Raw genomic sequence first — 56453 nt, 5'->3', positions numbered from 1 at the left:
GCGGTTCCTGGTCCACGCAGGGCAGATGGTGCGCGCGCTGGAGCAGGCGCAGCGGGAGATCGGCCTGCCCGGAAGATTTTCCGCCCGCATCAATATCGGCGCGCGAATAGGCCTTTGGGAAGCATTCCTGACTCCATGGCTTGCGGATATCAGCGTGGCCCGACCGGATCTGTCATTTCGCGCGGAGATCGGTTTCGAGCCGGAATTGATGCAGGGGATCATCGATGGCCGTCTGGATATCGCGGCGATGTATACCCCGCAACGGCGGCCGAACCTGGAACTGCTTCCGTTGTTCACCGAACGCCTGGTCATGGTGACCTCCGACCCCGAGGGCGCGATGACACCCGACGCGTATATCCATGTCGATTGGGGGCCGGAATTCTCGGATCAGTTCAGTGCGGGGTTCCCGGGTTTTCCCAGTCCGTTCCTGACGGTCAATATCGGCTGGCTGGGGTTGCAGCATTTGCTGGTGCGCCGTGGCTGCGGCTATTTCCCGGAGAGGCTGATCGAGCGACACATCCGGACGGGCGACTTGCAAACGGTGGCGCGCGCGCCGGTTTTCGACCTTCCCGCCTGGGTGCTTATCCGCGAGGAGCGCGACTTTGACGTGATCGACCCGATCCTCGAGCAGGTTCGTGCGTTCAGATGATATGAAGGCCGGATTGACGGTTCGGTCAGTTGCGTTGTTGAACCTTTCGCAATGTGATGAAAGTTTGTGCATATCTTGCCGGGAGGCGTGTCGTTGCACATTCTGAAATCACTTGGCCCTGCGGTTACGCGTGTTTCCGGCGTCGAGGCCCTTCGGGCAGGGCTTGGCGTCCTGATCGGGCTGGGGCTGACCGGACTGCTCGTACTGTCGCCGACTGTCGACCTGCAACTAGGGCTGTACCTTGTCGCCCCCTTCGGCGCCACGTCCGTTCTGTTGTTCGCGATCCCGAACAGCCCGCTCGCACAACCCTGGTCCGCGATTGTCGGCAATACGATAGCAGCACTGGTCGGAGTCGCCGTTTGCCTATGGGTCGACGATCCCGCCCTGAGGGTCGGCCTTGCCGTGGGACTGGCCGTAACCGCGACGATGCTGTGTCGCGCCGTCCACCCGCCGGCGGGTGCGGTGGCCATGACGGCGGCCCTGTCGCCCGATGCCATCGCGCATCTGGGGTTCTGGTTCGCGATTGCACCGATTGGCGTGGGTACCGTGGCGCTTGTGGTTCTTGCGACGATCTATGCGCGTTTGACGGGGCGGCACTACCCGTTTCGGCAGTTCGATGACCCAAGCCAGCACGGGACTGGCGACCGAAATCCGACCGAACGGCTAGGGCTGTCCGAGGATGAACTGACAAACATCCTGGAGCGCTACAGCCAGTCCTTCAACCTTGGGGTCGAGGACCTGGCGCGCCTGATCGGGGCAGCGGAGATGCAGGCCGCGGCACATCACTCCGTTCCGGTGACGGCGCAGGACATCATGTCTCGGGACCTTGTCACGATCCACCCCGAAACGCCGCTGAGCGATGTCGCGGACCTGTTCCGGCAGCATCGTTTCACGTCCCTTCCTGTCGTCGAGCAGGACGAGAAGTTCCTTGGAGTCATCTTCCAGATCCACTTGATCCGCCAGGCAAGAGAGGATGCCTTGCGTCTTGACCGCGGATACGCAGCCGCCTTGCGACGCCTGCTGGACCGAAGCCGCGAAAATCCGACAAAGGCCGGGGATATCATGAGTGTCGCCGGTCCCCGTGCGATGGCCGATACGCCCATCGGGGCGTTGCTGCCGATGATGGCCGACGGGGGGACGGATGCGGTTCCTGTTCTGGAAAAAGACAAGATAATCGGCATCGTTACACGAACGGACCTTGTCGCGGCGCTGGCGAGAAACGTGGTGCGAACAAACCCGAATTAGGTAGATGTGCGGCTACGGAGTTCGGTTGCGGTAAAAGTACTTGATCAACTCAATGGATCGGGCGATGGCGGAGGCCGCGTCGGTGGAACGCGACTATGGAGAATTGGCCCCAACTTGCAGTCAAATCGGGAGCGAAATGACTAAAACGCACGACGTAACCGAAGCCAAGCGACCGTGGCCGAGTCCTTATGTTCAGGTTGGAGGGCTCGTCGCCGGAATGGCGTTAATTGCGCTTGGTAATGGACTGATGGCAACTTACGTGCCGGTACGCCTCGATCAGGCGGGACTCGGGCAGCGCAATGTTGGGCTCGTTGTGACGGCGTATGCTGCGGGCATGTTGCTTGGATGCCTTCTGTCGGGGCATATGGTGCGTCGCAGCGGTCACGTGCGTGCATTCACATCGCTGGCGGCCATCGGCACGATTTCGGCGCTTTTGCTGGCCCTCGACGTAGGTTTATATTCCTGGGGCGGACTGCGGGTATTGGGCGGGTTCTGCACGACCGGAATGTTCATGGTGGCTCAAAGCTGGCTGAACGCCGTGACCATCTCGAATTGGCGCGGGCGGGTCATGGCACTGTTTTACATAAGCTACACGCTTGGACTCGCCGGCGGCGCACTTCTTATGCGGGCGGTGGATATCGAAGGAACGGCGGCCCTGATGCTGCTTGCGGGTCTTTACGCAGCGGCCGTGATCCCGGTCGGGCTTACGCGGTTGCAGCAGCCAGCGCCGCCCGAGCGCATAGCGGTCCGACCGATTGCAGTTTACCGGATTTCACCCGTAGGCTTGGTAGGTGCGTTCGTGTCGGGCGGCCTAGGCATGACGATGATGGGTGTTGGCCCGATGTATGGCACCGAGGTCGGTCTGGAGCCGGGCGACATCGCATTGCTGATTGCAGCCCTCCAGGGCGGTAACATGATTATACAATGGCCACTCGGCTGGCTCAGCGACAGTATGGATCGACGTAAAGTCATTCTTGGCGCAGGGCTCGGCGTCTCGGCGGTGTCGGTTGTGATTGCGGGTGGCGGCGCAGCACTCAGCGGCGATGGTTTTTGGGCACTTCTCGTGCTGTTCGCAATTTGGGGTGGACTCGCGGAGTCGCTTTACACGATCTCAACCGCTCACACCAATGACCACACGGATCCGGCCGATCACGTGATGGTTTCATCCACGATTCTGATTATGTGGGCGAGCGGAGCAACAATTGGTCCGGCGGTGGCGACCGCGGCTCTTGAGTTTGCCGGTACGTCAGGGCTTTGGGCGTTCTTCCTGGCGGAAGCAAGCTTCTTCGCCGCTTTCGTTCTCTGGCGCTTGGCCCAACGAGGTCGTCCGGATGCAGAAAGCCAGGAAAGCTTCCAAAGTTGGCCGGCCTCCGCGCCACCTATTCCCGAGTGGAATCCTAATGCTCCAGAGACAGAGTGAACCGCAGGTTTGCATCACCGGGAGGATAGCGCAGCAGTCAAATAAGGATCGGTCCTGATAATCGCCTATACTTCCATTGTCGCTCACGAGCTGGCAGCGCTTTTACTTTCGGCGTCCACGCCCGCCAAAGAGAGTAAACTCGGACATAAGGGCGAGGAGCAGCCCTTCAGGAACCAGGACTGATCTATTAATCGGAGTTGATTCCCAATCCGGATAATGGTCTCGGCACGGTGCGATGTCTGCAATTGGGGTAGGGCGGTCGGGCTTGAGCACTGCTCCCGACCTACTTGTCACCTGCGCGGAGAACGTTTGGTCCGCGTGCAAAAACAGCCATTTTGAAGAACCGATTGAACAAACCTCGGTACTTTCGGGCATCGAGGGATCAAAGGACATTTCGCGTGCTTTCCTGGATTTGGCGAAAACATGGTTTCGTGTCATGCGAACCTGCGGTGTCCGTCTCCATAATTGTTATGAGAAGCATTCGGGCTCGAAACCCTAAAGGGTTGTAAAATTCTGGGAGAAACGCAGTATATTGACGAACTATCAATGGCCTACGGAGTTTCGCGTTGACTTTCGTTTTGGCACGGCGCCCTTGGAAAAGGCGACACCGGCGATGCCGGTGTCGCTAAGGGATCGCCCAACGGGAGACTGAAGGGCGACCATCTCGGAAAGTGAACTGACGCTGAAGTGCAATTCCTGATATGTCGTTTTATTCCAATCGTTTTTGGATTTTCATCAGCTTGGCCCCGAAAATCTCGGCATGCGTATAGTAACTAAGGCACTTTCGCGGGGTTGAGCTGAAACTCTTACAGATCAACCGAACCTAGGGGCGCGCCGGAGTCGGCTGTGCAAGAGGACTTAGCCCTTGTAGTAGACGTCCTTCTCGATGACCTTGCCATTGCGGAATGTCCAGACATCGCAGCCCTTGATGTCGATCCCCGCGGACGGGGCCTGCACTCGCCAGGAGGTATAGGCCCGGTCGCCGGACAGAAAGCTGACCGCCTCGTTCCAGGCGACGTCCGGCTGTTGGGCAAAGCGGGTTTCGAAGGCTGACGCGATGGCGTCGGCGCCTTCGATCGGCGTGCCGGTCTGGCTGTTACCCGCCGGTGCGATCATGACTGCGTCGGGCGCGAAATAGGACATGACCCGGTCGAGGTCATGTTCGTTGAAGGCGGCCAGCATGTCGTTCAGCATGGCCTCGGTGAAGGTGTCTTCGGGCATGATCTTTCCTTTCATCCCAGAATGAAGTCGCGGCAGCGGGCGAACAGGGGGCTTGCCGGATCGGCAAGGCTGTTGAGCAGGTCGAAGTGGTCGTCGTCGCCGCTGTTGTAGCGGTCGACGGGGCGATTCGGCGACTGGTACAGAGCCGCGTAATTGTCGGACTGGCGGTGGAATTCCTCGGTCTCGCCGCCGCCGACGATGACAAGCTGAGGCGCATTGCCGACCGGTGGCTGCTGCATCGGGCTCATGCTGGCGACCTCGGCGTCGTCGATGGACAGGGCATCGTTGATCGTTGTGTCCCTGAGAGGACCGAGATCGAAGAGCGCGGACATCGGCATGCCCCGGCTCACCGGGGCCACGGGCAGGGCCGGGTCGACGGTGGAAAAATCCGTGGCCATGATCATGCCGGTGATCTGCCCTCCGGCGGAATGGCCGCCGACCACCAGCCTGTCGCGGTTGCCCGGCACGCGGTCGGTATCCAGAATGGTCTTTGCCACGGCGGCGCGGGCCTGTCCGACGATTCCGGTGATGCTGGTTGCCGGACAGAGCGTGTAGCCCGCAAGGACCACGGTGATCCCGCAGTCGACGAACGCTTCGCCGAGAAAGCTGTAGATCTTGCGGTCGCCACGCTGCCAGTAGCCGCCGTGGAAATAGACGAGGATCGGTCCCCTTGGGTCGTCGGACGGAAAGACATCCATCTGGTCGTCGGGGCCGTCGCCATACGCCAGGTCGAGCGTGCACTTGCGCGTCGCGCGTGTCCGTTCGCTGCGTTTTTCCCAATCGGGCACGACAGCGGAATTGTAGTCGGGCCGGAGGAGACGCAGGTTGTACTGCATCTCCATCTCGTCCCGGGAAAACCGTGTTTCCTTGAGGGTCATGTGGGCCATCCGTTCAGTTCTGTTCTTTCAGGAGGTAGCACCGGCTTTCCGAAACCGGCGTGAAGGCGTCGTCCGCGGAAATGGTGGCGACCTTCTCGTAATAGTCCCAGGGGCCGGTGCTTTGGTCCGGGGATTTCACGCGGAACAGGTACATGTCACGCATCATCCGGCCGTCTTCGCGGATGTAGCCGTCCTTGACGAAGAAGTCGTTGATCGGCATTTCCTTCATCTTGGCCATGACGGCGGCATGGTCTTCGGTGCCGGCGGCCTCGACTGCCTTGAGGTAGTGCATGGTCGAGCTGTAGACGCCGGCCTGGGACATGTTGGGCATCTTACCCATCTTTTCCATGTAACGGTTGGAGAATGCCCGGGTCTCTTCGTCGAGGTCCCAGTAGAAGGCGGATGTCAGCAGCATGCCCTGCGCGGTTTCCAGCCCGAGCGCGTCGACCTCGTTGATATAGACCAAGAGGCCGGCCAGCTGCCGGTCGTCGCCCTGGCCGATGCCGAACTCGGCCGCCTGCTTGATGGCGTTCGACGTGTCCGCGCCGGCGGTGGCGAAGGCGATGACGTTGGCGTCGGAGGATTGCGCCTGGATCAGGGCAGAGGAATAGTCGCCCGCGTTCAGTGGCACCAGCACCGACCCGACGGTTTCGCCGCCTTCGCTGGCGACGGCGTCTTCCGCCTGTGCCTGGAAGTCGTGGCCGAAGGTGTAATCGACGGTGACGAAGAACCACTTGTCGCCGCCGCCGCGCACCACGGCCTTGCCGGTGGAGGTGGCCAGCGCGTAGGTGTCATAGACATAGTGGATGGTGTTGGGGTTGCAGCTTTCGTTCGTGAAGCGCGGCGAGCCCGAGATGTTCATGATCATCAGGCGGTCCTTCTCGACCGCGATCTCGCTGACGGCCAATCCGGCCGAGGACATGTTGCTGTCGACGATCGCGTCGACGGCCTCCACGTCGAACCATTCGCGCGCGATGGATGTCGCGATGTCGACCTTGTTCTGCATGTCGGCGTGGACCACCTCGATCGGCTTGCCCAGAACGGTGCCGCCGAAATCCTCGACCGCCATTTCGGCGGCGGTGACAGAGCCCTGTCCGGCCACGTCGGAATAGTTGCCGGTCATGTCCATCAGCAGGCCGACCTTGATGGCGTCGGGACCCGCGAAGGCAGGAAGCGGCGAGAGCGCGGTGCCCGCGATCAGCGCCGCGGTCGTGATTGCCTTGAATGTCATTTTTCTGTCCTGTTGGTTGGATCGGTTTCTGGGGTGTTCGGCGTGGAGCGGCGTTGGGCCCAGGCCTGGGCGAGGGACCTTGCCGTTCCGGCCACGCCTTTCCGGAACATCATGACGCAAAGGATGAAGGCCGCGCCGAGGATGACCGGGGCGGGCAGGGTCGACCGGGCGAGGAATTGTTCCAGCCCGCCGATGATGAAGGCGCCCACCACGGGGCCGAGAAAAGTGCCGATGCCGCCGACAAGCGTCATGAGAACGACCTCGCCGGACATCTGCCACGTCACGTCGACCAGCGTCGCGATCTGGAAGGACATCGCCTTGAGACCGCCCGCCAGTCCCGCCAGCCCCGCCGAAAAGGTGAAGGCGGCCAGTTTGTAGAGCGTCGGGTTGTAGCCCAGCGATATGGCGCGCGGCTCGTTTTCGCGGATGGCCTCGAGGATCATGCCGAAGGGGGACTGAACAATCCGCCAGACCAGTGCGAAGGCCAGGACCGTCAGCGCAAGCACGGTGAAGTAGAGGGCAAGCGGGTCGGCCAGGTCCACGACGCCAAGGAAATGGCCGGGGGTGATCCCGCGGATCCCGTCCTCGCCGCCGGTAAAGGGGGCCTGAAGATAGATGAAATAGACCATCTGGCCGAGCGCGAGAGTGATCATCGCGAAGTAGATGCCCTGTCGCCGGACGGCGAGGAAGCCGATCACCGCGCCGAGGGCCGCCGACATGGCGACCGCGAAGAGCAGGGCCAGTTCGGGCGTCAGATTCCAGCGGGCCAGGGCCTGCGCGGACATGTAGGCGCCTGTCCCGAAGAAGGCCGCATGTCCGAAGGACAAAAGCCCCACATATCCCAGCAGAAGGTGGAATGCCGCCGCGAACAGGGCGAAGCACAGCAGCTTGATCAGGAAGATCGGATAGAAGACCAGCGGCGCGATGCAGAGCAGGAGCAGTAACGCCAGTCCGGGAAGGAGCGGGGAGCGCGGCATTCAGGCCTCCTTGCCGAAGAGGCCCGCGGGCCGCAGCAGAAGCATCAGCGCCATCACCACGAAGATCACGACCGAGGATGCCGCGGGGTAGAAGACCTTGGTCAGACCCTCGATCACGCCCATGCCGTAGCCGGTGATGATTGCCCCGGACAGAGAGCCCATCCCGCCGGTCACCACCACGGCGAAGACGACGATGATGAGGTTTGTGCCCATCAGCGGCGTGACCTGGTAGATCGGTGCGGCCAGCACGCCCGACAGGCCGGCCAGCGCGGCGCCAAGCACGTAGGCCGATGCGGTCAGCAGCGAGACGTTGATGCCGAAGCAGCTTACAAGGTCGGGGTTTTCCGTCGCGGCCCGCAGATATGCGCCCAGCCGCGTGCGTTCGATCAGCAGCCACACCGCGAGACAGGTCACGAGCGAGGCCAGCACCACGAAACCGCGATACTTGGGCACGATGACAAAGCCGAGATCCCAGATGCCGCGAAGCGCGTCGGGCGCCGTGAAGGGTTTGCCGGCCGCGCCGAACCAGTAGCGGTACATGCCCTCGACCATCAGCGCGATGCCGAAGGTCAGCAGCAGGCCGTAGAGGTGATCGAGATGGTAGATGCTGCGCAGGAACGCGCGTTCGACCAGCAGGCCGAACAACCCGACCGCCAGCGGCGCAATGACCAGCGCGGCCCAGAAGTTCAGCCCGATCCAGGCCTGGGTCATCCAGGCGGCAAAGGCCCCCATCATGTAAAGCGCGCCATGGGCGAAGTTGATCACGCGCAGAAGCCCGAAAATGATGGCGAGGCCAAGGCTGAGCAGGGCATAGAACGAACCGTTGATCAGGCCGATCAGGACCTGGCCCAGGATCAGCTGTGGTGAGGCGCCGAATATTTCCATGGCTCTGGTCTTTCCCCTGGTGATCCGGCGTTCAGACGCCGAGATGGTTTTGCAGGCTTTCGGCGTGGCGGGCCGCCTCGCGTGCGGTGAAGGTTTCGATGATGCGCCCGTGTTCCATGACGCAGGTCCGGTCCGCGACGGCCTGGGCAAAGGCGAGGCTCTGTTCGACCAGAAGCACCGAATAGCCGCGGGTCTTCAGCATCGTGACGACCTCGGCGATGCGCTCGACGATGACCGGGGCCAGGCCCTCGGTCGGCTCGTCCAGAAAGATCGTGCGCCCGCCGGCCCGCAGAACGCGCGCAATCGCGAGCATTTGCTGTTCGCCGCCCGACAGCCGCATACCGGGGCTGTGGCGCCGCTCTGCAAGGTTCGGGAAGAGTTCGTAGATTTCGCCGATCTCGAGCCCGCCCGGCGCGATGACCGGGGGCAGCAGAAGGTTCTCCTGTGCCGTCAGGGATGCGAAGATGCCGCGTTCTTCGGGAACATAGGCCAGTCCGAGCCGCGCGATGGCATGAGATTTCCGGCCGATCGTCTGCTGACCGTGGATGACGACCGAACCGCTGCGTCGCGGGATGGCGCCCATGATCGCACGCAGGGTCGATGTCTTGCCGGCGCCGTTGCGCCCCAGAAGCGCGAGCGTCTCGCCCTTGGCCAGGTGCAGGTCGACACCGTGAAGGACGTGGCTTTCGCCATACCATGCGTGCAGGCCGGTCACTATCAGGACGGGATCAGGCATGGGCCGTTCCACCAATATAGGCGCGGCGCACCTCGGCATTGGCGCGAATCTCGGCATAGGTGCCCTCGGCCAGTTTTTCGCCGCGGGCCAGAACGGTGATCCGGTCGCTGAGTTCGGCGACGGCCCTGAGATTGTGTTCGACCATCAGGACGGTGCGGTCGCGCGCGACGCTGCGGATCAGCCCGGTGACGTGCGCCACGTCCTCGGTGCCCATGCCCGCCATGGGTTCGTCGAGCAGCAGCATCCTTGGGTCCAGTGCGAGCGTGGTCGCGATTTCAAGAGCGCGCTTGCGTCCGTAGGACAGGTCGCCTGCCCGGCGATGGGCGAAGTCGGCAAGCTGGACATCCTGCAGGAGCGCATGGGCGCGCGCGTCGAAACCGGCCAGCGCCGCGCGGGACCGCCACCAAGTCATGCCAAGCCCGCCGGGCCGCTGAAGCGCCACCCGGACATTTTCAAGCGCGGTCAGTGCGGGAAAGACCGACGATATCTGGAACGACCGGACCAGCCCCAGCCTTGCAACGCGATGCGTCGCCATACGCGTGATGTCCTTGTCGTCGAACAGGATCCGCCCTCCGGTGCAGTCGAGCACCCGGGTCAGAAGGTTGAAAACGGTCGTTTTGCCCGCGCCGTTCGGCCCGATCAGCGCATGGACCTGGCCCGCCCGGACATCGAGATCGAGATCCTTCACGGCGAAGAAGCCGCGAAATTCACGGCTGAGGCGGCGCGCTTCGAGAAAGGCGGGTTGGGTGGTCGTCACGGCGACGCGTTCCTGTTGTTTTATATTCCGGTTTTCGGAATATATTCCGATATATAAAATATGTATAACTTGTAAAAAGGGGGGGGCGTCAATCGAAATCTTGCCGGGACCACCAGAAACTCTGCGCGGACGGGCAGCTGCATCCGAAATGTGTAGACATTGCGAACAGGCTGGATTGACCGGCCCTGTTCGGGATATCGGAGAACGGACATGTCCAAGGATTCGCCTCGCACCCCGCCGATTGACCGTTACTTCATGCTGCTTGAACTTCTGGCAGGAAGGGCAGATGGCCTGTCTTTGCAGGATATCGCCGTCATGGCCGCGCTGCCGAAGGCCAGCTTGCACCGGCAGCTAGCCGTGATGCAGGCCGCCGGACTTGTCGACCGGGCCGACGGCAGTACCCGCTATACGCTGGGCGACCGGGCGCGCCGCCTTGCCACGCTGATGGCGGGCACCGAGTTCATCGAGACGGTCGCCGGGGGGCTGCTGCGGGCGCTGTCGCGCGAGTTCGACGAGACCTGCTACATGGCGCGGCTGGAGGGGGAGACCGTCCGCTCGGTCTTGATGGAGTCACCGCGTAGCCCGTGGCGAGGCTACGTGGTGCCGGGACGGTCGATGATGGCCCATGCCAACGCGTCGGCCAAAGCGATCATGGCGCACCAGCCGCCGGAGATGATCGAAAGCGTCCTGAAGGGCAGCCTGCCCGCGCTGACCCGGTTCACCCAGACCGACGCGCGGATCGTGAAGCAGGAATTCGAAACGGTCCGACGCGAGGGGCACGCGACCTGCATCGACGAAGTCGAGGAAGGGCTGGCCGCATTTGCGGTACCCGTCCTGTTCGAGGACGGCGGGGTCCGGTTTGCTCTTGCTACGGTCGGACCCAAGGCGCGGATACTGGAAATGATCGAGCAAGGCGCGATTTCGCGCTTCCGTTCCGGGGCGGATGCGTTGGCGCGCGCCGTGCGCATCGACTACCAGCCGACAAAATTTGAAGGTTGAAAGAAGAGGTAGCGGGCAAGCCTCAGGCCTCTAGATGCTGAACGAGCATCGAGATATGCCACCAGTCGAAAATGTCGCGCACCGGCCGCGGAACCGCGCGACCACCAGACTTGGCTGTATTGGCTCGCCATCGGAAACCATCCTAGTTGGATGCTGACCGTCCCAACCCTGCGAAACCGGAGCTGGACGGAGCTGCTTGGCGGAGAGTGCTGCTTCGGCGTCAGGCCGAGCCAGCCAACGTAGTTCCTCGCCGAGCCGAAGTTGCTCACATCCGGTGTCGTCGCGGCGATGGCCGTTGCGGTTAGAACTCCGACTCCCGCGATAGATGCCAGTCGTCGGCTCACCTCGTTCTGCCGGTGAACCTCCCCGATCTCGTCGGTTAGACGATCGATCCGCGCCTGTGTCTCGGCGAGTTGATCGAACAGCGCCCGGAGCGGCGGACGAGCGGCCTCCGGCAAGGTGTCCAGTTCCTCTGCCAGGTCCGCCACGCGCTTCGATCACTTCGCCGTCACGATCCCGAACTCGGCCATGCTGGCCGGGATCGCATTGCACCTCTGCGTAACCTGCCCGTCAAGGAAGCCCCTCGCTCGGCGCAAAACGAGCGCTGCAGAATCCGCTTCGCTCTTCGCGGGAGCGAACCGTATTGAGGGTCTCATCACCGTCTCGCAGATCGCTTCGGCATCGGCCGCACTGTCTTGCCGCGCTTGACGTAGGGCTTCACGTAGGACGGCTGCACCAGCCGCACCTCATGGCCAATCTCCGGCAGCCGTCGTCCCCAGTGATGCGCCCCGGAGCAGGCCTCCATGCCAATAAGACAACTGGGGCAGCCTTCGAATAACGAGAGAAACTGGTCTCGCCGGAGCTGGCGCCGCAGTACGGTCTTGCCGTCGGTGTCGACACCATGAACCTGAATAGCGTTCTTGGCGACATCGACGCCGACTGTGTTAACTTCAAACATGGATGGCTTCTTCTGTTGGGACAAGGACCGTCCATTAAGGCGCATCGCGACGCCGGTACGAGCAGGAGCCATCCACACCATTAATCGAACTGGCACATTCAAAACTCAAGACACTCTTGCAAACTCTTCCCACCAAACGTGTGCGGAAGCCTCTTAAAGGCTGCCGGATGTGCTGCAGATTAAATGGACGAGCTCTATGCGTTGCGGTGCGTGAAATTTCCGGGACATCATTTTTTACGTGCGAACGGCGAAAACTACGTCGGTAAAAAAAAGGGCGATCCATCCCTTTAAGCGTTCTTTTTTATCTCTAGACTACGAAAAAAGTAAGGCTGATATAAAATAATCACGAAAAACAAACTTGACAGAAGGCAAGGATCTATCGAAGGTCTGTCGGAAACTCGTGTTTCAGGTTCGAGTCATCGGAGGACGCAAATGAAAATCGGAATGCTTCAAGAGGGTGAAATCATGCCCGGCGTGAGCTATGCGCAGCGCTACGAGGAGATGATCCGCGAAGTCGTGCTGGCCGACGAGATGGGGTTTCACTGCTGGGGCACGTCCGAGCAGAAGTTCAGCCCTCCGCGGTTCACCGTGTCGGCACCCGAGGTGCTTTATGCCGCCGTGGCGCGGGAGACGCGCAACATCAAGCTGCGGATCATGTGTTCGGTCCTGCTGCAGTGGAACCATCCGCTGATCGTGGCCGAGCGGCTGGCCACGCTGGATATCGTTTCGGGCGGTCGGGCCGAGCTTGGTACCGCGCGGTCGAACAATCTTCATACCCTGTCGACCTTCGGGGTCGAGCCCAGTGACACCAAGCCGATGTGGGCGGATTCGCTGGAGGTGCTGGCCAAGGCGATGACGTCGCCGCATGTCAGCCACGACGGCCCTTACTGGTCTTTCCAAGAGCGCGAGATCGTGCCCTATTTCATCAGTGATCCGCATCCGCCGATCTACGTTGCGGCGTCATCTGCCGGATCCTGTAGGGAGGCGGGGCAGCGCGGTATCGGGGCGATCCTGTTCGAGAGCTATTTCGGCTTCGACTACATGCAGGAATGCATCGACGCCCATGCCGAGGGCGTGGCGGAAGGCACCTCGATGCTGCCGGACCGGGTAGACACGATGGGGCTGTACGTCGCCTCGGCCTTTTGCGACCACGACCGCGAGACCGCGATGGCAAAGTCGCGCGACGTGGTGCTGGGCTATGCCGGTTTCATCGCCGAGCTTTATGCGCCGCTGGCAAAGAACAACTCTTACGAATACCTCGACGCGCACATGGCGCGGTTCCTCGAGAACCGGGCGAACATGGATTTCCTGACCACCGGCACTCCGTCGGTCATGGTGGGCACGCCGGAGGATTTCATCGCGCGGCTGAAGGACCTGCAGGCGCGCGGGATCGACGAGGTGCTGCTGCGGATCGACGGGATGCCGCATGACGAGATCATGGAGTCGATCCGCCTGATCGGCGAAGAGGTCATCCCGGCCTTCGCGGAGGACGCGGTACGGGACCGGGCAGAGGCCGTCGCATCATGAACGTGCAGGCCGAGACCATGGAAGCCGGCGCGGCGGCCGATCTTTGCGGCCCGGACATGGACGTGTTCAAGGCGGCGATGTCGGACATGCCCGCTGCGGTGACGGTCGTGACCTGCCGCGACTGGCAGGGCCGGCCGGTCGGCACGACGCTGTCGGCGGTGTCGTCGCTGTCACTGGCGCCGCCGATGATGCTAGCCTGTTTCGACGTCGGATCGAACACGCTGAAGGCGCTGCTGCCGGGTGTGGATTTCCTGATCCACGTGCTGGCCGAAGGGCAGGAGAAAATTGCCTATGGCATGGCCGGCAAGGGCACCGACAAGTTCGGCGATATCGAGTGTTCTGCGGGGCCGGGCGGGTTGCCGCAGATCGCCGGATGCGCGGCGGTCATGCATTGCAGCGTGGGACAGCGTGTGCCCGGCGGCGACCACGTGATCGTCACCGGGAACGTGCGCCGGGTGACACGCGCCGGCGCGGTGCCGCTGGTCTATCACCGTCGCGCGCTGTTCCCCATTCCGACGCAAACGCAGGAGTAAACCCCTTGATACGAGTCATCGTCAATTACGGAATGCCCGCCGATAGCGCGGCGTTCGACACCCACTACACCGAGGTCCACGCCCCCCTGACCAGGGCCATGCCCCATCTGAAGGGGTTCGAGGTCAGCCGTGGTGCGGTGACCAGCAGCGACGAGAGCGCGCCGGTCTATGCCACCGCGATCCTGAGCTATGCGAACCGGTCGGACCTGGAGGCGTCGATGGCCTCGCCCGAAGGGCAGGCGGCGGTCAAGGATCTTGGAACCTTTGCAACCGGCGGCGTCACCATCGTGACTATCGACGCCGAAGAGTTGATCTGAGCCAGAAAGGCGGGAAACCAGACATGAACATCCACACATCCATCGAGAACCTGCTGTCGGACGAGGCGCGTGCCTTTCTGGCGAAACCCAAGAAGATGCTAATCGGCGCGGAATGGCGCGACGCGCAGTCCGGAGACACGTTCGACACGCTGGACCCGGCGACCGACACGGTGATCTGCGCGGTCGCCCATGCCGGAAGCGCGGATGTCGACATGGCCGCGACGGCCGCGCAGAAGGCGCTGGAGGGGGAGTGGTCACGCTTCAGCCCCGCCGACCGCGAGGCCGCCCTGCGCCGGTTCGCGGACCTGATCGAGAAGAATGCCGAGATGATCGCGCAGGTCGAATCCCTGGACAGCGGCAAGCCGGCGGAGCACATCAAGTTCGTTGATATCCCCCTGTCGGTCGGGGCGTTGCGATACAACGCGGCGTTTCCGTCGAGGATCCAGGGCGACACGCTGCCGGTGACGGCGCCGGACATGCATGTGTATACTCGCCGCGAGCCGATCGGCGTCGTGGGCGCCATCGTGCCGTGGAACTTTCCCATCTGCCAGGCCTGTTTCAAGCTTGCCCCCGCGTTGGCCGCGGGATGTACCGTTATCCTGAAACCCGCGGAACAGACGCCCCTTTCCGCCCTGATCCTAGGTCAATTGGCGCTTGAAGCGGGGCTGCCTGCCGGGGTCATCAACGTCCTGCCCGGCCACGGGGAGACGACCGGGCAGGCGATCGTCGACCATCCGGGCATTCACAAGATCGCCTTTACCGGGTCGGAACCCGTGGGCAAGATGATCGCGGCGCGGGGCGCTGCGCATCTCAAGCACGTATCGCTGGAACTGGGTGGCAAGAACCCCAACATCATCTTTGCCGACAGTGATATCGAAACCGCCGCGGCAACCGCCGCCGTCGCGATCTTCTTCTACAGCGGACAGGTCTGCACCGCCGGGTCGCGCCTGCTGGTCGAGGAAAAGGTCTATGACCGGGTGGCCGAGATCGTGCTGGCAGAGGCCGGAAAAGTCGCGGTAGGGCATGGGCTGCGGTCGACCACCACGATGGGCCCGCTGGTGTCGGCCGACCAGCTGAGCCGGGTGTCTGGTTATGTCGATGCCGCGCGTTCGGAAGGGGTCGAGGTCAGCTTTGGCGGGAACCGCTGTGGCGGGGACCTGTCGGGCGGTCACTTCCTGGAGCCGACGGTGCTGTCGAACGTGCCCGACGGCAGCCGTGTCGCGAAGGAAGAGATTTTCGGGCCGGTTCTGGCGATGCAGAGCTTTCGCGACACCGATGATCTGGTCGCGCGCGCCAATGCGACGAAATACGGCCTGGCCGCCGGGATCTGGACCCACGACTTGCGCAAGGCGCACCGGACAGCGGCCGCTTTGCAGGCCGGCACGGTCTGGATCAACACCTACAACCAGTTCGACGCCGCCGCCCCGTTCGGGGGGTACAAGGCGTCGGGCTATGGTCGCGATAACGGGATGGCTGGGATCGAGAAGTACCTTCAGACCAAGGCGGTCTGGGTGAATTACGGCTAGGACTCGTAGATTGAATGGATCGGCTCGTTATGCGGCGTGCCGGTCCGGTCCTTAAGATGAACTGGAAGAAGGCGCTTATAGTGCAGGTTTGCGTAGATGAAGACCTCGGCATCGCGGATGCCCCTGAGCGGTCGGACCTTCGTCTCGACAAGGTCGAGCAGGCCCGACTGCGTGGTCGTGATCGCCTCGGCGAAGATGTCGAAACGACCGGCGCAGATTGCCACGTAGGAGATGTCGGGCATGGTGCTGAGCGCGTCCGCCACCTGCCGGAGCCTCGTATCCGAGGACACCTTTATGGCGATCCACGCCATGGTGCGATCCAGCAGCTTGAGAGGATTGAGGATTGCCATGATCTGAAGCTGCCGGTTCTCGATCATCGCCTGCACGCGCTGGCGGATCTGGCCCTCGGACACATCCAGGTGATCGGCAACGGCCGAGAACGGCATCCGCCCGTCGAGGCTGAGCTGGGAGGCAATGGCCTTGTCGGTGGCGCCCAATTCGATGTCGCGCACGCCGTCGTCGCCTTCGCTGCCGGTGTCGATGATGCGGGCCTGCTGGTAGTGCAGGCTGAAATAGGGAAAGAGCTCCACGCCGGTGATGCCCTCGATGGCGCCGATCTCGGTTTCGATGGTGGTCTGCAATTCCTGCATGTCGCGCGCGATGATCTCGGCGAAGATGGCGTATCGGCTGTAGGTCAGCACCACGTAGTCGATCGTGTCGATGCGGGCGAGCGCGTCCGAGATGCGGCTGCCGAGCGCCGGGGAGTCAATGGTGATCGCGGCGAGCGCACTGACGGAATACCCAAGCGCCACCGGCGAGACGAGGGCGACGATTTCGATGACCTTCTGGTCGAGCAGGGCGCGTGCGCGGGTGCGCACGGTCTTTTCGGTGACGCCGATATCCTGCGCGATGGCGGCGAAGGTGCGCCGGCCGTCCTGCTGGAGATGGGAGATGATCCGGCGGTCCGTCTCGGTCAGAGGCAGGCTAGCCAGCAGGCCGTGCGCTTGCGTGCCTTTGATCGAGGTGCGGGCAGGTGTCCTGTGCCCCATGATGCGAATCCTTGGCTAAGCGTTTCGAGACAACCGGATACTTCGATCGCGTGCCGGTCGGCAACCACAAAAGAGCGCAGAATCGTCCGATTTCCAAGATTGCCGGTAGAGCGCGGGCAAAAAGTAATGGAAAACGTCAGAAAATTACAGTCTGAAAGCAGAAAAAAGTAACCAACAGGAGATGACAGCGTGAAACGTTCCAGAACAATCCCGAACCTCGCACTGGCGGGCGCCTTCGCCTTTGCGGGCGTTGCCGCAACCGCGTTCGAACCGGAAAGCAATGATCCCATCGTGCTGCCGCTGAATGAATGGACCGGTCAGCACGTGACGACCCGCATCGCCGGGGAGACGCTGAAGAAGATGGGGTATAACGTAGAATACGTCACCGCGGGCTACGTGCCGCAGGTGCAGGGCGTCATGGACGGCAACCTGACCGCGGCCATGGAGATCTGGGAGCAGACCATACAGGAGCATTTCGCGCGGGCGATCGACAGCGGACAGGCTGTCGACCTGGGGGAAACCGGCATCGACAGCAGGGAGGGCTGGATCTATCCCGCGTACATGGAAGAGCAATGCCCCGGCCTGCCCGATTACGAGGCGCTGCAGGCCTGCCAGCAACAGTTCGCGACGCCGGAAACCTTTCCCAAGGGACGCCTGCTGGACTATCCTGCGGACTGGGCGCCGGACAACGACAAGCGGCTGGAAGCGCTTGGCATCGATTTTGTCGCGATCCCGTCCGGGTCCGAAGGGGCCGCCGCGGCCGAATACAAGGCCGCCGTCGCCGCGAAGCGTCCGATCGTGATGATGTTCTATTCGCCGCACTGGCTGTTCGCGGAAGCCGATCCGCGCTGGATCGAACTGCCGGAATCGAGCGATGAGTGCTACGAGGATGCCGCCGTCGGGCCGAATCCAGACGCGACCCATGACTGCGGCTGGCCCACCGGCTGGGTGCGCAAGCTGGCCTGGGCCGGCACCGAGGGAAAATGGCCTGCCGCGTACCGCTTTCTTGACACTTTCCAGATCGACAATGCGACCCAGGAACAACTGGTGCTCGAGATCGACGTGAACGGCGTGTCGCAGGAAGACGCTATTGCAGCGTGGATGCATGCCAATCAGGCGACCTGGCAGGGGTGGATCGAAAGCGCCACCGAATAGGATCAATTACTTGCCGGCGCGAGAGATTTCGCGCCGGCACTCGAATTATTGGAAGAACATTATGCAACACGTGACCGTTGTACCCTCACCCCAGCCCAGCCGTGACCCGTCGCCGGTCAAGTTGTCCTGCCGTGGCCTGTGGAAGGTCTTCGGCGCAAACCCGGAGGACGCGCTCAGGCGCACGGCGAGTGCAGCAACGCGCGGCGACCGCATAGCTGCGGTCCGGAGCGCGGGCCAGATGCCGGCGGTCTGCGATGTCGGTTTCGATGTCCGGGAAGGCGAGATTTTCGTGCTGATGGGCCTGTCGGGCTCGGGCAAGTCGACGGTGCTGAGATGCCTGTCACGCCTGGTCGAGCCGACGGCGGGCGAGGTGATCCTTGACGGGCAGAACCTCGTCGGGATGGACGCGCGGTCGCTGACCTATCTGCGGCGGCACAAGATGGGGATGGTGTTCCAGTCCTTTGGCCTGATGCCGCACCTGACCGTACTCGAGAACGTGGCCTTTCCCTTGAAGATCCAGGGGGTCGCCGCGCGAGAGCGGCTGGATCGGGCGCGCGAGGTCGTATCGCTTGTAGGACTCGAAGGCCGCGAGTCGGCCCGCCCAGACGAGCTTTCGGGCGGGCAGCAGCAGCGGGTGGGCATCGCCCGGTCGCTGGCCGTCAACCCGGACCTGTGGTTTCTCGACGAGCCGTTCAGCGCGCTTGACCCGCTGATCCGTGGGCAGATGCAGGACGAGTTCATGCGCCTGCAATCGCAGCTGGGCAAGACGATCGTTTTCGTTACGCATGATTTCCTGGAAGCATTGAAAATCGCAGACAGGATCGCGATCATGAAGGATGGGCAGGTCGTGCAACTTGGCCGTCCGTCGGAACTGGTTCTGGCACCGGCGGACGACTATGTGCGCAGCTTCACTGCAGACGTACCGTTGGTGCGGGTGCTGAAGGTGTCGGACGTTATGGAGCCAGCTGCGGACAAGATGGGCACGGGTTCTCCGGTGGCCCACGATGCCACGCTGGAAGACCTGTTTGCGATGCATGATTTCAGTGCTGGAGACGTGCCGGTGCGTGGCCGAGACGGGACGATCATAGGGCGGGTCACGCCCTCAGGCGTCGCATCGGTTCTGCACAGGGCGATGGCGCGCGGCACAAACGGGCCCGGCGTGAGGGCGCGCGAATGAGCCTGGTCAATTTTGAACTCTTCCGCCCGGTGCGCGGACCGGCGACCCGCCGGGAACATCAGCTATACCGGGGCGCGGTAATCGCGGCCGCGGCGGTGGTGACCCTGCTGGGCCTGCACTATCACTGGCTGCGGGATGTTCCCGCCGCGCTTGAAATGCCGGTCGCGGAGTGGCTCAACGCCGTGATGGCCGCCTTGGTGGCCTGGCTTCAGCCGGTGTTCCGCTGGCTTTCGTGGCTGCTGTCGCAACCGATGAAAGCTTTGCAGGCGGGTCTTGCGGCCCTTCCCTGGATCACCGTTGCGGTCGTATTCGCGGGGCTGGCGTGGCTCGCCTCGGGGCCAGGTCTTGCCGTTTTTGCCGGTGTCGGGCTGATGCTGACGGTTGTGCTGGGCTACTGGATCGAGATGATGAACACGCTGGCGCTGGTCGGGGTGTCGGTGCCCCTGTCGGTTGCGCTGGGGTTCGGCCTTGGGGCGGCGGGGTTCGCATGGCCGCGCTGGCGCAGGGGGCTGGAGTTCATGCTTGACCTGATGCAGACGGTGCCCGCCTTTGCCTATCTCATCCCGATCCTGCTGCTGTTCGGGTTCGGCCCGGTCGTGGGCCTGATCGCGAGCGCGATCTATGCCGCGCCGCCGATGGTGCGCAACACCATGCTGGGCCTGGCGCGGGTGCCGGACGGGCAAGTCGAAAGCGGCCGGATGGCGGGATGTTCGCGCGCCCAGCTGTTCTGGCTGGTGCGGGTGCCGGGCGCGATGCCGCAGTTGATGGTGGGCATCAACCAGAGCACGATGCAGGCGCTGAGCATGGTCATCATCGCGGCGATCATCGGCGGGTTCGACGATATCGGCTGGGCGGTTCTGACGGCGTTGCGCAAGGCGCAGTTCGGGCAGAGCCTGATGGCGGGCCTGTGCATCGTCTTCCTGGCGGTGATGATCGACCGCATCACGCACGGCTTTGCCGACCGGGTGCGGGAGCGGCGGGGCCATGCGGCCGTCCCGGTGCTGCGCCGCCGGTGGGTGCTGGTGGCGATGGCGGCGGCGGCCAGCCTGCCGGTGGGCCTGATGGTGGCGCAGCTGAACGCGGCCCCGACCGGATCGGTGTGGGATGTGGCGGCACCGCTGAACGCATGGCTGGAGCAGGTCCTGATCCGCCACGGGGCGAAGCTGGCCGCGTTCAAGACGCAGTTCTTCTATCTTCTCATGTTCCCTTCGCGTGCGGGACTGGAAAATGCCGTGACGCCGTTCACCTGGGGGATCGCGCTGACGCCGGGGCTGATCGGGGCCTACTGGGCGGCCGCCGTGGTGCTGAGCCTGGCGCTGGCCCGCCGGTCCCTTGCGCTGGGCTGTGGCGTCCTGTTCGTATTCTACCTGATGTATTTCGGCACGACGGGTGTGTCCTGGGTGGCGCTGACGCTTTTGCTGACGGCGCTGGGCGGTGCCCTGGGCGGCGGCAGGACCGCGATGCTGTGTGCCGGGTCCTGCCTGTATTTCGTGGTCACCGGCCTGTGGGACCTGGCGATGCTGTCGATCTACCTGTGCGCGATGGGCGTGGTCATCTCGCTGGCGCTGGGGGCGGTGATCGGGGGTCTGGCGGCGCATTCCCGGCGGATGTCGGGCGTGGTGCGGATCGTGGTGGACACGTTGCAGACGATGCCGCAGTTCGTCCTGCTGATCCCGTTCCTGATGTTCTTCCAGGTCGGTGAATTCACCGCGCTGCTGGCAATCGTGATCTACGCGGTGGTGCCGGCGATCCGGTATACGGAATACGGATTGAGGACGGTTGACGAGGATATCGTCGAGGCGGCGCGGCAGATGGGCTGTACCCCGTGGCAGATCCTGTTGCAGGTGCGTGTGCCGATGGCGTTGCCGTCACTGGCGCTGGGTATCAACCAGACGATCATGTTCGGGCTGGCGATGCTTGCGATCACCGCGCTGGTCGGCACCCAGGACCTGGGGCAGGCCGTCTACGTGGCGCTGTCGCAGGCCGATCCGGGCAAGGGTCTTCTGGCCGGGCTGGGCATCGCGCTGATCGCGCTGACCTCGGACCGGCTTATCCGGGGCTGGATCGCGCAGCTGCGGCGTGGTGGCGGACAGGCGCAGAGCGGCGCGGACGCGTCGGGAGTGACGCCATGACCCCGGGACACGAGGCAGGACGATGACCTTGACAGGACCTATTGCGCCCGCGGGCGGAGACGTGGGTTTCGCCACGACGGAACAGCTGATCGAGACGGCGAGATCGGGCGGGATGTTCATTCTTGTCGATCACGAGGACCGCGAGAACGAGGGCGACCTGGTGATCCCGGCGGCATTCGCGGATGCGGGGGCGATCAACTTCATGGCCCGCCATGGCCGCGGGCTGATCTGTCTTGCAATGGAGGCAGCGCGCATAGATGCGCTGGGCCTGCCGCAGATGGCGGTGCGCAACTCCTCGCGGTTCGAGACCGCGTTCACCGTGAGCATCGAGGCCCGCGAGGGCGTCAGCACCGGCATATCCGCCGCGGACCGTGCCCGGACCATCGCGGTGGCCACGGATCCGGCCACGCAGCCCGCCGACATCGCGACGCCGGGCCATGTCTTTCCGCTGAAGGCCAAGGAGGGCGGGGTGCTGGTGCGGGCCGGCCACACCGAGGCGGCGGTTGACCTGGCGCGTCTGGCAGGGCTGACACCGGCCGGGGTGATCTGCGAGATCATGAACCCCGACGGTACGATGGCGCGGCTGCCCGAGCTGAAAGAATTCGCGGCGCGGCACGGCCTGCCCATCGGCACGATCGCGGACCTGATCGCCTATCGCAGGCGGCACGACAACCTGCTGAAGGAACTTGTTTCGGACAGGATCACGTCGTTCATCGGCGGGGAATGGACGATCCGGGTGTTCGAGGATGCCCCGGACGGGGCGGAGCATATCGCGCTGACGTTCGGGGACGTGTCGGACGGGGCGCCCGTGCTGACGCGGATGCACGTGATCGACCCGCTGGAGGACCTGCTGGCGCTGAACCCGACGCGCTGGAACCAGGTGGCGGATTCGATGGTCGAGATCACGCGGCAGGGGCGCGGCGCCATCGTCCTGCTGCGAGACGCGGCGCTGAATGTCATCTCTTCGAAGTTCCGCGGCACGGGGGCCGCCCGGAAGACGCAGCGCCGCTACGGTATCGGGGCGCAGATCTTGTGCAGCCTCGGTATCCGGGACATCGTTCTTCTGACGAATTCGACGGCGCCCGAGCTTGTCGGACTGGAAGGTTATGACCTGCGGCTGGTGGGAACGCGCCCGATCCCGCGGGTCAGCCTGGACTGAGCCATGCAGCATCAACCTGCCTGTCCGCACGGGCTATCGCTCATGCTGCTATCGATGGCGCACGGCAACGCAAATTTTGCCATATGAACTGGGACGAACATGACCTACCCTGATACAAAGCTTTTCATCGACGGAAAATGGCGCGATGCTTCGGACGGGCGCACGATTGACGTGATCGACCCGGCCACCAGCCGGAGGATCGGTCGAGTTGCCCATGCGGGTATCGACGACCTAAATATCGCGTTGGAGGCGGTGCAACGAGGTTTTAATACCTGGCGAAGGGTTCCCGCCATCGAACGGTCCGCCCTGATGTTTCGGACCGCAGCCATTCTGCGCGAGCGCGTCGACCTAATCGCGCCATTGATGACGGCAGAGCAAGGCAAGCCGCTTGTCCAGTCCGCGCTAGAACTGCACGCCGCGGTCGAGGTAATAGAGTGGTTCGCCGGAGAGGCGCGGAGGCTCTACGGCCAGGTCATTCCTGCGCGTACACCCGGGGTCACCCAGTATACGATCATGGACCCAGTTGGCCCAGTTGCCGCGTTCACCCCGTGGAACTTTCCGGTCAACCAGATTGTGCGCAAGATCTCCGCCGGGCTTGCTGCTGGCTGTTCGCTGATCGTCAAAGCTCCCGAAGAAACGCCGGCCTCTCCCGCTGAGCTGATCCGGGCCTTCGCAGATGCCGGCTTGCCGGACGGGGTAATTAACCTAGTATACGGTGCCCCTGCCGAAATTTCAGACTACCTAATTTCACACCCGGTAATCCGAAAGATTTCCTTCACCGGGTCGACTGAGGTCGGCAAGCTTCTAGCCGGCCTCGCCGGAAGACACATGAAGCGTTCCACGATGGAGCTGGGCGGACATGCGCCGGTGTTGATCTTCGACGACGCCGATGTCGTGCAGGCGGTCGAAACGATGGTGGCCACCAAATTCCGAAATGCCGGACAGGTCTGCGTCTCGCCGACACGTTTCCTGGTGCAGGAGACCGTTGCACGGGAGTTCATTGACGGCTTCGTGGAAGCGGCCCGGCTACTAAATGTAGGTCCCGGAAGACTGCCCGACGTACAGATGGGACCGCTCGCGAATGACCGCCGTATTCCCGCGCTGGAGGCTCTGATCCAGGACGCCGTCCAACACGGCGCATCCTTGGTGACAGGAGGGCACCGCATTGGCAATACCGGTTGGTTCTTTGAGCCGACGGTCCTGACAGATGTCCCAGCCAAGGCACGCATAATGAACGAAGAGCCATTTGGCCCGGTTGCGATTATCAACCGCTTCGACACCGATGACGCGGCTTTCAACGAGGCAAACCGGCTACCCTACGGGTTAGCCGCCTATGCCTGGACTAACAGTTCAGCCCGCAGTCAGCGAATCCGGGATGAGCTTCAGGCTGGGATGATCAGCGTGAATCATATTGGATTGTCAGTTCCGGAAGTTCCCTTCGGCGGTATTGGCGACAGCGGCATTGGCACCGAAGGCGGATCCGAAGCGATCACAGCCTATCTCCAGCCACGTTTCATCACCCAGCTAAATTGACCAGAAAAGCCGAACACAAAAAAATACTTCAAAACGAAACATGCGGTGTGCCCGCTGCAGAACTTCTGTTGTAACCAAGTAGAAATGTCACACCTGGGCACTGAGGGGAACAAAGCCTGACAGGGCGGAGACCTCAGATATCGCAGCCCTGGCTGGCTTTGTGGGCCTCAATGGGCCGGCGTGCTGCGAGAGAGTTCCAGCCGTCGTTGCGCCGGCCAGTCGGTTCGTATCGGGATCGTTGTTTGCCGGCGCGGCGTTTCTTCGGTGGGGCCTTGTCCTGCTCGGCCTTGATGTGTTCCAGGACCGTGCCAAGCCGCTTGTTCTCTGTGATGGCGGCATGGGTGACACGCTGATTCTTGTCGAAGACGGAGTAGGGGAGCGCCACGCCATTCCAGCGGAACTCCACCTTTGCATGCCACCAGCTCTCAATCTTTCGGCGTTCTTGTAGTGATAGTTGCGTGTAAACGGCTCCCATGCCATGATCTCCCATTAGATAACTCATTGTTTTCTAATAGAAGTCGCACTTCAGGGTAGCGCGCTCCGTTGGTGCACTCCTGTTGCAACCAAGTAGAAATGTCACCGGCTCTGCAAAGTAGAAATGTCCCACCGGGGCGCTGAGGGGAGCAAAGCCTGACAGGGCGGAGACCTCAGATATCGCAGCCCTGGCTGGCTTTGCTGGCCTCCTTGGCCCGCCGGGCGGCCAGGGAGTTCCAGCCGTCATTGCGGCGGCCATTGGGCTTGTAACGGGAGCGTTGCTTGCCGGCGCGGCGTTTCTTTGGTGGGGCCTTATCCTGTTCTTCTTTGATGAACTCGAGGACGGCACCAAGACGCTTGTTCTCGGTGATCGCCGCGTGAGTGACGCGCTGGTCCTTGTCAAAGACGGAGTAGGGGAGCGAGACACCCTTCCAGCGGAACTCCAGTCGACCATCCGGAAACTCATAGCTGTCGACATACCTGCCGGGCAGGCCGCGCGTGACCTCGTTCTCTGCGAGGATGATCCGCTGGCGGTCGTAGGAGAAGGCCAGTTGGTTGCCGACATAGCGCTCGTCGCGCCAGCACAGTACATCTGCCAACCGATCCGGCTCGGTATTGGGAGGCCGGTGCAGGTTGTCCGGGCACCGCGGGGTCTTGGCAAACTTGGCGTTATAGCGCTCCATGAACGTTGGTAGGAATGCGTTGGCCGCTTCCATGTCCGAGATGCCTGCCAGCCGTAACTCCTTCACCAGCCGATCCTGCAGCGTCCGGTTCGCGCGTTCGACGCGGCCCTTGGCCTGGCTGCTGTTTGCGCAAAGGATCTCGATGTTCAACTCGTTCAAAGCACGGCCAAACTGGGTCATCCCGTGGCCGGACTTGGCACCTTGTTGGGCAACACGGAACACCGTGTGTTTGTCCGAATAGAACGCCACAGGTCGTCCATGTTCATGCAGATAAGTCTCCAGCGCGCCGAAGTAGCTGAACGTGCTCTCTGACGTCACAAACTCCAGATGCATCAAGGTGCTCGTCGCGTCGTCGATGAAGACCAAGAGGGTGCACGACGGTCCGCGGTCCTCAAACCAATGATGATCCGAGCCATCAATCTGGATCAGCTCGCCAAAGCATTCCCGGCGCAAACGCGGTTGGTGAAATGTACGGCGTTGCTTCCGGGACAGCCAGATACCGGCGTCCTGCATCCACTTGCGCAGCGTCTCGCGTGACACCTTCAGCCCGTGGTCTTCGTGCAGCTTCTCGGCCGCGAATGTCGGGCCGAAGTCGATGTAGTTCTCCCGAACCAGCGTCACCGCGAACTCACGGACCGCCGGATCGATCCGATTGTTCGACGCTCGACCGCGCGCCTTGTGCCGGATCGCGGCCGGACCATCGGTCTGGAACTTCTTCAGAAGCCTGTGAACCTGTCTGCGGCTCAATCCCAGAACGTTCGCCGCGGTCGTGGCCGTCATCCGACCTTGGTTTACCTGGCTCAACACCTCAACGCGGTTCAGTTCGCGCTCGCTCATCAAAACCCATCCCATGCCCACACTCTCTGCCTGTTCTCATTGGGGCAGAGTGTGACACTTCTACTTTGCAGATGTGGGACACTTTAACTTTGCGGGTACAACTCCGTGGCGCATAATTTATCTTATGTTAATTTCAGAGATGCAAGTTAGATTATTTTTACCTGCGTGCCGACTTTGGCTAAATCAAACAATTCCACGATATGTTCGTTATAGAGACCAATGCATCCGCTGGAGGACCTCCTGCCAATTTTTCGTGTGTCCTGGGTGCCATGGATTCTATAGTATTGCCAACTAAGACGCAGCGCCCTGATACCTAGCGGGTTCTCTGGCCCTGGCGCCACATATTTTGGTAAGGTTGGGTCGCGCTCAAGCATTGAAGGTGTTGGTCGCCAATCGGGCGCAGGATCCTTGTAGACTACGCGAGTATACCCGCGGCGTGTGAGCTCTTCGCTCATGGGTACGCTCGTTGGATAAAGTTTGTAAATGCTTTCGTCTTCAGACCAGAACTGCAGCGCTCTGGAAACCGTATCGCACAATATCGCTCCGTTCTGAAGATTGTCGAAGTGATCTTGCCACTCGTCTATCGAAAATGAAGAGATATTCCGTTTAACTGTATCCGGCTCTGCATTGTTCTGAGACAAGCCGGGGCCGGCCGAAATTGATAATCCAGCTCCCATGATCGAGCGCAAAGCCATTCTTCTATTGAGGAATTGTACCATTTCTTGAGCGTTCCTTTGCCGCTTCCATAAGACAGTTTTGCATGCTCTAGTTGCTTTAGGTTCAACTCAAGAAAACGTGAGTTTGAGCACGAAAAAAGCCGGATAGGCCGCCTCCAAACCCATATTTTTGGGAGTATGCTTGCTCGCATGGTACGCTTTAGCCATGCCAGATGCCGCCACCGAGATCGCCAGGCTGTACGCCGCGCTTGCCGCTTCGGAGCCCCGCGCCGAGGCTGCCGGGAGCGAGCTGGCGTAGACCTGGGCCGTGGTCTCGACCTCGAAAGCGATGATCAAGCATCTGAAGCTGGACTCGCCAAACTCAGGAGAGAGCAATTTGGCCACAGCTCGGAACGCCGAGCCCGGCTGATCGACCAGTTGGAGCTGCAGCTCGAAGAGCTCGAGGCGGCCACCACCGAAGACGAGATTGAAGCCCTGAATGTGGCGAAAACCTCGACCGTCGACGGCCTCGAACGCCGACGCCCGACGCGCAAGCATTTACTGGACCATCTACCGCGCGAGCGCATGGTCATCGAAGCGCCTACCACCTGCTCCTTCTGCGGGTCGGACCGCATCGTGAAATTGGACGAAGGCATCACCGAGACGCTTGAGGTCATCCCCCGGCAATGGAAGGTGGCCCAGACCGTCCGCGAGAAGATCAATCAGCTACCCGCCCCATTCCATCCGACGCCATGGGTATGGGCTGAGCCGAACTTGCCGACGATGGTTCTGTTCGAGAAGTTCCGACCGGACCAACCGCCCATCCGCTAGGCCGAGCGCTACGCCAGGCAGGGTGTAGATCTCAGTCTATCGACCCTGGATGATAAGGTCGGGGCCTGTGCTGCCGCGCTCGAGCCGATCCACGCCCTGATCCGGACCCATTCTCTGGCGCCCGAGCGCCTGCACGGCGACGCCACCACGATCTCCCTCAGTCCTTTCACCTGCCTGCCCCCGTCGCTTTCTGTTCGGAGCATCAGGCCTGTGTCCCGCGCCAGCGCCAATTCCGAATATATGAGGTTCGGATTTGGCCCTGACCCTTACGTCCGGGGAAAATTCAAACGGCGGTTTGGGCAAATTACGTCCGGCGGTTACAGAGATGCGCCGGTTGAAGGCACTTGAGCACGAAAACACTCGCCTGAAGAAGATCGTGACGGACCTGACACTGGATCGAAAAAGCTTCAGGATGTCATTGTCCGAAAGCTTTGCAGGCTCGCTGTTTACGCGAGGTTGTTACCAGGATGTACGTAGTTTGAAGTGTGTCGATCCTGAAGTCTGAAGGGTCCATCTGCTTTGACACGTGCCCGTCGAACGGATTTGGATGCCGTCGAGAGGCGGATCAAGGGTCTCACAGAGACGCGGGAGAGTCGGGTCTGAAGTCACAAGAACCGGCACAATTCGTTTTTGACCCGCGTGCCAACTTCGGCGGAAACTAAGAAATCCGTCCCAGTTACGTGCGTTTCGGTGACTCTTAATCTACTCTGCTTCTGCGATGTTGCCGTGGCCATAAAGGGCGGCGTTTTTATGTGCGCGATCCACATGCTCGAACTCCAGGCTAGAATGACGAATGCCAAAATCACCTCTCAGAAGGCTTTTGAGTGTGGCCTTGACATTTTCTGTCTTGCTCCATCCATCTGCCGTCAAAACGATGTGACAATCGAGTGCCACTTCGTCCTCTTGCATCTGCCATAAATGAACATGGTGCACGTCCTCGACACCTTCCGCACTCCGCAAAGCCTCGAGGACAGCGTCGTTGTCGATGCTGGGTGGGCTACCGAGCATCAATGTCCGGATAGGTTCGCCTATCTCGATAATAGCCAGATAGAGGATATAAAAAGCGATGCCGATGGTGATCGCCGGATCGACCCATCGCATGTCGTAAATAATGATTAAAGAGCCGCCAATGACTACCGCTACAGAAGCCAAGGCGTCGGACAGGTTGTGCAAAAAGAGCGCACGAATGTTCACGCTGCCCTTTTGCATCGAATAGGTGAGCAGCGCTGTCAAAGTGTCGACCACCAGTGCCACACCACCCAGAACTACCACTGTCCAGCCTTGGACTTCTGTAGGATCAATCAAACGTATGCCACCTTCATAGATGAGATACAATCCAATCAAGATAAGGGTTGTATAGTTGATTAAAGCCGCGACGATCTCGACTCTTCCGTAGCCGAATGTCATGCGATCGTCCGCGGGCCGACGAGCAATCTTTCGCGCGGCGAAGGCAATAACCAACGATGCCATGTCTGAGAAATTGTGCAGCGCATCCGCGATCAACGCGAGGCTTCCGGATAGTATCCCACCGATAATCTGCGCGAATGTCAGAAGGCCATTAGCCCAGATGGCAATAAATACGCGTCGGTCGCCTGTTGCTGGGTCAGTTTGCGCGTGGCCGTGATCATGCGGCACGGTCTGCCTCCTCGTGACTGTGATTTCGTCGACTGGACTGGGAGTCTCTTGGTAGTTTTCCGCTCCGAATCGCACGTACTCGCGCGTTCATCCAGTGCCGTATGAAGCGGCGAAAGAGCCAGTTGCGCAAAAAACCGAAGTCTTGACGATACTCTGAGAAAAACTCGTCTGGCTCATCGAACGTGCCTAGATCACGGACAATACCATTGTCCTGGATGTAAGTGTCGGTACCGTTCCAACCGATAGGCGGTGCACTCAGGCATTCCGTCGCAACACCGAAACCGCATAGCACCTCCTCATCGCCGAATTTCCGTTGAAGCGTTTGCAAAAAAGAAGTGTCTAGAATGAAACCCTCAAGATTCACCCAACCCTCAACTGTTTCGACCTCGACCCAAGAATGTAAAATTTCAGAAGGTGCGAGCGGGTAGACAAGTTCTGGCACGATGCCCCTCTGAAGTGCCTTGTGAATGGTAAACCCATGAAGCCTGCAACGTATGCCGACACTGCGAAGCAAAGCCATGAGGAGTGTACCCTTGGTGTTGCACTGACCGTAGCCATCCTCCAGCACCTCGGAGGCTTGAATGTCGTCAGAACGGTTATAACCAAAGGCAATTTCGTCCCTAACGAAGTTGTAGGCAGCGCCAATGCGATCATGTTCTGCAAGAGCTTTCCAGTGGCGGCCGTTGGTCAACTGCCGAATTGAAGTTGCGTCATAATTCAGCAATCGCGTTTTTTTTAGATAAGGCTCGACCTTCGTCATAGAATCTCTCCAAGACTAGCATGTCCGGAACAATAGTTGCTACAGTGGCTATAGCTTCAACCCCAAACCTATGCGCACCTCGTGGATCGCATCCGCACGCGGCATCCTTTTTCCGACAAGAACGTCAACCTGCCGCAACAGCTGAACTATTTCGTCGGGCTTGTGTCACTTGTTTGCCATTCTCTGTCCTCCGTTTCCTAAACATAACGGTGGACCAATTTAGAGGGGGAGGTTCAGGACCGTTCGACTTTTTCAACTATTGATGCTGGCCTGTGCAGCTGCAAAGTCTTCCACTTCTCGGCCCCACACAAGGGCTGGACAGTATACCCCCCTGCAGGCCTTTTTCGCGTCAGCCGCATGCTAAATAACGGTCAACAAGTCGCGGAGCAGTTCTTCCAGATGCCGTGGGTGTCAGCGGTTCCTGCACCAGCAGATCGAGCGTCAAATAGCTCCTCGCCGAACACCATCTTTGCTAGCTGCCATCCAACTAGCGTGTTGCACGCGCTCAGTAAAATTTTCAAGTATCGAACCCCCAAGTAGCACTCAAGCGCACGTCGTAAAACAACCTTAAATTCAGGCCAAAATCGTTAGCGGATGGGCTTTTGCGGCGGGAATATCAAGCGCCAATTTCTTGGTGATCGGTTAAGCACTCGGAATGGTCTCGAAGCACCTCCAGCACGCGACAATCCGACATTTGCCCGCCGCTGCATTCGCGCACCATTCTTTTTAATTCAGTACGAAGAGCCTCTAGACGGGCTAATCTTTGCTCGACTTGCTTTAGCTGCCGGCGGGCGATTGCATCGGCTTCCGCGCAGGACTTTTCCGGATGATCGCTGAGATCGAGGAGTTCACGGATCGCGTCCAGAGAAAATCCTAGTTGCCGTGCGTGCCGGACGAAAGATAGACGGTCGAGTTCGTCGAGGCCATAGCGCCGTTGGCCGCCTTGGGACCTGCCGGGTTCAGGCATAAGGCCGATCTGCTCGTAGTATCTGATGGTCTGCACTTTCGTTCCAGTCTTCTTCGCGAGCGTCCCTATTGTCAGCATTGCAGGTTCCCCATGTTACCTACAGTCAGTGTAGATTTACGCGGCGCGTATCGCAAGCTCCAACTGGGTCTCGCAGACCGGTGAGTGACCAATCGAGAAGTGCCAATGATGCTTGCACCTACAGCGGCTAGAGGATGTACGCATGTTAGATATCAAGAATCGGAACTCAAGGAGTAGCGCTAGATTTTCAAGTCTTCAGAGTTTATTTTGGGGTCTTGGCGCGTGGTGAGGATCCGGAACAGGATCAATTTTTGCAAGGCACTAGCCAATAACTGCGGCATCATGGGACGCGGGCCAAATCTGTATTCGAAAGAACTGCTGTTTTGCACGAAGCCCGAACAGGCATCGCTGTTGACCAGTCGGTTGGACAATTGGCTATGCTCCCTGCTTGACAGGTTGAAGGCATCGCAAGGCGTCAGGACATTGCACAGTGCGTCATCTTGCCCAGACAGAACGCTTAGATAAAGAGGTCAGAGAATGCGTATAGCCTTGGCTTGGTATCGCGGGTTGCTTGTGAGTTTTGCAATCTTTCTGGTTTTAGTGGCAAGTCCTGTTCGCGCCTTGGAGTCCAATGCATATCGGTCCGAAGCACTGACGGCGCGCTTGATCGTCGCGGAAGCGGGAATCGCCCCGGGATCGCTGTTTCTTTCGGCGGGTTTGAAGATTGAATTGGAGGAAGGATGGAAAGCGTACTGGCGGTCACCCGGCGAGGTTGGCCTGCCGCCGGAGATCGACTGGGAAGGGTCCACAAACCTTGAATCCGTCGACATGCTTTGGCCCGCACCCACGCGTTTTCGCGCCTTCGGAATTGAAAACTTTGGCTACGGCAAGAAAGTTACATTTCCGTTACAATTGCAGCTTATGGATTCTGATAAGTCAGCCGAGCTGAAGGCAATCGTCAATCTGCTGATCTGCTCCAATGTGTGCGTCCCGGAAAGGTTTGAACTGACTCTCCCTGTTCCATTGGGATCCGGCGTCGACGCTAGAGCCGCGACCGAAATCGCGACATGGGCCGCTCGCGTACCTGTCGTAGGAACAGAAAGCGCAATAGCGATCTCGGGCGCAGCGCTGAAGCAGGGTCAATCTTTGGTTATTCACATGACGCGGCCTTCTGGCTGGAACAATCCCGATATTTTTCCGGAGTCTGATGCAGGCTCTGCATTCGGTGCGCCCGATATCCGCATTACAAATGATCGTACCGGTCTTTGGGCAAGTATTCCGATTCTCGCGTTAAGCGAGGAACAATCCTCCCTTCGAATTACTGTCGTGGACGACGATGTCGCGGTTACATTCGATGATGTGAACACCACCGACATTGTACCTGCTCCACCTTACGCATCCGAAACCGGCCAGGATAGCGGTCAGTTTTTCCCGATTCTCTTCCTGTCCTTCCTGGGAGGGTTGATACTGAACGTAATGCCATGCGTCTTGCCGGTTCTATCGATCAAATTCGGATCGGCGCTTCGAATGAAGAATCGCTCCGTTTCACAATTGCGCGCGGGGTTTGTCGCTACGGCTGGGGGAACTGTTGCTTTCATGTGGGTACTGGCCTTAGCGGTCATAGCGCTGCAGATGCTCGGATATGCCGTTGGATGGGGTATGCAATTTCAGAATGCATATTTCTTGACAGCACTCATTCTCGTTGTCGGACTCTTCGCGACTAATTTGTTTGGAGTTTTTGAAATTTCTTTGCCCAGCAGTTGGATGGCGAGGCTATCTGGCCGCTTTGGGCGGGGGTATGCCGAAGACTTCTCCACCGGCGCTCTGGCTGCGATACTTGCAACGCCTTGTTCCGCCCCGTTGCTGGGGACAGCCATTGCCTTCGCGCTTTCCGGCACGACAGGCGATATACTTGCGGTTTTCACAGCGATGGGGATTGGGCTTGCACTGCCATATATTCTGGTTGCCGCTTGGCCTGGTTTTCTGTCCCGACTGCCCAAACCGGGACCTTGGATGATAAGATTGAAAATTGTTCTCGGATTGCTGCTTGCCGGAACCGTTGCATGGCTATGCTGGGTCTTGATCGGTGTGACGTCGCCAACCCTCACAGGCTTGGTGCTGCTGGGTCTTGGGTTCATCGTACTGGCTACGAGAGCCTATCAGGCCCAGCCCAATAACGGTTTGCTGTGGGGAATGACTGCGGTTTTGGGCATGACATTGGCGGCCCCTGCACTGCTGCCAAAAGGCTCCGATGATGTAACAGACTCGATCAATTCTTACTGGGTCGAGTTCGACCGGTCCCGGATCGCGCGTGAAGTGTCGCAAGGCAAAACCGTATTCGTGGACGTCACTGCGGATTGGTGTATCACTTGTAAAGCAAACAAAACCCTGGTCCTAGATCGTGAACCAGTTTTGGGAGCACTTGGCGAGGAAGGGGTGATTGCGATGCGCGCGGATTGGACGCGACCGGACGCGAGAATCCAATCCTATCTCGAGGCACACGGCAGATACGCAATTCCGTTCAACATCGTCTACGGTCCAGATGCGCCTGAAGGTATCATTCTATCTGAATTGCTATCCGTGGATGCGGTTCTCGAAGCGCTGTCGGCTGCCGATCTCAGCGCTGTCCGAAAACGATGAAATAGTGCCGTTGCATCGCTCAAGAGAGGCAGAACCTGCAATGGTTCAGTTTCAGGTGAAGGGAAGCTGTTATGTATCTGAGAATTCGCAGCCTCAATTTATTTTTTGATCCGATCCAATCGGGCCGTGGCGGCGGCACGCGTCGGGTCGGTTTCCGGAAGGCTTTCGGCCAAGCTGCGCGCTTTGTCGGCGGCTTTCTGGGCAGCATCAAAGTCACCCAACACACTGTACGCCTCCGCTAGCCGAAGCCATCCTTCAAGATTGGCTGGGTCATTCAACAATCGCGCCGCCAAGCGGTCAACCATGGAGCGGACAAAAGTGCTGCGCTCCTCGACTGACATATCTTGGGCGGCCTCGATATCGACCGCACGGGGGCCCCGTGCGTCCTGTGGATCCGGAATTAAATCAGCTAGAGTGACAGGGGTCTCTCCGACCTGTTCCCCCAATCGGTTGGCGACAGACAGAAAAAGTTCCATCCACGGATAGGCGCGATCCGCTCTCTTGAGACGCTCGATCAAAAGCGCCCTCGCTTCCTCTGGAACCCCGTCCTGTTCGAGGATCCGGGCCCTATAGAAAATTGGGCCTGGATCATCAGGGTCCATCTCTGATGCACGTTCGATCACGCTTTTCGCTTGCGGCGTCACGATCCCGTTCTCGGCTGCGATCAAGGCCTCGGCAAATAGCAGTAGGGTTGAGATATCTACATTGTCGCGAACTGTGACGCGTTCGAATGCATCGGCGGCATCATCGTAACGAGCTGTACGCATATAGGTCTGACCGAGCAGAACCCAACCATCACTTAGTCCACCCGACTGGTCAGCTTCAAGCCGGGTTTTTAATCTCTGGGTTAACTCTGAGAGGTTTGCGGCTTTCTGGATTTCAGATGCGCGAGACGCCAGAGGCTGGCTGTCGATCTTTGGCGAGCCGATTTGAGAATACAAAGCAAAGGCTACCAATGGCGTAGCAATGGCGGACGCGAAGATGGTGCTTCGCCCACTTGCGCGCGACGACTCAAGTGTCGCAAGCCGACCGGCAGCCAGAATGCGGCGTTTGATTTCAACCCTGGCCGCGTCCCCCTCGGTAACGGATATCAGATTCCGCTCTTGATCAATATCAATTTCGGAAAGCTGATCCTTGAGGATAACCAACGCTCCATCCTTTCTATTCAGGACTTCACCCGTTCGATAGAGACAGGACAAGAACAGGAGGGCGGTGATGGATGCCATTGCGCCTAACACCAACCAAATCATGGGCCTCTCCGTCCTTCATTCTCCTTAAAAATGGCCTCGAACTCACGCTCTTCATCGGGGCTCAGTGGATCAGCAGTGCCATCAAGAACCGCCCTGCTTCGGCGCCTGATTGTGACAAAGACAACGCTAATCCCAACGGCAAGAAGAACCGCAGGTCCGAACCACAACAAATATGTGGCGGGTTTCAGTCGCGGCTTGAAAAGGACGAAGTCACCGTAGCGATCCACGAAAAACGCAATGATCTCGTCATCTGTTTCACCTGCAATCAGACGTTCGCGCAGCAAGGTGCGCATCGTTCGGGCAACACCAGCATTCGAGCTATCGATATCCTGATTTTGGCAGACAACGCAGCGTAACTGCTTTGAAAGCTGCCGGGCGCGCGACTCAAGCACCGGATCATCCAGCAACTCATCTGGCTCCACAGCCCAGGCCGCGGTTGTCGCGGCAAGCACCAGCACCAGTGAATAGAGCCAACCCTTCATGATTGACCACCTGCTGCGGCCAACGCAGCACGAATTTCATCCTGTGCCTCTGGCGTCACAATGGGACCAACATAGCGATAGACTACGATCCCCGTTCCATCGATCACGAAAGTCTCCGGTACGCCGGAGATACCCCACTCAATCCCGACGCGGCCTTCGCTGTCTGATCCGATCCTCTCATAGGGGTTGCCAAGCTCCTCCAGCCAATTGGCTGCATCTGCTGATTTGTCCATGTAGTTGATCCCCATCAGCCGAACACCGTCCTGTTCGACAAACCTTGTGAGCACCACATGCTCAGCACGACAGGGCACGCACCATGAAGCGAATACATTGACCAAAACCGGCTCGCCAACGCTACGAAGGGCTGCGGACGACAGTCCGGGTGTCTGAGTACCCTCTACCGGTGGGAGTTCAAAATCCGGAACTGGTTCGGAGACCAAAGCGGAAGGGATTGCGTTAGGATCACGGTCTGGGTTGAGCCCCCAGAACAAAAATCCACCCAAGACTACTGCGATCAGCGCTGGCAGCGCGAGAATGATTTTCTTCATCGTATCATTCCGCCGGTTGAAGCGCTGACGACCGGCTCTTTGGCGACGGCGCACCCACCCGCAATCTCCGGTCCGATAGCGAGAGGGACCCGCCAAGCACCAGCATCGTCGCTCCGATCCATATCCAATTAACCAGTGGTTCGTAGAGGATGCGCAAATTCCACTGGCCCGACGCCGTTTCGGCCGCAGGTTCACTGATGGTGACGTAGAGATCACCGCTTAGCGTTGATCGGATTGCAGATTCGGTTGTGGACGTCCCCGCAACTGGATAGCTTCTGCGCTCCGGACGAAGAAGCGTAATCTCCCGTCCATCTTTCAAGACGCGAAGCTGGCCTTGTTGTGCGATGTAGTTTGGACCACGGAACCGTTCGACGCCGTCGAATATTACCTCAAAACCTGCGATGTCCACGGTCGACCCCGGTTCTGCGAAAAGAACACGTTCTTCCTTCCAGGCTGTTGAACCTACGAATCCAAGCACAAGCATTGCAACGCCAAGATGCGCGAGCGTCATACCGTGCGCGGAGCGCGGCAGGTTCCGCGCGCGACGCAGCGACTGAGAAAGCGGTAGATCAAAGAGCTTGATACGCAGCGCCCATTCGCGCAAAGTCGCAAAAAAAACCCAGGCTGCAATCCCTATTGAGACCACAGCGAGCAGGGGCCCGTTTGTCTGAAGGTACCAAACGATCCCCGCGACACCAATCGCGATACCAAAAATCAAACGCAGCCGTTGCCAGATACCGGGAAGATCGGCCCGTTTCCAAGACAGGAATGGGCCAACTCCCATTATTATGACGAGCGGCAGCATGAAAGGGATAAAAGTCGCGTTGAAATACGGTGGTCCTACAGAGATCTTTTCTTCAGTCACCGCTTCCACAAACAATGGATAGAGTGTTCCAAAAAGGACGGTCGCCGTTGCGGTCGCGAGCAGAAGATTATTGAGCAAAAGCCCAGCCTCGCGGCTGATTGGCCGAAAGACGCCAACCGATCCAAGCTGAGGCGCGCGCCATGCGTAAAGTGTCAGTGAGCCGACAATTGTCACACCAAGAAGGCCGAGAATGTACACGCCGCGCGCTGGGTCGACCGCGAACGCGTGAACGGATGTCAAAATGCCGGATCTGACGATAAATGTCCCAAGAAGTGACAGAGAAAAGGTCAGGATGGCTAAAAGAATGGTCCAGCTTTTGAACGTATCCCGCTTTTCCGTGACAATAGCCGAGTGCAGGAGTGCCGTGCCGAGAAGCCAAGGCATGAAGGATGCGTTTTCAACCGGGTCCCAAAACCACCAGCCGCCCCAGCCAAGTTCGTAATAGGCCCACCAAGAGCCGAGTGCGATCCCCGCAGTGAGGCTGATCCAGGCCGTCAGAGTCCATGGCCGCACCCAACGCGCCCATGCGGGATCCACCCGGCCCTCTATCAGAGCCGCGACCGCGAAGGAGAAGACGATCGAGAAGCCGACATACCCAAAATACAAGAGCGGGGGGTGCATCGCCAACCCGATGTCCTGCAGAAGCGGGTTAAGATCCGTGCCATCCAGAGGCGGCGGGAAAACCCGCTCGAACGGATTGGATGTAAAGAGCATGAAGCTCAGGAAACCGACACTAATCCAGGCTTGAACCGATAACGTTCGCGCTTTGAGACCAACCGGAATGTTTCTGCCCAGCAGCGCGACCCCAGCCCCGAAAAGTACGAGAATAAGGGTCCAGAGAAGCAGGGACCCTTCGTGGCTGCCCCAAGTGCCCGCAACCTTGAAGATCATCGGCTTTAGCGAGTGGGAATTTTCCACTACGTTTTGAACAGTGAAATCACTGACAACAAATGAGCGCATGAGTGCGCCAAACGCAATTGCAACCAATGTCACCTGAATCGCGGCTGTCGTCTTCGCACTTTCCATCCAGAGCACGCGCCCCGTGTTCGCCCCTACAATTGGCAGGACACTTTGAACAATTGCGACTGCAAGCGCCAAGACTAGCGCAAACTGTCCAATCTCAGGCGTCATGTTGCATGTTCCCGACGAGCGCTCTCGGATCACGGAGAACGACTTCTCCACTATGGCATTGGTCAACGAGATTTCTTATCATTTCGATCTACTTCGGCCAGTCGAGAACGGTTTCGCGAATTATTGACATCGACCCAACCGGAAACTTTCTGTGTCCAAGTCGCGATTGGAGCCACTGTGTTGATTCGACTTCATCGTAGTTCCTGAAGCAGCTGTAGGTTCAAACGTTTTAATTTTTGCTTTGGCTCTCAGATCCGCTGATTGCTATCTTTTAATATTTAAAACGCTTTGCACGGACCTTGGCACCGTGGATGCTTGCAGATCGTCACCAGCGTGACGTCGATCGCGAACCTAACCAATACGACAAATGACAATCTGGGCAGTCATTCAAAACGGATGGCAACTTCCCATTCACAGTCGCGTGACGTCCCGTCTCAGAAGGATAAAAGAGCTTGAACCTACAGCTGCTGCAGGATGTACGAGAAAGAAAAAATCGGAGCAGAAATTGTGCAAAGCTGCGTGGTGCTTTCAGGTCTTCAGAAGATATTGTGGATGCTGGCGGGTGCGGCATCGTTCGCCTTTATCGGGTTTTTGTTATCGGCTGACTACCGTGCCGCCAGCTGGCGAGATGTAAGTGAACCGCCGTTTTTTGCGGAGTTCGAACTAACAGGGCACAATGGAATGGTTTTTACAGAAGAGGACTTCGAAGGCCAGTGGATGCTGGTTTTCTTCGGCTTCACAAATTGTCCTGACATCTGTCCAACGACGCTCTCAGAGGTCGCAGCGGTGATGGAGGGTTTGGGAGATGACGCGTCAAAAGTCCAACCAATCTTCATCACGATAGATCCCCAACGAGACAACCCGACCGCACTGGCGCAGTATGTGCCAAAGTTCGACGCGGGCATCATCGGGCTCACAGGCACACCGGAACAGATCGATGAGACATCCGAAACCTTTCCAATCTTCTACGAGCGGATCGAGGAAGCTGCAGCACCAGACGGCTATACAATGGGGCATACATCACATCTTTTCCTTTTCGACACGCAAGCAGGCTTCGCAAAATCTTGGCCCTATGGCACCCCCGCTCAAGATATCCTCGCCGACCTAAGAGAGAGGCTCTGATTTTATGACCCGACTTTCCGGAGAGACTGCTCTCGGCCTGGCTTGGTTCATCGCGCTAAACGCATCTCTCGCCGTACTCTTCATCGGGGAGGTGCTGGGGCAGACTCCTTGCTTACTCTGCTGGGTTCAACGCACTTTCATGTTCCCCTTGGCCATAATTCTCGGGCTTGGGCTGTGGTGGCAGGACCGGCGCGTCGGTCGCTACGCGATCGCGCTGGCTATCGGTGGCGCCGCCATAGCACTTTGGCACCTCGGCCTCTATTTCGGGCTGATTCCCGAACGCATCCAGCCCTGCACTGCGAGCGGCCCATCCTGTACCGACGACAATCAATTGTTCTTCGGCATTCCTATCCCACTGATGGCGCTCGTCGCCTTCGCGATGATCGGTCTGCTGTCGGCTGTCTCACTGAAGGAAACACAAAAATGAAACGACGCGGCCTCATCCTGTCCGTTCTCGCTCTCGGTGCCGCCGGTTTCGGCGGTGCCGCATGGTACGCAACCCGCCCCGAGGCGATTGCCGAGGCCGCCCCCGTCGACCCGCAATTGGCCGATGGGCTGATCCGGCCCTATTCCCCGATCCTCGGCCCCGAGACGGCGCCTGTCACGATTGTCGAGTTTTTCGATCCAGCTTGCGAGGCGTGCCGCGCATTCTATCCCGTGGTCAAGGATATCATGGCTGGGCACGGTAATGCGGTACGTGTCGTAATTAGATACACTGCCTTTCACGGGGACGCTTCGGTGGAAGCGATCCGTGTTCTTGAAGCTGCGCGGATGCAGGACGTGTTCGAACCGGTGCTCGAAGCGGTCTTGCAAGAGCAGCCCCGATGGGCGTCCCATGGTGCGCCGGAGCCGGGTTTGCTCCTTGAGATTGCCGCAAGCGGAGGTCTGGATGTCGAAGCTGCCCAGACGCAGATGCTGGCCCCCGATGTTGTAGCGGTGCTGAACCAAGACCGTGCCGATGTCAAAACGTTTCGCGTGCGACAAACGCCCACGTTTTACGTAAATGCCAAACCGCTAGACCCGTTCGGTGAGGCGGAACTACGGCGGCTGGTGGCGACGGAAGTTGCGGCCAGCCAAAGTTGATACGCGGTCAGATGCAGGAGAAATTGTCGTGAAAAAACTTCCACACATCAAGGGATTGGCCTTTCTCTTGCTGCTCACGGGCCTGTCGGCCCCGGGATTTGCCGGCTCGGAGGATGTCGTCGTCGAGAGCGCGTGGTCCCGCGCCTCGATCGGCACGAGCCGTCCGGGGGCTGCCTACATGACCGTGCGCAACAGGGGTGACGACGTCGTTACCCTGACCAAAATTGCGACACCGCTGGCAATGATGCCCCAGATCCATGAGACGAAAACCGACTCCGCTGGCCTCAGTTCCATGGCGCCTGCAGGCGAGATCACGATTGAGCCCGGCCAAAGCGTGGCATTGGAGCCGGGCGGGCTGCACGCCATGCTCATGAAGCTGCAAGAGCCGATGGCCGAAGGCGAGACTTTCCCGCTGACACTGACCTTCTCGGATGGCGGCAAGGTGACGGTCGAGGTCCCAATCCTCGGGATCGCCGCGCGTGGACCAGAGGGCTGATGCAACGTCGGCAGCTCCTTCTATACGGCGCAGCCGGTGCCGGCGTCCTTGGCATGACGCTCTTCGTGGGCTGGTGGCGGGTGGACGGGCTTGGTGCGCCTGAACCAAAAGGGCAGCGGCCCCTGCCCCTATCGGCGATGGAGTTTCGGCTGACCGACCACGAGGGAAATGAGGTAGGGCCTGGCACCCTGATCGGTCGTCCGACAATGGTATTCTTCGGGTTCACCTACTGCCCGGACATCTGCCCGACGACCCTATCGGATATTTCCGGCTGGCTTGAGGAACTGGGCGACGAAGCATCAGAGATGAACGTTGTCTTCATCACGGTCGATCCGGAGCGGGACACGGTTGAGGCCATGGCCGAATATGTCGGCTATTTTCATCCGGTCATTCGTGGCTGGACGGGGCCGGAAGACCAGATTGCCCGCGTCACAGAAGGGTTTCGTGCCTCATTTGAGCGCGTCCCGACTGAGGGCGGCGGCTATACGATGAACCATACGGCAAGCGTATTCCTGTTCGATGCCGAGGGTGAGCTCGTCACGATGATCGACTATCACGAACCAAGAGAATTCGCGGTGCCAAAGATCCGGCGCGCACTGACAGAAAACGTAGAGGGGGCAAAATGAAGATAGGAACTGTCTTGGCGGCCGTGGCGGTCGCAGGCGCGATTTCGGTTGCCGGCATCGCCATCTCTGGCGTTCTGTCCAAAGAACCGGTGCCCCCTTCGATTGCTGAAGCGACCCTCTGGACTCCCGATCCGCTCACGCCGCCCCGGATTGCCGAAATCAATTCGGTCCGCCCTACACTCGCCCAGGCGGATATCGCATTCGAGTTCAGACCCGTGCCCCTCCTGACCGTTTCCCCCACAGATACCTCCTTGCCATCTATCGAGCCCTCGCTGGTCACCTGGTCGCGCGAGATTGCGTCGGGCGAGACGCTTGATGCGGTCCTCTCCGATGCGGGGCTGGATGCTTCGGATCGCGCCGAAATCGCCTTGGCGATTGGCGCGGAATACGATTTGCGCCGTCTGCGTCCGGGTCACATCGTTACCGTGGTTTCCACAACGGACGACAACCCGCGTCGTGTAGAACTCGCCGTCGAAGACGGTGTCCGGATAGAGGCGGTCTTCGGCGAACTGCTTGCCGCTCGCGTGTTGGAGCCGGACCCCGAATTGGTGACTTTCGCCGGCAAGGCGGTGATCGAGAGCTCGATTTTCGCTGCCCTGGACACGGCAGACATCCCCGCCCGTTTTGCGGTGGACCTGGCGCAGATGCTGGGCGGCACCGTGGATTTCCGTCGTGATCTCGCGGGTGGCGAGACGATGCGCCTCCTTTGGCGCGAGGCCCGAGACGGGAACAAGAGGATTGGTCAGCCTGAGCTTGCCTTCGCTGAGCTGGATCTTGGTGGATCGGTCTACGAGATCGTCTGGCCGGACGACGGCAGCGGTCAAGCGACGATCTATGTCGACGGAGAAGTGCTGCGCGTGTTTGCGCAACCGGTGGAAGGAGCGCGGCTGAGTTCCGTCTTTGGCCGTCGCACACACCCAGTCTATGGGAATGTGCGCATGCACACCGGCGTCGACTTTGCCGCGGCAAGCGGTACGCCGGTAAAAGCAACGGCGCCCGGACGCGTGAGCTTTATCGGACGTCGTGGTGGATATGGCCGGGTGGTGGAGATAGCGCATGGATCCGACACCTTGACACGATACGCACATCTCAGCGAGGTGCCGGACACACTCGAACAAGGGCAGCGAGTGATGGCCGGAGATTTGATCGGCCGCGTCGGTGCAACTGGCACCGCAACCGGCCCAAATCTGCATTATGAGGTTCTGGTCGACGGTCGCCCGACCGATCCTCTCTCTGACGACCGACTAGCAGAGGCGGCCGAGCGTGAAGCGGACGACACGGCCGCGCTTGAGCGACTGAGTGAGGCGCGTTCACTTCTGGCTGAGAGGCTCGCCAGCGAATTTGCCGAAACGACAACCGAAAGGCTTTGATCCATGAAACGATTGGCTCCCGCCCTTGCAGTCACGCTGGCCTTGTTTCCCGCGGGGCAAGCTGTCGCCGTTGCGATCCAGATTGACGTCCGAAAGACAAACGGCTGCGGCTGTTGTCACTCCTGGATGAAGCATCTGGAGGAAAGCGGATTCGCGCCGACAGGCGAGGACATGTTCGGCGGATCTCTTGTGCGCTTCAAACTCGACAATGGCGTGCCTCAGCGCATGGTGTCCTGCCATACGGCTTTGGTCGACGCCTACGTGATCGAAGGTCATGTGCCGGCATCAGACATTCAGCGTTTTCTGGATGAGCGTCCTGATGCAGTGGGGCTGGCGTTGCCGGGAATGCCCTATGGCTCGCCGGGCATGGGACCGGAAGACGATCGTGAGGCTTATGACGTCTTCCTGATCCGCGGCGATGGATCGACCGAGATCTTTAGCAGCTATTCGGCCGCTGACTGACGTATCGCCGAGACTTCAGCGCTTGGAACCCTTCTCTCCAATTACCCTTGGCTTTCTTGGAAGCCTGGCCGCCGGATCGCTGACTGCGGTCGGGGCGGTCCCAGTTCTTTTTGGGCGCATCCCGTCCCGGGCTACGCGCGATCTGCTGCTTGGCTTCGCAGCGGGTGTCATGCTCGCTGCTTCGTTTTTTTCGCTGATCATTCCGGCTCTCGACGCAGCCGAAGGACAGTTCGACAACGGTGCTCTCCCGGCGGCCATCGTTTGCGTTGCGATTCTGCTTGGCATGGGCGCCGTTGCTCTGATGAACGAACGGCTACCGCATGAGCATTTCAAGTCGGGGCGGGAAGGCCCAGACGCCGCATCGCTGCGCCGCGTCTGGCTTTTCATCATCGCGATCACGATCCACAATTTTCCCGAAGGGCTTGCCGTCGGCGTCGGGTTCGGGGCTGACGGTTTGTCGGGCGGGTTGCCACTTGCTATCGGTATTGGATTACAGAATGCCCCCGAAGGTCTGGCGGTGGCGGTTTCGTTGCTCGGCGAGGGCTATTCCAGGTTTCGCGCCTGGGGCATCGCCGCTCTGACCGGTCTCGTCGAGCCTTTCGGTGGGCTTCTCGGCGCGGGCATTATCAGTCTTTCGCAACCGCTGCTGCCTTGGGGTCTCGCCTTCGCAGCAGGTGCGATGCTCTACGTCATCAGCCACGAGATCATTCCGGAAACCCACCGGTCCGGCCATCAGAACAGGGCGACGCTCGGCCTCGCGGTTGGTCTTGTGATCATGTTGTTCCTCGACGTCTGGCTGGGATAAGCGTATGAGAACTTGCCTCTTCGTCGGTCTGCTTGCTGCTCTAATCGCCTTTCTTGTCGATCAGGCAACGAAGGCAATCGTTGTTTCCAATGCGACTGTACTTAGTTCCGGTGTATCGGTCTTTCCCGGCTTCAATCTCATCTACCTGCGCAATGACGGGGTGACCTTCGGGCTTCTCGGCGGTGCGCCATGGTGGAGCCTTGTCGTATTGGCGCTTGGCATCTGCGTCTGGTTGGCGGCCATGCTGATCCGTTCCAGCAGCCGGGTCGAGGCCATTGCCTATGGTGCGATCATCGGCGGTGCTCTTGGCAATATTCTGGACCGCCTGCGCTTTCGTGCAGTGACGGATTTCTTCGATTTCTACATCGGGACGGCGCATTGGCCTGCCTTCAACATGGCCGATATTTTTGTGGTTGGCGGCGTGGTGCTGCTCAGTGCGCCGTGGGTTGGCGCTCGACTTCAGACCGATTCATGAAGCCAGGTTTGCCGCAGTTCGTTAGTGAGGACCCAAACCTCTTCCCGCGCATAGGTCTTGCCCTTGTTGCCGGCGGATTGACGGTTTTGACCCTTCCGCCGTTTTCTTGGCTCATCGCGGTCCCTGTCTCCTTCTCCGTGCTCTTTATTGTTCTCCGGAACATCTCAACCTCGCGCGCTTTCCTTGTCGGTTGGGCTTTCGGACTGGGCCAATTCGGGATTGGAATTTCCTGGATCGCCGAGAGCTTTTACGTCGATGCCGAACGTTTCGGCGCACTGGCGATCCCAGCAGTAGTGGGACTGTCCGCCGGGCTAGCGATTTTCCCGGCCAGCGCAGCTATGCTTTTTGCCGCCATAATGCAGCATCGAGTTCTCCATGGTATTAAGGCGGGCCTTTTGCTTGCGACCTGCTGGATGGCCACGGAATGGCTGCGGGGTCATGTTCTGACAGGATTTCCGTGGAACCTTGCTGCATATGCTTTGGTCGATCACGCCGCGCTGCGACAGCCAGCGGCCTGGGTTGGAAGCTACGGCATGAGCTTTCTCACGGTCTTCATCGGCACCTTGCCAAGTGTTTTGATTGCGGTAGCGCCAAAGAGACGTCTGTCCGTTTTCGCGCTCTTTTCCGTTGCGATGACGGGTCTCTGGGGTGGCGGTACACTTTGGTCAAGTCAAGACGTTCCGCCGACAGACATTACATTGCGCATTGTTCAAGGCAATGTGCCGCAAGTCGAGAAGTGGGCACCGGGCAGCCGCAAGCGAACCTTGGAAAAATACCTGAGATTGTCTGTGCGACCCGGCCGTTTCGATCTGCTGCTTTGGCCGGAAACGGCTTTCCCCGGTTTTCTGGACGAGGACGCCATTGCGCGCACGCAAATATCTGCGGCTTTGCCAGACGGCAGGGTCCTTTTGACAGGTGCGCCGGACCGCGTAGAGGGAGATGGGGCAACCAGATATTTCAACACTGTACAAGCCTATGACGGCAGCGGTGAGATTCTGGCGGGATATGCAAAACATCATCTCGTTCCGTTCGGGGAATATGTGCCCCTGAAAGGCTTGCTGCCCTTTGAGCGGCTGACAGAAGGGTTAGGCGATTTTACGCCAGGACCAGGGCCACACACACTGGCGATCCCTGGGGCACCTCTGGTCGGGGTGGCGATCTGTTACGAGATCATTTTTCCGGGCCAGGTGGTCGATGAGCTTCTCCGTCCTGACTGGATATTCAACGGTACAAATGATGCATGGTTCGGAACCAGCATTGGACCTGAGCAACACCTCGCTTCCGCGCGCATGCGCGCGGTCGAGGAAGGGCTTCCCGTGGTCCGCGCGGCCAACACTGGGATATCCGCGATTATCGATGCCAGCGGAGAGATCGTCGCCCGTCTCGACATCGGGCAAACTGGTGTCATAGATGCCAGGCTTCCGGCAGCGCATGCGCCCACGCCTTACGCACGTTTCGGTGATTGGACGTCGCTAGCGCTCATCTGTGCGGCCTGGGGCATAGCCTTTGCCGTCGGATTCATATGTCAACGTTTCAATCGCGAAAATACAAGATCGGAGGAATTGTGATGCTGGTGCTCGCGGGATTTGTCGGAGGTACGATTTGGGGTGGCTATCTGGCGCGGCGACGGAAAGGGGACCGCCTGGATATGCTTCAATATGCGACAAGCTCCGGCATTGTCTTCGGCTTGCTCGCCTATTTCGCCTCGTTGATCTTCTTGCGCATCATATCCTGAAACTAGTTTTGTACGGGCGACGAATTGAGACGGCTGATCCTCATTTCACTATATTTGTTCCTGTCGATTTTTGCATCAGGCTTGTTCGTTTGGGGTGCTGGCTACTTTCTGCTCAGTGCCTCCGTTCCTGACTATGAAGAGAACTTTAGCGTTGCGGGTATAGAAGGCCCGGTTAACGTCCTGAGAGATGCTTCAGCTATACCACACATTTCCGCCGGCTCCGCTGCAGACAGCTATTTCGCGCTCGGGTTCGTTCACGCGCAAGACCGGCTGGGGCAATTATTGAGGGCAAGGCGGACAGCGCAAGGTTTATTGCCACTTGAGCAGATAGCTGAACTTGAACCGTCGACATCGGATGCACTCGAAGCATATGCCGCAGGTGTTAACGCCTGGCTTGGGCTGGTGTCCGAAGGCGGGCGCGGCAGAGGCGCACCTGAACTGTTGATCGCGGATGAGAGAACGATCGCGGCGTGGAGGCCCGTTGATAGCATCAATGTCGCAAACGCATTTCTGAACGATCTTCGCCCCGATAAACTTCAGAACGAACTGTCTGGATTCCCAGATAACCAGATTCCGTCAGATCGACCCGCGACACCCGAGTTGTTTGCCGCTTCTCCAAGGGTCAAACTGACTGCGTGGGCGTTGCCCGAAGATCGGACTACTACCGGAGCACCGATGCTTGCGGCGGATATCAGTGGTCCTTTGTCACTGCCGTCCGAATGGTACTTGGCAGACCTTCAAACGCCGGAAGGGGTCGCGATTGGCGCTACGATGCCAGGCGTGCCTTTCATTGTCGTTGGTCACAACGAGCGCGTCGCCTGGGCGTTCAGATCTTTTTCGCCAAATGAAATAGAAGAACCAGAAGTTTCCAAAGCTGCGCAGACAAGTGATTTCTTGATGATGCTCGACCGTCTGGCCAAGTCCGCCGGTGTGAACTATGCTCTGAACGCAACCATGAACAAGGTGCCAGATGGATTGGAGGTCCTAGCGGTCGACCGGACAACTCTGGCGGTTTGGCCTGAAAGCGAGGTCAAGCGTCCTGGATCATTTCAAGACGCCAGACTTGCAGTTCTCGATGATCGCCGGCCCGTATTCACTGTCGAGAGCGCGATTGCGGTTCAACGCGACACGGTCAGCGCTGTCGCGCGTACCCTTCTTCCGCTGATGGCAAAAGAGCTCTGGTTCGTGAGTTCCGCAAGCGACATCAATGAGAACAAAGTCGGAAAGCTTCGCGAAGAAGTTTTGGACGAGCTTTCTCAATGGAATGGCGAGATGGGTCGCTACTCACTGGAACCGCTCGTGTTCTGGACATGGGTACGTGCTTTGCAAAGACGCATACTTCAAGATGAGTTTCCATCTGCAACTGCGGTCTGGACCAGACCGAATCCTGATTTCCTATCCGCGGTCCTTTCAGATCGAAGAGGGAGCGCAATCTGGTGCGACATCCGCCCGTCCGCCCGCATTGAGACCTGCCAGGATCAGGCTCGTGCAGCTCTGGATGATGCCATTGCCAAGCTTGTTGACCGGTACGGAAGCGATCCTTCAGTCTGGTTCTGGGGCGCGGAACACACACTGAATATGCAGTGGTCGCCAATCCAGTCGAACGGGATTATCAGCGATTTGTTGTCTCTCGAAGCGCCATACTCGGGTGACCCTTATACACTGATCGCTTCTGACAATGACCGCCCGGTCGCCTCCAGCGTCGGCACTAATTTTCAGGCAGTCATGTCGTTTTCGGATGAAAGCCTCTCCTATTTCATCACGCCTGCCGGTCAGTCCGGCCATCCGCTGTCACGTTTCTACGACAACCTGTTTCCTAGGTGGATGCAGAGCAAATACCTCGTGATGTCAACCGATCTATCTTTGGCCCGGGGTGGCGCAGTAGGAACTTCGCGACTTTCACCCTTATCCGCCTACAGCCGGGCAGTAAAACAAGGGAGGAGCCGATAATCACATATTTCCTCCTTTTCGACCCGTTTGGATATGCGATTTCGCCAGTGTCCCTTGTTTCCGTCAGCTTGGCCGCATGGTACTACATGCGCGGCCTCGCGCGATCCGCTCGTATTCGCGGGACGGTTTCTCTTTGGCGGCAGGCTATGTTCTTCGCTGGCTTGACCTGCATTTTCGTGGCCACGAATGCGTCTCTGGCTTCATTGGGGCACAGCCTCTTTTCGGTGCACCAGGTGGAACATCTTCTCCTTCGCCTTGCAGGACCACTGCTCATCGCTGTTTCGCAGCCGTGGCGCATCCTGCAAGCCGGTTTGGAAAGTCGGTGGCGTCGATACCTCGGCGCGCTGGCGAACGCCTGGTTCGTGCGGTTCATGGCGCATCCGGCAACCGCCACTGCCTTGCTCATCGCTTCGCTCTTCGTCTGGCAGATACCGGTCCTTTACGGACTTGCGCAGCGCATCGCGGCGGTCGAGCTGCTCGCACATCTGGCGATGGTGCTGGCAGGGATCTGGTATTTCGGCATGCTTTTCGACTGGAGGGATCCCCCTGCCGGTGCGCGACGCGGAGCGAGGCTGATCTCCGGTTTTGTGGTGATTGTTTCAAACATTTTTCTGGGTTCCCTCACGACACTTAAGGAGGTGGCCCTTTATGCCTCCTACCAAACGACAGGCACCGGCTTATCTGCAACTTTATCCGATGAAACGATTGGTGGCTACGTGATCTGGGTCCCATCCTCGATGGTGATGATCGCCGCGATCATTCTGGTCATGAACGGCTGGAACGCTGCGGAAGTGCGTCGCTGGGATGCGCGATACGAACTGACGCGCGCCTCGAACTCCGCCGCGCTCGAATTTCCGGAAACGGCCGAAGAGTTGCGTCTGAAGGTTGCAAAGCCAAATCGTGACATGGGCCGGACGCTCGCCCTGGGCGCGTTGGTCATGTTCTTGATCGTCATGATAACGGTGGTGACGATTGTGTATGCACTGTGATCGTTGCCATCCCGCCAGCACGCAATGCGCAGGCATGACGAGAACTGTTCACGAGGCACCTTGTCGCATCCCGCTTGCGGCTTGGCACGTTGTGATACGCGCCGAAATGATATAGCAAACCGGTATGGATGAGGGGACCGAAGCAACCGAGACGTCGGACCCTACGGCGAGCGATGTCAAGCGAACGACCAGATCGAGCAATCGAATGGTGCTCTGGATTTTGCTGTGCGTTGCCGGTCTCTTTTTCGCAACGGCCTTTGGCGTGGCGATATTGGTAAAATATGGCCCGTACTGACGCGACGATGACCCGCCGAGCGCTGCTCCGGCGCATGGGGTCCGCAGGACTGGTCGTGCCGCTGGCCGCCTGTAACGAGGCTGGATGGTATGGCGAGGATGTAAGCGGGCTTTTACCCGACCTGTCTTTCACCATGACCCGGGCTCAGGACGGGACGCGCGTGACACAGGCCGATTATGAAGGACAGGTCGTCGCGCTGTTCTTTGGCTTTAGCTTCTGCCCCGATATCTGCCCGATGACACTCTCCAACCTGTCCGCTGTGGTCGATCAGCTGGGCGAGGACGCCGCGAAACTGTCGATACTCTTCGTTACAGTGGACCCCGAGCGCGATACGCCCGAGGTGATGACGGAATACGCCGCCGCCTTCACGCCGTGCGTTGACGGGCTGATCGGCACGCCCAACCAACTGGCCCGTCTTGCCCGGCGCCTCAAAGTCACCTACAAGATCGAATCACATCAGCCGGACGACTTGACCTATGATGTATCGCACGGCAAGTCTGTCTATGTTTTCGATGCGCAAGGCGACGCGCGCGTCATATGGCCCGGTTTCGATACGCTACAGGCCGACATCGCTGGGGCCACCGGCGACATCCGCCGCGTGATGAGCGCCTGAAGGCTAAAGGTCTGCGTTGGCGGCGCGCATGTTGCGCACCACCACCAAGAGGCCCAGAACGCTCATCATCGCGGGAGGAATCCAGATGACGATGCCGCCGATCTGCTGGTCGGTCACTGCCGAGATCGAAGGGAAATACCGTCCACAGAAGGCGTAATAGGGAAACAGGTCCACCGTGGCGAAAGAGATCAGTGCGCCCAGAATGATCTGCGGGAACATCACGCCCACGGCCAGCGCCGCGCGCCAGCCGAAGCGCAGCCGCGCGGGCGGCGCGGGACGGGTGTCCAGCACCAGCGCCCAGAACAGGATACCATCCACCGCCATCGACCAGTTCATCATCTGGTACAGAACCGGGTCAAGCATGGCGGCGAAATGCACCGGCGGGATCAGCCAGAACCAGAACAGACCGACGAAGAGTATCACCGCTATGACGGGCTGCTGGATCGTGCGATAGATAACAATCACCAAGCGGCTGGCACAGAGCGCGCGCGACCATTCCGGCGCCCCCGCCAGCAGCACCGGGCCACCCGCGCTGAGCGCCAGCAGGACCGGGCCTACATGATGCATGGCGACGTGCTGCAACCGATTGGTGAAGAACATGCGTTGTGCGAGATATTCGAACCCGGTCTGCGTAGCGCCCCACAGCAACACCAACCCCGTCCAGAAGGCCGCCTGCCGCAATCGGCTCGGGCGGTCTCCCGGCGCGGTCCGCCGGAGCCCGCGCGCGAACCAGAGCCCCGACAGCGTCACCGCGAGATAGATCAGCCAAGAGAATTGATAGGGCAGGATCGCCGGCATCTGCGCCGGAAAGTAGGTGGTTAGCGCCCAGAGAGCCGCGCCAAGCAGCACGATACTGCCATAGGCCAAAGTGTCGCTTGGCAAGGCATTGGCTTCGAGTTTCTGAATGGTCATGGTCGCGATGGTCTTTTGATCGATTGGAAGACGCAACGCAAGAAACAAGTATGTGGCAATTTGTGTGCCCGCCCTGTCAGAGCCTGAGGTGATGATCGGCCAATGATCAGCCGCAGGCCAAGCCTCCGCATAGCTCTGTCGCTATCGCACCGTCCCAGTTGCAGATCACTGTAATATGAGTTGGTCGTAAGTTTTCGCTTGCAGCGATCGTAACTCGATCTTTGGTGTAATATTTTTGAGGCTGTTGTTTCATTTTCGCGCAGAACCTATTGCGGCGTTAAGTATCACTCTGGGAAAGCACGAGCGCTTGTTCGAATGCTTTCAGCGTTATCTCGCTGACGTGGTGTTCAATACCCTCCGCATCGCGTTCCGCGGTCCCTTCGTCGATCCCAAGGCTCAGGAGAAACGCGACTACGATCCTGTGGCGTCGACGGCAGGCCTCGGCCAACTCCCGCCCGGCATCGGTGAGGAAAATCGCGCGGTAAGGTTCCCGCCGCACCAAGCCAGCAGCCTTGAGCCGCGAGATGTTCTTGGTCACGGTTGGCGGCTTCACGCCAAGCCGCTCGGCGATCTCGACCGGTCTGGCCTCCCCGCGCGTCTCGATCAGTTCCGCGATCAGTTCGACGTAATCCTCCGCCATCTCGCTTTCATGTGCCTGACGCACGGTCGCAAAGCCATCGGCCTGCGCCTCGGGAGCCCGGTCGACCGCTTCGAATGGCTCACGCCCTTGTGATTGTAGCTTCGTCATGTCCGGACTTTGCAGCGAAACAGCGGGATTGACAACTTGTTTGCTTCGGGTAGATAAATTAGCCATGTCTAACTTTTGCCTTGGAGACCGTGGTCATGCGAAATATTATGAGAGTGCTGCTGGCCACACTCGCAATTGCGCTCCTCCTGTCTGGACCTGTCGCCGCGACGCCGGCCAAGGAGGCGCCTTGGCTTCCCGAGGCAGCGGCCTACCGTCTGACGCTCTTTCTTTTAAATCTCGAGCCTCGGCCCTGGGACATCACCGATACCGCCTGGACGGAACCCTACCGGGGTTCAGAATTCTCTGTCGGCGCGCTGGCGTGGCTGGACCGCGAAAGCGAAATCGAGCCCGCAGGTCTCTTGAAGGCCATGATGCGCGAAGACCGGCAGGCGGTTTTTGCCGAGGCGACGCGGCTCATCGCGCTCAGGATCGAAGAGGAACTGGACCGGGCTCTCGCGGCCGAAGAATCGGCGACGGCACAGCAGGCCGTACGAACGGCACGCGAACTCTACCGCGCGTTCGAGGACGGCGTTGCGGCCGCCGATTCGGAGGCTGCGAGACGGATCGGCCTGGCTTGGCTGGAGCTCAATAGCAGCACCGGGTTCTCTGGCGTACTTGGCGCAGGCTCGACATCTGCGGATCGCGAGACCATGGAAGCGGCGCGCGCAGTGATCTCCAGCTATCTTGCGGAAAACTATCTTTTGGACAGCTTCGCTCCGCGTAGGGCGTTAAGCGCCCTGCCGGAAACCGCCGTGCTCAGCGGTCGCGCCATCGAGGTGCCACCAAGCCTGCCACCGGGCTCCGACATCTTCGATCAGAACCCGTTGCCACTGCTCGTCCTCAATTTCGAGGAGCAGGGCATCGACGAGACCGACCTGCCGCTCGTCGCTTACGGCGACATGCTGTTCGACAGCGCGCAGATCTTCGGAAGCCCCGCGCGCGATCTCGGGATCACCTGCTCGACGTGTCACAACCGCTCGGACATAAACCAGCGGCTTTTCGTTCCGGGCGCAAGCCACCAGCCAGGCGCGATCGATGTCGACGGCGCCTTTTTCAACCCGATCTTCAACGACCGGCGCGACGACCCGCTCGACATTCCCAGCCTGCGCGGGCTGCGCTTCACCGGACCCTATGGCCGCGATGGCCGCTTCGCCTCCCTTCGCGATTTCACCCGCAACGTGATCGTCAACGAGTTCGGCGGGGATGAACCGACGCCCTTCGTGCTGGACGCTCTCGTCGCCTACATGCTCGAGTTCGACTTCCTGCCGAATTCCATGCTGACGAGTGATGGCCGCCTGACCGACGCGGCCCCAGAGGCCGCCCGGCGCGGCGAGGAGATCTTCAACACGCCCTTTGCCGGGCTCGGCGACCGCTCCTGCGCCAGTTGCCACGAGCCAGACGCGAACTTCCTCGACCGGCAGGCCCACGACATAGGCTCCGTTGCGCCGGCCTATGAAGGTGCCCGTGCCGGTGCGCTGGACACGCCCACGCTGCTCGGCACGGCCTATACCGCGCCCTACTTCCATGACGGATCTCTGCCGACGCTGGCCGCTGTCGTGGACTGGTTCGACGAAACGAAAGCGCTCGGGTTGACCGGGGAAGACCGCGCGTCCCTGACCGCCTATCTCAAGACCGTGGGTGCGGCGGACGAACCCTACGAGACGTTCGACACCGAGAATACCGCTTTCCGGCTGGCATTCGCCGAATTGACGACCTTCGCCTCGACACTCGACACGTTACTGCCGCGGCGGGACGCAGAGCACATCCTGCTGCTAACTGACACCGTGGCCGCGGACCTCTCGGCGGACGCCAGCACCATGTCGAACCTTGCTGCGCGGCCCGAGGTCTACGCGTTGGCTGAGCGGCTGGCCGCGGTCGGCGCCGCCGTCCGTGCCGATGACTGGGCGGCCGCCGAAGCAAGCTGGACCGCGTTCAAGTCCGAAGCCGCCGCAATTGAAGAGAGGGCATTCTGATGCCAGTTCAACTGACCCGTAGAGCGATACTGACCTTGGTCGGCGCGGGCGCGGTGTCGTTGGCGACACCTCTCGCCGCGCAGGACACTGCGTTGCGGCTGGCTTTCATCCCGCAGGAGAACCCGGAGAAGCTGCTTGGCGATATCGAGGCTATCACCGGCTGGCTGGCCAGTGAGATCGGCGTCCCGGTCGAGGGGTTCGTTACCATCGACCACGCAGCGGCGGTCGAGGCGCTGCGAAACGGCGACGCGGATGTCTCCTTCATGGGCGCCCTGCCCTTCGTTCTGGCCGAGGCCGAGATCGGTGCCGTGCCACTCCTGTCCGAGGTCTACCGCGACGCGCCGAATTATACGGGCCGCATTTTCGTGCGGCGCGACAGCGGTATCGGCGCGCTCGCAGACCTGCGCGGACGCGACATCGCATTCGCGGATCCGATCTCGGAATCGGGCTATCTCTATCCGCTCGCCGAATTCGTAGAGGCCGGGCTGGTTAAAGGTCCCGGCGCAGCGGAGGAATTTTTCGGCCGCGTCTTTTTCGCGGGGGGCTACCAACAAGCCATGCAGGCAATCGCCGAAGGCCTGGTCGATGCCGCGGGCGCCAGCCAGTATGCCGACCTGCTTCTGACACCGCAGCAACAGGCGGAGGTAACCTGGATCGCGGAAAGCGCACCGATCCCGAGCCATTTGGTGATCGCTCGCCCTGGGCTCGATGCCGCTCTGCGGGACCGTTTTGTCGGCGCAATGCTGCGGCTCAACGAGCCAGAGCACCGCAACAAGCTGCGCTATCTTTATGGACCGGACGGCTACGTCAGGGCCGACGGCGCCGCCTATAACGGCGTGCGCGACATGGCGCGGCGATACGGGCTGTTGGAATGAGCACTGCTATCCAAATCGACGACCTGAGTTTTGCCCATACGGGCGCGGACGTCCCGGCGCTGGAGCGGGTTTCGCTTAAGATTCCGACGGGCGAAAGCGTGGCTCTGCTCGGCCCGTCCGGGGCGGGCAAGACGACCCTGCTGGCACTGCTTGATGGCAGGCTCTTTGGCTGGCGCGGGCAGGTTTCGATCTTGGGCGCACCGCTCGATCCCGATCATCCGCCAATGCGCTCGCGCCGCCCGGATACCGGTTTCGTTTTTCAAGAGTTCGCGTTGGTCGAACGCTCCACTGTTCTGCGTAACGTCCTGAATGGCCGCCTGGGGCGCATGTCGCCGCTGCGGGCCCTGATGGGATCACCGACCAAGCACGATCTGGAGATTGCGCGCACGGCACTTGCCGATTGCGGCATTTCCGATCTTGCCGATCGCAGGGTCGACAGCCTCAGCGGCGGGCAGCGGCAGCGCGTCGCCATCGCGCGGTGTCTGGCGCAGGAACCACGGCTTATTCTGGCCGATGAACCGGTGAGCAACCTCGACCCTGCGCGTGCAGGTGAGATCTTGGCGCTGCTGACCGGGGCGGCGCAAGCGCGCGGCGCGACGGCGCTGTTTGCGTCTCACCAACCCGACCTGGCGCGGCGTTTTGCGCAGCGTATCATTGGCATTCGTGGCGGGCGGATCGCCTTTGATGTGCCGACCTCCGAGTTGAACGAGGATGCGACAGCGGAGCTCTATCGGGAGGTTGAGCCAATCCCCGGAATCGGCCTCAGGGCGGTGTCCTGATGGCGTTCCGCGGGTTTGGCGGCTTTGCGACGAGTGGTCTGATCGCCGCGGCGATCCTGTGGTCCTTCGCGAATACCGATGTCGAGTTGTCGCGTCTCATGTCGGCCGGCCCGCGCATTGCCGATTTCCTCGGTCGGATGTTTCCGCCTGACCCGACGGTGATGGCCGAGATCAAGAAGGGCAGCGCGGAAACGCTGAGAATAGCGATCCTCGGCTCCCTCGGTGCTGTGATCCTGTCCGTTCCCTTCGGCATTCTCGCGTCCGAGACGATGGTATCGCCTGCGGTGTTCCGGTCGATCCGAACGCTGCTTGCCTTCATACGGGCGATTCCGCTGATCCTCGTGGCCATGCTCATGGTGGGCGCTGTCGGGCTCGGGCCGCTGCCCGGCATCATCGCGGTCGCCTTTCATGCAACGGGGATGCTCGCCAAGTTCTATGCCGAGGCGATCGACGGCGTGTCCCGCGCGCCGATCGCCGCGCTGGAAAGCGCGGGCGCCGGGCCGCTCGTGCGGCTCAGATACGCGATCTGGCCGCAGATGGCGCCGGTCGTCGCCCGCGACACGATTTTCCGGTTCGAGTTGAACCTGCGCGAGTCGCTGATCCTCGGCATTGTCGGCGCGGGCGGGATCGGCTTTTACATCCAGACCTACGTGCGCTCTTTCCAGTATGACAAGGCGGCCAGCGTCACGATTGCCGTCGTCGTCATGGTCATCGCCATCGAAGCTATCAACGTCGCGCTGCGCCGTCGTTTTGCCTGACCTTCAGGCATAGATGTCGATCGGTGTCCCGTCCCTGACCATGGCGTAGATATCCTCGATCTGCCGGTCCGTGACGGAGATGCAGCCCGCGGTCCAGTCGCGTTTGTTCATCGGGTCGATCCCCTTGCGGGGCCCCCCGTGGATGAAGATGTCGCCACCCGGCGATTTTCCTTGCGCCTCTGCAAACGCGATGTCGGCTTCATTGGGATATGAGATGCCGATGGAGAGGTGGAAGAGGCTGTTTGGGTTGCGCCGGTCAATCAGGTAGGAGCCCTCCGGCGTGCGGCCGTCCCCCTCAAACTGCTTGTGGCCTTCGGGCGCGAAGCCCAATCCGATGGGATAGGTCCGCAAGACGTCATCCGCGCCGTCAAGAACTAACAGCCGCTGCGCCTTGTACATGCGTAACCGGGTCACTTGTGGTCCGTTGTACGACCGGAACTTGCTGGCACAGCCTGAAAGGAAGGCGGCCAAACCGCCCAACAGCAAGACCCGCCGTGAAATTCTGGTATTCACCACTGCTCGACGCCCCTTTTGCGAGGTCTGGAT

General features: G+C 60.1%; 56 protein-coding genes and 2 pseudogenes (1 of these 58 running past the window's edge). 34 read left to right on the top strand and 24 right to left on the bottom strand.

Annotated elements, in window-relative coordinates:
* The 3 genes from PVV74_RS19960 to PVV74_RS19950 form a co-directional block, all read left to right on the top strand.
* Positions 1-649 carry the 3' portion of a LysR family transcriptional regulator gene (locus tag PVV74_RS19960; RefSeq protein ID WP_274594392.1) on the top strand. The gene continues 185 nt to the left of window position 1, outside the view, so only the last 649 of its 834 coding nucleotides appear in the window; its start codon lies off the left edge, out of view; the stop codon is at positions 647-649.
* Between the two features lie 93 nt (positions 650-742).
* Complete coding sequence (locus PVV74_RS19955; RefSeq protein WP_274594391.1) at positions 743-1894, top strand: HPP family protein; 1152 nt, start codon at positions 743-745, stop codon at positions 1892-1894.
* A 136-nt stretch (positions 1895-2030) separates the two neighbouring features.
* Positions 2031-3314, top strand: coding sequence for an MFS transporter (locus PVV74_RS19950; protein WP_274594390.1), 1284 nt, complete (start codon positions 2031-2033; stop codon positions 3312-3314).
* Positions 3315-4172: 858 nt separating this feature from the next.
* Here PVV74_RS19950 and PVV74_RS19945 read toward each other — a convergent pair.
* The 7 genes from PVV74_RS19945 to PVV74_RS19915 are packed head-to-tail and all read right to left on the bottom strand — an operon-like array spanning position 4173 to position 9999.
* The gene (locus tag PVV74_RS19945) at positions 4173-4535 is read right to left on the bottom strand and encodes a nuclear transport factor 2 family protein (protein WP_274594389.1); all 363 of its coding nucleotides are present in this window, start codon (positions 4533-4535) and stop codon (positions 4173-4175) included.
* Between the two features lie 11 nt (positions 4536-4546).
* A complete protein-coding gene (locus PVV74_RS19940; protein WP_274594388.1) occupies positions 4547-5413 on the bottom strand; it encodes an alpha/beta hydrolase in 867 nt (288 codons plus the stop codon).
* A gap of 13 nt (positions 5414-5426) precedes the next feature.
* On the bottom strand, positions 5427-6644 hold the full coding sequence (locus PVV74_RS19935; protein ID WP_274594387.1) for an ABC transporter substrate-binding protein: 1218 nt from the start codon (positions 6642-6644) through the stop codon (positions 5427-5429).
* Complete coding sequence (locus tag PVV74_RS19930) at positions 6641-7621, bottom strand: branched-chain amino acid ABC transporter permease (RefSeq protein WP_274594386.1); 981 nt, start codon at positions 7619-7621, stop codon at positions 6641-6643. Before PVV74_RS19930 ends, PVV74_RS19935 begins: the two co-directional genes overlap by 4 nt.
* Complete coding sequence (locus PVV74_RS19925; protein ID WP_274594385.1) at positions 7622-8506, bottom strand: branched-chain amino acid ABC transporter permease; 885 nt, start codon at positions 8504-8506, stop codon at positions 7622-7624. It lies immediately after the preceding gene.
* Between the two features lie 31 nt (positions 8507-8537).
* On the bottom strand, positions 8538-9242 hold the full coding sequence (locus tag PVV74_RS19920; protein WP_274594384.1) for an ABC transporter ATP-binding protein: 705 nt from the start codon (positions 9240-9242) through the stop codon (positions 8538-8540).
* Positions 9235-9999 carry an ABC transporter ATP-binding protein gene (locus PVV74_RS19915; protein ID WP_274594383.1) on the bottom strand — a complete coding sequence of 255 codons (765 nt, stop codon included), beginning with the start codon at positions 9997-9999 and terminating at the stop codon, positions 9235-9237. The genes PVV74_RS19920 and PVV74_RS19915 overlap by 8 nt, the downstream gene beginning before the upstream one ends.
* 210 nt (positions 10000-10209) lie before the next feature.
* Here PVV74_RS19915 and PVV74_RS19910 point away from each other — a divergent pair, with 210 nt between their 5' ends.
* On the top strand, positions 10210-10998 hold the full coding sequence (locus tag PVV74_RS19910) for an IclR family transcriptional regulator (protein ID WP_274594382.1): 789 nt from the start codon (positions 10210-10212) through the stop codon (positions 10996-10998).
* On the opposite strand, the gene PVV74_RS22925 is transcribed toward PVV74_RS19910, so the two are convergent.
* Entirely contained in the window at positions 10971-11486 is a 516-nt protein-coding gene (locus tag PVV74_RS22925; RefSeq protein WP_443217236.1) for a transposase, read from the bottom strand. The genes PVV74_RS19910 and PVV74_RS22925 overlap by 28 nt on opposite strands.
* 167 nt (positions 11487-11653) lie before the next feature.
* Positions 11654-11956, bottom strand: coding sequence for a hypothetical protein (locus tag PVV74_RS22920; RefSeq protein ID WP_443217235.1), 303 nt, complete (start codon positions 11954-11956; stop codon positions 11654-11656).
* 432 nt (positions 11957-12388) lie between these two features.
* On the opposite strand from PVV74_RS22920, the gene PVV74_RS19895 reads away from it, so the two are divergent.
* From PVV74_RS19895 to PVV74_RS19880, 4 genes are read left to right on the top strand one after another with little or no spacing between them, the layout of a single operon-like run.
* Positions 12389-13483, top strand: coding sequence for an LLM class flavin-dependent oxidoreductase (locus PVV74_RS19895; RefSeq protein WP_274594381.1), 1095 nt, complete (start codon positions 12389-12391; stop codon positions 13481-13483).
* Positions 13480-14016 (top strand): flavin reductase family protein, encoded by a 537-nt coding sequence (locus PVV74_RS19890; protein ID WP_274594380.1) that lies wholly within the window; start codon positions 13480-13482, stop codon positions 14014-14016. Before PVV74_RS19895 ends, PVV74_RS19890 begins: the two co-directional genes overlap by 4 nt.
* Before the next feature lie 5 nt (positions 14017-14021).
* Positions 14022-14333 carry an EthD family reductase gene (locus tag PVV74_RS19885; RefSeq protein ID WP_274594379.1) on the top strand — a complete coding sequence of 104 codons (312 nt, stop codon included), beginning with the start codon at positions 14022-14024 and terminating at the stop codon, positions 14331-14333.
* A 23-nt stretch (positions 14334-14356) separates the two neighbouring features.
* Complete coding sequence (locus PVV74_RS19880; protein ID WP_274594378.1) at positions 14357-15859, top strand: aldehyde dehydrogenase family protein; 1503 nt, start codon at positions 14357-14359, stop codon at positions 15857-15859.
* Here PVV74_RS19880 and PVV74_RS19875 read toward each other — a convergent pair.
* Complete coding sequence (locus PVV74_RS19875; RefSeq protein WP_274594377.1) at positions 15856-16908, bottom strand: Lrp/AsnC family transcriptional regulator; 1053 nt, start codon at positions 16906-16908, stop codon at positions 15856-15858. The two genes, PVV74_RS19880 and PVV74_RS19875, sit on opposite strands and share 4 nt — an antisense overlap.
* Positions 16909-17097: 189 nt before the next feature.
* Between PVV74_RS19875 and PVV74_RS19870 the strand changes: the two genes are divergently transcribed.
* From PVV74_RS19870 to PVV74_RS19850, 5 genes are all read left to right on the top strand, one after another.
* Positions 17098-18063 carry an ABC transporter substrate-binding protein gene (locus tag PVV74_RS19870; protein WP_274594376.1) on the top strand — a complete coding sequence of 322 codons (966 nt, stop codon included), beginning with the start codon at positions 17098-17100 and terminating at the stop codon, positions 18061-18063.
* Positions 18064-18124: 61 nt separating this feature from the next.
* Positions 18125-19240: a quaternary amine ABC transporter ATP-binding protein gene (locus PVV74_RS19865; RefSeq protein ID WP_274594375.1), complete on the top strand. Its 1116-nt coding sequence runs from the start codon at positions 18125-18127 to the stop codon at positions 19238-19240.
* A complete protein-coding gene (locus tag PVV74_RS19860) occupies positions 19237-21372 on the top strand; it encodes an ABC transporter permease subunit (protein WP_274594374.1) in 2136 nt (711 codons plus the stop codon). The genes PVV74_RS19865 and PVV74_RS19860 overlap by 4 nt, the downstream gene beginning before the upstream one ends.
* A gap of 22 nt (positions 21373-21394) precedes the next feature.
* Positions 21395-22531, top strand: coding sequence for a 3,4-dihydroxy-2-butanone-4-phosphate synthase (ribB, locus tag PVV74_RS19855; RefSeq protein WP_443217234.1), 1137 nt, complete (start codon positions 21395-21397; stop codon positions 22529-22531).
* A gap of 99 nt (positions 22532-22630) precedes the next feature.
* The gene (locus PVV74_RS19850) at positions 22631-24064 is read left to right on the top strand and encodes an NAD-dependent succinate-semialdehyde dehydrogenase (protein WP_274594372.1); all 1434 of its coding nucleotides are present in this window, start codon (positions 22631-22633) and stop codon (positions 24062-24064) included.
* Between the two features lie 133 nt (positions 24065-24197).
* Here PVV74_RS19850 and PVV74_RS19845 read toward each other — a convergent pair whose 3' ends face one another.
* From PVV74_RS19845 to PVV74_RS19835, 3 genes are all read right to left on the bottom strand, one after another.
* On the bottom strand, positions 24198-24539 hold the full coding sequence (locus PVV74_RS19845; protein WP_274594371.1) for a hypothetical protein: 342 nt from the start codon (positions 24537-24539) through the stop codon (positions 24198-24200).
* Positions 24540-24711: 172 nt separating this feature from the next.
* On the bottom strand, positions 24712-26073 hold the full coding sequence (locus tag PVV74_RS19840; RefSeq protein WP_274594370.1) for an ISNCY family transposase: 1362 nt from the start codon (positions 26071-26073) through the stop codon (positions 24712-24714).
* A gap of 131 nt (positions 26074-26204) precedes the next feature.
* Positions 26205-26777 (bottom strand): L,D-transpeptidase, encoded by a 573-nt coding sequence (locus PVV74_RS19835; RefSeq protein WP_103764574.1) that lies wholly within the window; start codon positions 26775-26777, stop codon positions 26205-26207.
* Between the two features lie 163 nt (positions 26778-26940).
* Between PVV74_RS19835 and PVV74_RS19830 the strand changes: the two are divergent.
* Positions 26941-27704, top strand: a pseudogene (locus tag PVV74_RS19830) (transposase); the annotation flags it as partial.
* A 163-nt stretch (positions 27705-27867) separates the two neighbouring features.
* Positions 27868-28013, top strand: a pseudogene (locus PVV74_RS19825) (IS3 family transposase); the annotation flags it as partial.
* A gap of 234 nt (positions 28014-28247) precedes the next feature.
* On the opposite strand, the gene PVV74_RS19820 reads toward PVV74_RS19825, so the two are convergent.
* The 4 genes from PVV74_RS19820 to PVV74_RS19805 all read right to left on the bottom strand — a co-directional run bounded on the left by PVV74_RS19820 (position 28248) and on the right by PVV74_RS19805 (position 31356).
* On the bottom strand, positions 28248-29180 hold the full coding sequence (locus PVV74_RS19820; RefSeq protein WP_274594369.1) for a cation diffusion facilitator family transporter: 933 nt from the start codon (positions 29178-29180) through the stop codon (positions 28248-28250).
* Positions 29170-29940, bottom strand: coding sequence for a transglutaminase-like domain-containing protein (locus tag PVV74_RS19815; RefSeq protein ID WP_103764576.1), 771 nt, complete (start codon positions 29938-29940; stop codon positions 29170-29172). The genes PVV74_RS19820 and PVV74_RS19815 overlap by 11 nt, the downstream gene beginning before the upstream one ends.
* A 616-nt stretch (positions 29941-30556) precedes the next feature.
* On the bottom strand, positions 30557-30985 hold the full coding sequence (locus tag PVV74_RS19810) for a MerR family transcriptional regulator (RefSeq protein WP_057796592.1): 429 nt from the start codon (positions 30983-30985) through the stop codon (positions 30557-30559).
* A gap of 179 nt (positions 30986-31164) precedes the next feature.
* Complete coding sequence (locus tag PVV74_RS19805; protein WP_144435627.1) at positions 31165-31356, bottom strand: hypothetical protein; 192 nt, start codon at positions 31354-31356, stop codon at positions 31165-31167.
* A gap of 106 nt (positions 31357-31462) precedes the next feature.
* Between PVV74_RS19805 and PVV74_RS19800 the strand changes: the two genes are divergently transcribed.
* Positions 31463-33565 carry a protein-disulfide reductase DsbD family protein gene (locus PVV74_RS19800; RefSeq protein WP_103764577.1) on the top strand — a complete coding sequence of 701 codons (2103 nt, stop codon included), beginning with the start codon at positions 31463-31465 and terminating at the stop codon, positions 33563-33565.
* Positions 33566-33663: 98 nt separating this feature from the next.
* On the opposite strand, the gene ccmI is transcribed toward PVV74_RS19800, so the two are convergent.
* From ccmI to PVV74_RS19780, 4 genes are read right to left on the bottom strand one after another with little or no spacing between them, the layout of a single operon-like run.
* Entirely contained in the window at positions 33664-34815 is a 1152-nt protein-coding gene (ccmI, locus tag PVV74_RS19795) for a c-type cytochrome biogenesis protein CcmI (RefSeq protein WP_274594368.1), read from the bottom strand.
* Positions 34812-35297 (bottom strand): cytochrome c-type biogenesis protein, encoded by a 486-nt coding sequence (locus PVV74_RS19790; protein WP_103764579.1) that lies wholly within the window; start codon positions 35295-35297, stop codon positions 34812-34814. The genes ccmI and PVV74_RS19790 overlap by 4 nt, the downstream gene beginning before the upstream one ends.
* Positions 35294-35845, bottom strand: coding sequence for a DsbE family thiol:disulfide interchange protein (locus PVV74_RS19785; RefSeq protein ID WP_103764580.1), 552 nt, complete (start codon positions 35843-35845; stop codon positions 35294-35296). The genes PVV74_RS19790 and PVV74_RS19785 overlap by 4 nt, the downstream gene beginning before the upstream one ends.
* 4 nt (positions 35846-35849) lie before the next feature.
* On the bottom strand, positions 35850-37841 hold the full coding sequence (locus PVV74_RS19780) for a heme lyase CcmF/NrfE family subunit (RefSeq protein ID WP_057796639.1): 1992 nt from the start codon (positions 37839-37841) through the stop codon (positions 35850-35852).
* A 552-nt stretch (positions 37842-38393) separates the two neighbouring features.
* On the opposite strand from PVV74_RS19780, the gene PVV74_RS19775 reads away from it, so the two are divergent.
* From PVV74_RS19775 to PVV74_RS19710, 14 genes are all read left to right on the top strand, one after another.
* A complete protein-coding gene (locus PVV74_RS19775; protein WP_172978951.1) occupies positions 38394-38963 on the top strand; it encodes an SCO family protein in 570 nt (189 codons plus the stop codon).
* 4 nt (positions 38964-38967) lie between these two features.
* Positions 38968-39390 carry a disulfide bond formation protein B gene (locus PVV74_RS19770; protein ID WP_057796587.1) on the top strand — a complete coding sequence of 141 codons (423 nt, stop codon included), beginning with the start codon at positions 38968-38970 and terminating at the stop codon, positions 39388-39390.
* The gene (locus PVV74_RS19765) at positions 39387-40046 is read left to right on the top strand and encodes a DsbA family protein (RefSeq protein WP_103764581.1); all 660 of its coding nucleotides are present in this window, start codon (positions 39387-39389) and stop codon (positions 40044-40046) included. Before PVV74_RS19770 ends, PVV74_RS19765 begins: the two co-directional genes overlap by 4 nt.
* A gap of 28 nt (positions 40047-40074) precedes the next feature.
* A complete protein-coding gene (locus PVV74_RS19760; protein WP_245890550.1) occupies positions 40075-40542 on the top strand; it encodes a copper chaperone PCu(A)C in 468 nt (155 codons plus the stop codon).
* Complete coding sequence (locus PVV74_RS19755; protein ID WP_103764582.1) at positions 40542-41168, top strand: SCO family protein; 627 nt, start codon at positions 40542-40544, stop codon at positions 41166-41168. Before PVV74_RS19760 ends, PVV74_RS19755 begins: the two co-directional genes overlap by 1 nt.
* Entirely contained in the window at positions 41165-42538 is a 1374-nt protein-coding gene (locus PVV74_RS19750) for a M23 family metallopeptidase (protein WP_057796584.1), read from the top strand. The genes PVV74_RS19755 and PVV74_RS19750 overlap by 4 nt, the downstream gene beginning before the upstream one ends.
* 3 nt (positions 42539-42541) lie before the next feature.
* A complete protein-coding gene (locus PVV74_RS19745) occupies positions 42542-43000 on the top strand; it encodes a DUF411 domain-containing protein (protein WP_057796583.1) in 459 nt (152 codons plus the stop codon).
* A 22-nt stretch (positions 43001-43022) separates the two neighbouring features.
* Positions 43023-43805 carry a ZIP family metal transporter gene (locus tag PVV74_RS19740; RefSeq protein WP_057796582.1) on the top strand — a complete coding sequence of 261 codons (783 nt, stop codon included), beginning with the start codon at positions 43023-43025 and terminating at the stop codon, positions 43803-43805.
* Between the two features lie 4 nt (positions 43806-43809).
* Entirely contained in the window at positions 43810-44280 is a 471-nt protein-coding gene (gene lspA, locus PVV74_RS19735) for a signal peptidase II (RefSeq protein ID WP_057796581.1), read from the top strand.
* A complete protein-coding gene (gene lnt, locus PVV74_RS19730; protein ID WP_103764583.1) occupies positions 44277-45848 on the top strand; it encodes an apolipoprotein N-acyltransferase in 1572 nt (523 codons plus the stop codon). Before lspA ends, lnt begins: the two co-directional genes overlap by 4 nt.
* Positions 45848-46015 (top strand): hypothetical protein, encoded by a 168-nt coding sequence (locus PVV74_RS19725; RefSeq protein WP_057796579.1) that lies wholly within the window; start codon positions 45848-45850, stop codon positions 46013-46015. The genes lnt and PVV74_RS19725 overlap by 1 nt, the downstream gene beginning before the upstream one ends.
* 24 nt (positions 46016-46039) lie before the next feature.
* A complete protein-coding gene (locus PVV74_RS19720) occupies positions 46040-47965 on the top strand; it encodes a penicillin acylase family protein (protein ID WP_103764635.1) in 1926 nt (641 codons plus the stop codon).
* Between the two features lie 47 nt (positions 47966-48012).
* Positions 48013-48954: a cytochrome c oxidase assembly protein gene (locus PVV74_RS19715; RefSeq protein WP_236544575.1), complete on the top strand. Its 942-nt coding sequence runs from the start codon at positions 48013-48015 to the stop codon at positions 48952-48954.
* Positions 48955-49256: 302 nt separating this feature from the next.
* Complete coding sequence (locus tag PVV74_RS19710; protein WP_170067263.1) at positions 49257-49862, top strand: SCO family protein; 606 nt, start codon at positions 49257-49259, stop codon at positions 49860-49862.
* Positions 49863-49865: 3 nt separating this feature from the next.
* Here PVV74_RS19710 and PVV74_RS19705 read toward each other — a convergent pair whose 3' ends face one another.
* Both PVV74_RS19705 and mntR read right to left on the bottom strand, forming a co-directional pair.
* Complete coding sequence (locus tag PVV74_RS19705; protein WP_146050081.1) at positions 49866-50774, bottom strand: cytochrome c oxidase assembly protein; 909 nt, start codon at positions 50772-50774, stop codon at positions 49866-49868.
* Between the two features lie 277 nt (positions 50775-51051).
* Positions 51052-51522, bottom strand: a complete 471-nt coding sequence (mntR, locus tag PVV74_RS19700; RefSeq protein WP_103764586.1) for a manganese-binding transcriptional regulator MntR — start codon at positions 51520-51522, stop codon at positions 51052-51054.
* A gap of 107 nt (positions 51523-51629) precedes the next feature.
* Between mntR and PVV74_RS19695 the strand changes: the two genes are divergently transcribed.
* From PVV74_RS19695 to phnE, 4 genes are read left to right on the top strand one after another with little or no spacing between them, the layout of a single operon-like run.
* Positions 51630-53495, top strand: a complete 1866-nt coding sequence (locus tag PVV74_RS19695) for a cytochrome c peroxidase (RefSeq protein ID WP_274594367.1) — start codon at positions 51630-51632, stop codon at positions 53493-53495.
* Positions 53495-54370, top strand: coding sequence for a phosphate/phosphite/phosphonate ABC transporter substrate-binding protein (locus PVV74_RS19690; RefSeq protein ID WP_103764587.1), 876 nt, complete (start codon positions 53495-53497; stop codon positions 54368-54370). The genes PVV74_RS19695 and PVV74_RS19690 overlap by 1 nt, the downstream gene beginning before the upstream one ends.
* A complete protein-coding gene (locus tag PVV74_RS19685; RefSeq protein ID WP_103764588.1) occupies positions 54367-55149 on the top strand; it encodes a phosphonate ABC transporter ATP-binding protein in 783 nt (260 codons plus the stop codon). The genes PVV74_RS19690 and PVV74_RS19685 overlap by 4 nt, the downstream gene beginning before the upstream one ends.
* Positions 55149-55907, top strand: coding sequence for a phosphonate ABC transporter, permease protein PhnE (gene phnE, locus PVV74_RS19680; protein ID WP_103764589.1), 759 nt, complete (start codon positions 55149-55151; stop codon positions 55905-55907). Before PVV74_RS19685 ends, phnE begins: the two co-directional genes overlap by 1 nt.
* A 3-nt stretch (positions 55908-55910) precedes the next feature.
* Here phnE and PVV74_RS19675 read toward each other — a convergent pair whose 3' ends face one another.
* Entirely contained in the window at positions 55911-56387 is a 477-nt protein-coding gene (locus PVV74_RS19675) for a L,D-transpeptidase family protein (protein WP_103764637.1), read from the bottom strand.
* Positions 56388-56453: the final 66 nt, after the last annotated feature.

Source organism: Roseovarius sp. SK2, assembly GCF_028807495.1.
GTDB classification, from domain to species: Bacteria; Pseudomonadota; Alphaproteobacteria; order Rhodobacterales; family Rhodobacteraceae; genus Roseovarius; species Roseovarius confluentis.
This window is presented reverse-complemented; position numbering and strand designations above follow the sequence as displayed.

Coding starts and splice junctions, on each gene's coding strand:
- PVV74_RS19950 (WP_274594390.1), top strand. CDS start 2,031: ATGACTAAAACGCACGACGTAACCGAAGCCAAGCGACCGTGGCCGAGT.
- PVV74_RS19945 (WP_274594389.1), bottom strand. CDS start 4,535: ATGCCCGAAGACACCTTCACCGAGGCCATGCTGAACGACATGCTGGCC.
- PVV74_RS19940 (WP_274594388.1), bottom strand. CDS start 5,413: ATGACCCTCAAGGAAACACGGTTTTCCCGGGACGAGATGGAGATGCAG.
- PVV74_RS19935 (WP_274594387.1), bottom strand. CDS start 6,644: ATGACATTCAAGGCAATCACGACCGCGGCGCTGATCGCGGGCACCGCG.
- PVV74_RS19930 (WP_274594386.1), bottom strand. CDS start 7,621: ATGCCGCGCTCCCCGCTCCTTCCCGGACTGGCGTTACTGCTCCTGCTC.
- PVV74_RS19925 (WP_274594385.1), bottom strand. CDS start 8,506: ATGGAAATATTCGGCGCCTCACCACAGCTGATCCTGGGCCAGGTCCTG.
- PVV74_RS19920 (WP_274594384.1), bottom strand. CDS start 9,242: ATGCCTGATCCCGTCCTGATAGTGACCGGCCTGCACGCATGGTATGGC.
- PVV74_RS19910 (WP_274594382.1), top strand. CDS start 10,210: ATGTCCAAGGATTCGCCTCGCACCCCGCCGATTGACCGTTACTTCATG.
- PVV74_RS22920 (WP_443217235.1), bottom strand. CDS start 11,956: ATGTTTGAAGTTAACACAGTCGGCGTCGATGTCGCCAAGAACGCTATT.
- PVV74_RS19895 (WP_274594381.1), top strand. CDS start 12,389: ATGAAAATCGGAATGCTTCAAGAGGGTGAAATCATGCCCGGCGTGAGC.
- PVV74_RS19890 (WP_274594380.1), top strand. CDS start 13,480: ATGAACGTGCAGGCCGAGACCATGGAAGCCGGCGCGGCGGCCGATCTT.
- PVV74_RS19880 (WP_274594378.1), top strand. CDS start 14,357: ATGAACATCCACACATCCATCGAGAACCTGCTGTCGGACGAGGCGCGT.
- PVV74_RS19875 (WP_274594377.1), bottom strand. CDS start 16,908: ATGGGGCACAGGACACCTGCCCGCACCTCGATCAAAGGCACGCAAGCG.
- PVV74_RS19865 (WP_274594375.1), top strand. CDS start 18,125: ATGCAACACGTGACCGTTGTACCCTCACCCCAGCCCAGCCGTGACCCG.
- PVV74_RS19860 (WP_274594374.1), top strand. CDS start 19,237: ATGAGCCTGGTCAATTTTGAACTCTTCCGCCCGGTGCGCGGACCGGCG.
- ribB (WP_443217234.1), top strand. CDS start 21,395: ATGACCTTGACAGGACCTATTGCGCCCGCGGGCGGAGACGTGGGTTTC.
- PVV74_RS19850 (WP_274594372.1), top strand. CDS start 22,631: ATGACCTACCCTGATACAAAGCTTTTCATCGACGGAAAATGGCGCGAT.
- PVV74_RS19845 (WP_274594371.1), bottom strand. CDS start 24,539: ATGGGAGCCGTTTACACGCAACTATCACTACAAGAACGCCGAAAGATT.
- PVV74_RS19840 (WP_274594370.1), bottom strand. CDS start 26,073: ATGGGATGGGTTTTGATGAGCGAGCGCGAACTGAACCGCGTTGAGGTG.
- PVV74_RS19835 (WP_103764574.1), bottom strand. CDS start 26,777: ATGGTACAATTCCTCAATAGAAGAATGGCTTTGCGCTCGATCATGGGA.
- PVV74_RS19815 (WP_103764576.1), bottom strand. CDS start 29,940: ATGACGAAGGTCGAGCCTTATCTAAAAAAAACGCGATTGCTGAATTAT.
- PVV74_RS19810 (WP_057796592.1), bottom strand. CDS start 30,985: ATGCTGACAATAGGGACGCTCGCGAAGAAGACTGGAACGAAAGTGCAG.
- PVV74_RS19800 (WP_103764577.1), top strand. CDS start 31,463: ATGCGTATAGCCTTGGCTTGGTATCGCGGGTTGCTTGTGAGTTTTGCA.
- ccmI (WP_274594368.1), bottom strand. CDS start 34,815: ATGATTTGGTTGGTGTTAGGCGCAATGGCATCCATCACCGCCCTCCTG.
- PVV74_RS19790 (WP_103764579.1), bottom strand. CDS start 35,297: ATGAAGGGTTGGCTCTATTCACTGGTGCTGGTGCTTGCCGCGACAACC.
- PVV74_RS19785 (WP_103764580.1), bottom strand. CDS start 35,845: ATGAAGAAAATCATTCTCGCGCTGCCAGCGCTGATCGCAGTAGTCTTG.
- PVV74_RS19780 (WP_057796639.1), bottom strand. CDS start 37,841: ATGACGCCTGAGATTGGACAGTTTGCGCTAGTCTTGGCGCTTGCAGTC.
- PVV74_RS19775 (WP_172978951.1), top strand. CDS start 38,394: ATGCTGGCGGGTGCGGCATCGTTCGCCTTTATCGGGTTTTTGTTATCG.
- PVV74_RS19770 (WP_057796587.1), top strand. CDS start 38,968: ATGACCCGACTTTCCGGAGAGACTGCTCTCGGCCTGGCTTGGTTCATC.
- PVV74_RS19765 (WP_103764581.1), top strand. CDS start 39,387: ATGAAACGACGCGGCCTCATCCTGTCCGTTCTCGCTCTCGGTGCCGCC.
- PVV74_RS19755 (WP_103764582.1), top strand. CDS start 40,542: ATGCAACGTCGGCAGCTCCTTCTATACGGCGCAGCCGGTGCCGGCGTC.
- PVV74_RS19750 (WP_057796584.1), top strand. CDS start 41,165: ATGAAGATAGGAACTGTCTTGGCGGCCGTGGCGGTCGCAGGCGCGATT.
- PVV74_RS19745 (WP_057796583.1), top strand. CDS start 42,542: ATGAAACGATTGGCTCCCGCCCTTGCAGTCACGCTGGCCTTGTTTCCC.
- lspA (WP_057796581.1), top strand. CDS start 43,810: ATGAGAACTTGCCTCTTCGTCGGTCTGCTTGCTGCTCTAATCGCCTTT.
- lnt (WP_103764583.1), top strand. CDS start 44,277: ATGAAGCCAGGTTTGCCGCAGTTCGTTAGTGAGGACCCAAACCTCTTC.
- PVV74_RS19725 (WP_057796579.1), top strand. CDS start 45,848: ATGCTGGTGCTCGCGGGATTTGTCGGAGGTACGATTTGGGGTGGCTAT.
- PVV74_RS19710 (WP_170067263.1), top strand. CDS start 49,257: ATGACCCGCCGAGCGCTGCTCCGGCGCATGGGGTCCGCAGGACTGGTC.
- PVV74_RS19705 (WP_146050081.1), bottom strand. CDS start 50,774: ATGACCATTCAGAAACTCGAAGCCAATGCCTTGCCAAGCGACACTTTG.
- mntR (WP_103764586.1), bottom strand. CDS start 51,522: ATGACGAAGCTACAATCACAAGGGCGTGAGCCATTCGAAGCGGTCGAC.
- PVV74_RS19695 (WP_274594367.1), top strand. CDS start 51,630: ATGAGAGTGCTGCTGGCCACACTCGCAATTGCGCTCCTCCTGTCTGGA.
- PVV74_RS19690 (WP_103764587.1), top strand. CDS start 53,495: ATGCCAGTTCAACTGACCCGTAGAGCGATACTGACCTTGGTCGGCGCG.
- PVV74_RS19685 (WP_103764588.1), top strand. CDS start 54,367: ATGAGCACTGCTATCCAAATCGACGACCTGAGTTTTGCCCATACGGGC.
- phnE (WP_103764589.1), top strand. CDS start 55,149: ATGGCGTTCCGCGGGTTTGGCGGCTTTGCGACGAGTGGTCTGATCGCC.